Annotated in this window: 37 protein-coding genes, 1 tRNA gene and 2 riboswitches (1 of these 40 running past the window's edge); of the genes, 8 read left to right on the forward strand and 30 right to left on the reverse strand. The window is 59.1% G+C overall.

Going from position 1 to position 41,922, the window contains the following annotated elements; genetic code table 11:
- The 4 genes in view from ACF8C6_RS09230 to ACF8C6_RS09245 are tightly spaced (each overlapping or abutting the next) and all read left to right on the forward strand, a layout consistent with a single transcriptional unit that may run on beyond the window.
- A protein-coding gene (locus ACF8C6_RS09230; protein ID WP_392499017.1) for a Z1 domain-containing protein crosses the window boundary here: on the forward strand, nucleotides 1-297 show its 3' portion. It extends 2,601 nt beyond the left edge of the window; the window shows 297 of its 2,898 coding nt (coding positions 2,602-2,898); its start codon lies beyond the left edge, outside the window; it ends in the stop codon at nucleotides 295-297.
- Nucleotides 281-1,297 carry a PD-(D/E)XK motif protein gene (locus tag ACF8C6_RS09235; protein WP_392499019.1) on the forward strand — a complete coding sequence of 339 codons (1,017 nt, stop codon included), beginning with the start codon at nucleotides 281-283 and terminating at the stop codon, nucleotides 1,295-1,297. Before ACF8C6_RS09230 ends, ACF8C6_RS09235 begins: the two co-directional genes overlap by 17 nt.
- Nucleotides 1,287-3,071 carry an AIPR family protein gene (locus ACF8C6_RS09240; protein ID WP_392499020.1) on the forward strand — a complete coding sequence of 595 codons (1,785 nt, stop codon included), beginning with the start codon at nucleotides 1,287-1,289 and terminating at the stop codon, nucleotides 3,069-3,071. The genes ACF8C6_RS09235 and ACF8C6_RS09240 overlap by 11 nt, the downstream gene beginning before the upstream one ends.
- Nucleotides 3,068-3,529 carry a very short patch repair endonuclease gene (locus ACF8C6_RS09245; protein ID WP_392499021.1) on the forward strand — a complete coding sequence of 154 codons (462 nt, stop codon included), beginning with the start codon at nucleotides 3,068-3,070 and terminating at the stop codon, nucleotides 3,527-3,529. Before ACF8C6_RS09240 ends, ACF8C6_RS09245 begins: the two co-directional genes overlap by 4 nt.
- Here the strand turns inward: ACF8C6_RS09245 and ACF8C6_RS09250 are convergent.
- The 8 genes from ACF8C6_RS09250 to ACF8C6_RS09285 all read right to left on the reverse strand — a co-directional run bounded on the left by ACF8C6_RS09250 (nucleotide 3,477) and on the right by ACF8C6_RS09285 (nucleotide 11,121).
- Complete coding sequence (locus ACF8C6_RS09250; RefSeq protein WP_392499022.1) at nucleotides 3,477-5,063, reverse strand: DNA cytosine methyltransferase; 1,587 nt, start codon at nucleotides 5,061-5,063, stop codon at nucleotides 3,477-3,479. The genes ACF8C6_RS09245 and ACF8C6_RS09250 overlap by 53 nt on opposite strands.
- Nucleotides 5,064-5,472: 409 nt before the next feature.
- Nucleotides 5,473-5,679: a hypothetical protein gene (locus ACF8C6_RS09255; protein ID WP_392499023.1), complete on the reverse strand. Its 207-nt coding sequence runs from the start codon at nucleotides 5,677-5,679 to the stop codon at nucleotides 5,473-5,475.
- 46 nt (nucleotides 5,680-5,725) lie between these two features.
- Entirely contained in the window at nucleotides 5,726-6,619 is an 894-nt protein-coding gene (locus ACF8C6_RS09260) for a hydrolase or metal-binding protein (protein WP_392499024.1), read from the reverse strand.
- Nucleotides 6,620-6,709: 90 nt separating this feature from the next.
- The gene (locus ACF8C6_RS09265; protein WP_038606410.1) at nucleotides 6,710-7,714 is read right to left on the reverse strand and encodes a YqaJ viral recombinase family protein; all 1,005 of its coding nucleotides are present in this window, start codon (nucleotides 7,712-7,714) and stop codon (nucleotides 6,710-6,712) included.
- Between the two features lie 79 nt (nucleotides 7,715-7,793).
- The gene (locus tag ACF8C6_RS09270) at nucleotides 7,794-8,762 is read right to left on the reverse strand and encodes a DUF932 domain-containing protein (protein ID WP_392499025.1); all 969 of its coding nucleotides are present in this window, start codon (nucleotides 8,760-8,762) and stop codon (nucleotides 7,794-7,796) included.
- A gap of 97 nt (nucleotides 8,763-8,859) precedes the next feature.
- A complete protein-coding gene (locus ACF8C6_RS09275; protein ID WP_228723569.1) occupies nucleotides 8,860-9,189 on the reverse strand; it encodes a hypothetical protein in 330 nt (109 codons plus the stop codon).
- Nucleotides 9,190-9,302: 113 nt separating this feature from the next.
- Nucleotides 9,303-10,718: a YfjI family protein gene (locus ACF8C6_RS09280; protein ID WP_392499026.1), complete on the reverse strand. Its 1,416-nt coding sequence runs from the start codon at nucleotides 10,716-10,718 to the stop codon at nucleotides 9,303-9,305.
- Nucleotides 10,719-10,764: 46 nt separating this feature from the next.
- On the reverse strand, nucleotides 10,765-11,121 hold the full coding sequence (locus ACF8C6_RS09285; protein ID WP_392499028.1) for a helix-turn-helix transcriptional regulator: 357 nt from the start codon (nucleotides 11,119-11,121) through the stop codon (nucleotides 10,765-10,767).
- A 355-nt stretch (nucleotides 11,122-11,476) separates the two neighbouring features.
- Here ACF8C6_RS09285 and ACF8C6_RS09290 point away from each other — a divergent pair, with 355 nt between their 5' ends.
- Nucleotides 11,477-12,568, forward strand: a complete 1,092-nt coding sequence (locus ACF8C6_RS09290) for a hypothetical protein (protein ID WP_392499029.1) — start codon at nucleotides 11,477-11,479, stop codon at nucleotides 12,566-12,568.
- 28 nt (nucleotides 12,569-12,596) lie between these two features.
- Here the strand turns inward: ACF8C6_RS09290 and ACF8C6_RS09295 are convergent, their stop codons facing one another.
- The 20 genes from ACF8C6_RS09295 to ACF8C6_RS09390 form a co-directional block, all read right to left on the reverse strand.
- A complete protein-coding gene (locus ACF8C6_RS09295; RefSeq protein ID WP_392499031.1) occupies nucleotides 12,597-13,934 on the reverse strand; it encodes a tyrosine-type recombinase/integrase in 1,338 nt (445 codons plus the stop codon).
- Nucleotides 13,935-14,310: 376 nt separating this feature from the next.
- A complete protein-coding gene (locus ACF8C6_RS09300) occupies nucleotides 14,311-14,598 on the reverse strand; it encodes a hypothetical protein (RefSeq protein ID WP_392499032.1) in 288 nt (95 codons plus the stop codon).
- A 365-nt stretch (nucleotides 14,599-14,963) separates the two neighbouring features.
- Complete coding sequence (locus tag ACF8C6_RS09305; protein WP_392499033.1) at nucleotides 14,964-15,269, reverse strand: hypothetical protein; 306 nt, start codon at nucleotides 15,267-15,269, stop codon at nucleotides 14,964-14,966.
- Nucleotides 15,270-15,283: 14 nt separating this feature from the next.
- Nucleotides 15,284-16,276: a TerC family protein gene (locus ACF8C6_RS09310; protein WP_392499034.1), complete on the reverse strand. Its 993-nt coding sequence runs from the start codon at nucleotides 16,274-16,276 to the stop codon at nucleotides 15,284-15,286.
- A 159-nt stretch (nucleotides 16,277-16,435) separates the two neighbouring features.
- Nucleotides 16,436-18,703, reverse strand: coding sequence for an ATP-dependent DNA helicase (locus ACF8C6_RS09315; protein WP_392499035.1), 2,268 nt, complete (start codon nucleotides 18,701-18,703; stop codon nucleotides 16,436-16,438).
- The gene (locus ACF8C6_RS09320; RefSeq protein WP_392499036.1) at nucleotides 18,700-20,340 is read right to left on the reverse strand and encodes a VRR-NUC domain-containing protein; all 1,641 of its coding nucleotides are present in this window, start codon (nucleotides 20,338-20,340) and stop codon (nucleotides 18,700-18,702) included. Before ACF8C6_RS09320 ends, ACF8C6_RS09315 begins: the two co-directional genes overlap by 4 nt.
- A 125-nt stretch (nucleotides 20,341-20,465) precedes the next feature.
- The gene (locus ACF8C6_RS09325; protein ID WP_277692236.1) at nucleotides 20,466-20,627 is read right to left on the reverse strand and encodes a hypothetical protein; all 162 of its coding nucleotides are present in this window, start codon (nucleotides 20,625-20,627) and stop codon (nucleotides 20,466-20,468) included.
- A gap of 168 nt (nucleotides 20,628-20,795) precedes the next feature.
- A complete protein-coding gene (locus ACF8C6_RS09330; protein WP_392499037.1) occupies nucleotides 20,796-21,476 on the reverse strand; it encodes a thermonuclease family protein in 681 nt (226 codons plus the stop codon).
- A 175-nt stretch (nucleotides 21,477-21,651) separates the two neighbouring features.
- A tRNA-Gly gene (locus ACF8C6_RS09335) sits at nucleotides 21,652-21,725 on the reverse strand.
- Nucleotides 21,726-21,783: 58 nt separating this feature from the next.
- The gene (locus ACF8C6_RS09340) at nucleotides 21,784-22,659 is read right to left on the reverse strand and encodes an alpha/beta fold hydrolase (RefSeq protein WP_392499039.1); all 876 of its coding nucleotides are present in this window, start codon (nucleotides 22,657-22,659) and stop codon (nucleotides 21,784-21,786) included.
- A gap of 339 nt (nucleotides 22,660-22,998) precedes the next feature.
- Nucleotides 22,999-23,691, reverse strand: a complete 693-nt coding sequence (locus ACF8C6_RS09345) for a pseudouridine synthase (RefSeq protein WP_392499040.1) — start codon at nucleotides 23,689-23,691, stop codon at nucleotides 22,999-23,001.
- 3 nt (nucleotides 23,692-23,694) lie between these two features.
- Nucleotides 23,695-23,901: a cysteine-rich CWC family protein gene (locus ACF8C6_RS09350; RefSeq protein ID WP_392499041.1), complete on the reverse strand. Its 207-nt coding sequence runs from the start codon at nucleotides 23,899-23,901 to the stop codon at nucleotides 23,695-23,697.
- Entirely contained in the window at nucleotides 23,898-25,376 is a 1,479-nt protein-coding gene (locus ACF8C6_RS09355; protein WP_392499042.1) for a diguanylate cyclase domain-containing protein, read from the reverse strand. The genes ACF8C6_RS09350 and ACF8C6_RS09355 overlap by 4 nt, the downstream gene beginning before the upstream one ends.
- A 105-nt stretch (nucleotides 25,377-25,481) precedes the next feature.
- Nucleotides 25,482-29,162 carry an urea carboxylase gene (gene uca / locus ACF8C6_RS09360; protein WP_392499043.1) on the reverse strand — a complete coding sequence of 1,227 codons (3,681 nt, stop codon included), beginning with the start codon at nucleotides 29,160-29,162 and terminating at the stop codon, nucleotides 25,482-25,484.
- A 266-nt stretch (nucleotides 29,163-29,428) separates the two neighbouring features.
- Entirely contained in the window at nucleotides 29,429-30,064 is a 636-nt protein-coding gene (locus ACF8C6_RS09365) for an urea amidolyase associated protein UAAP2 (RefSeq protein WP_392499044.1), read from the reverse strand.
- Between the two features lie 136 nt (nucleotides 30,065-30,200).
- A complete protein-coding gene (locus ACF8C6_RS09370) occupies nucleotides 30,201-30,932 on the reverse strand; it encodes an urea amidolyase associated protein UAAP1 (protein WP_392499046.1) in 732 nt (243 codons plus the stop codon).
- 2 nt (nucleotides 30,933-30,934) lie between these two features.
- Nucleotides 30,935-31,717: an ABC transporter ATP-binding protein gene (locus ACF8C6_RS09375; RefSeq protein WP_392499047.1), complete on the reverse strand. Its 783-nt coding sequence runs from the start codon at nucleotides 31,715-31,717 to the stop codon at nucleotides 30,935-30,937.
- The gene (locus ACF8C6_RS09380; protein WP_392499048.1) at nucleotides 31,714-32,529 is read right to left on the reverse strand and encodes an ABC transporter permease; all 816 of its coding nucleotides are present in this window, start codon (nucleotides 32,527-32,529) and stop codon (nucleotides 31,714-31,716) included. Before ACF8C6_RS09380 ends, ACF8C6_RS09375 begins: the two co-directional genes overlap by 4 nt.
- A gap of 86 nt (nucleotides 32,530-32,615) precedes the next feature.
- Nucleotides 32,616-33,683 (reverse strand): putative urea ABC transporter substrate-binding protein, encoded by a 1,068-nt coding sequence (locus tag ACF8C6_RS09385; RefSeq protein WP_392499049.1) that lies wholly within the window; start codon nucleotides 33,681-33,683, stop codon nucleotides 32,616-32,618.
- A 63-nt stretch (nucleotides 33,684-33,746) separates the two neighbouring features.
- A riboswitch (guanidine-I (ykkC/yxkD leader) is annotated at nucleotides 33,747-33,847 on the reverse strand.
- Nucleotides 33,848-34,017: 170 nt separating this feature from the next.
- A complete protein-coding gene (locus ACF8C6_RS09390; RefSeq protein WP_392499050.1) occupies nucleotides 34,018-35,076 on the reverse strand; it encodes a putative urea ABC transporter substrate-binding protein in 1,059 nt (352 codons plus the stop codon).
- Between the two features lie 52 nt (nucleotides 35,077-35,128).
- Nucleotides 35,129-35,229, reverse strand: a riboswitch (guanidine-I (ykkC/yxkD leader).
- Nucleotides 35,230-35,510: 281 nt separating this feature from the next.
- On the opposite strand from ACF8C6_RS09390, the gene ACF8C6_RS09395 reads away from it, so the two are divergent.
- From ACF8C6_RS09395 to lapD, 3 genes are all read left to right on the forward strand, one after another.
- A complete protein-coding gene (locus tag ACF8C6_RS09395; protein ID WP_392499051.1) occupies nucleotides 35,511-35,984 on the forward strand; it encodes a hypothetical protein in 474 nt (157 codons plus the stop codon).
- Nucleotides 35,985-36,243: 259 nt separating this feature from the next.
- Nucleotides 36,244-36,879: a cysteine protease LapG gene (lapG, locus tag ACF8C6_RS09400; RefSeq protein ID WP_392499056.1), complete on the forward strand. Its 636-nt coding sequence runs from the start codon at nucleotides 36,244-36,246 to the stop codon at nucleotides 36,877-36,879.
- A 21-nt stretch (nucleotides 36,880-36,900) separates the two neighbouring features.
- Nucleotides 36,901-38,835: a cyclic di-GMP receptor LapD gene (gene lapD, locus ACF8C6_RS09405; RefSeq protein ID WP_392499052.1), complete on the forward strand. Its 1,935-nt coding sequence runs from the start codon at nucleotides 36,901-36,903 to the stop codon at nucleotides 38,833-38,835.
- 54 nt (nucleotides 38,836-38,889) lie between these two features.
- Here lapD and ACF8C6_RS09410 read toward each other — a convergent pair whose 3' ends face one another.
- Together ACF8C6_RS09410 and ACF8C6_RS09415 are read right to left on the reverse strand one after the other, a co-directional pair.
- The gene (locus ACF8C6_RS09410) at nucleotides 38,890-39,231 is read right to left on the reverse strand and encodes a tryptophan synthase subunit beta (RefSeq protein ID WP_392499053.1); all 342 of its coding nucleotides are present in this window, start codon (nucleotides 39,229-39,231) and stop codon (nucleotides 38,890-38,892) included.
- A gap of 68 nt (nucleotides 39,232-39,299) precedes the next feature.
- Nucleotides 39,300-41,922: type I secretion C-terminal target domain-containing protein (locus ACF8C6_RS09415; protein ID WP_392499054.1), on the reverse strand; the 2,623-nt coding region annotated here is incomplete at its 5' end.

The raw sequence follows: 41,922 nt of genomic DNA on the forward strand, positions 1-41,922 counted from the left end.
GACCGAGCGAAGGACCCCGCAAGAGGAACCGAGGAGACCGGAAAGGAACCTCCCAAGTCGCCTAGCGGCCCGAGTGTTAGGAGGGTGCGCGGACTGGGCGCCGATGGTGTCCCCAGTCACCCCGAGAGAGGGCTTCTGCTGCTATATCCCATCGATCCGAAAGGGGCTGGGTTCCTGGACGATGCTCCGCCCGTCATTGGGTTCGGGGCCAGCTTCCCCGCCAGTCGCTCGACGACCACTGTCAAGTACGAGGTGGATCACCTTCTCTGGGAGATCGAATATGCCCCGACCTATTGACGAGTTCGTCTCTGCCTGGGAAGCGCTCTCTGGAGGTTGTGAGGAGGAGAGCGGCTGGCGCGGTATCGCCGTGACTCCAGTCGGGGAGTGCGAACTCTTGGCCGCTCGGCGCTTCCCCGGTAACGAGGAGGCTCTTCTGGCTTGCTTTCCGACTGCCCGTCTCGGTTCGTCCGAGCGACTGCCTGAGGGCAGGGGGTTCGAGGTCGTTCGCGCGGATCCACATGGCGACGGTAAGACTTGGATAGCGTTGTCCCGTAAGGACTCGGGGAGTCCCGAACTGTTCGTGGAAATGGTCGGCGACGTCGCCGGGGCTATGGATGGCTGCGCGGCGGAGGGCGAGGCCGTCGTTCTGCGGACCATGCTGCGCCGGGTGCGCATGTGGCAACAGTTCATGTCCCGCGGCGCGGGACCTCTCAGCCCTGAGGCGGAGCTCGGCCTGGCGGGAGAGCTCTTCTTCATGGGCGTTCTTCTTGACGCGGGGATTTCACCGGAGACGATCCTCAGCGGTTGGGTCGGGCCCGACGACGCCCCTCAGGATTTCCTTTTGGGAGACGGAGCTATAGAGGTCAAGGCGACGATGTCCTCATCCGGCTTTCCGGTGAAGATAGGCTCGTTGGAGCAGTTGGACGACGCAGTCGCTTCGCCGCTGTTCCTTGCGGCAGTCAGGTTTGCCAGAGGAGAGGGGGGGGCGACCCTTCCCGAGATTGTTGGTGAGGTCGAACGACGTCTGGGTGGTGAGTCTGAGTTGATTGACTTCCTGCATGAGAGGCTCATGGTCGCTGGTTACTCAGACGCCCACGCGGGCCAATACTCCCGAAGGTTCGAGTCAAAGGAGAAGCGGACTCTCTCCGTGTCTGCGGGATTCCCACGGTTGACGGTCGGAGCCGTGCCAGCTGGTGTCACTCGAGCAATTTACGAAATCAATCTTGATCACGCCGGGGATTTTCTCGTGGACCTCGACGTGGCTTTAAAGCAGCTAGGAGTAACGGATGACGCTTGACGAATTCTTCACTGAGACAAGGGGCGAGATAGCGGCTCAGATGAGTGACGGATCACCCTTTGCTGAGCTCGTTTTCTCAGAAGTAGTGATGCAGCACCTCGTTGATGCCGGAATGACGTTCGAGCCGGTCGTCTGTCACTTTCAAGGGAAGGTCGGCAATGCGAACCTGCGTTTGAGCGGCTACGCCATGTCTGAAGAGGCCGATCAGCTTGACCTGTTTGTAAGCCTCTACGAGGGTTTCGAGGGTCTGCAGCCGATACCGGAGCAAGATGTGAAGACGGCGGCGGCTCAGTGTGTTCGCTTCTTGGAGCTCTGCGCAGCGGGGCGCATCGCCGATAAGCTGGATCCGTCAAGCGATGTCCACTCCCTTGCTCTGACGATTCGGGAAATTTACGACGGGCTTGAACAGGTTCGTGTCTACGTACTTACGGACGGCATAGCTAAGTCGAAGAGTTTCAAAGCCCGAGACGTTGGTGGAAAGTACGTGAAGCTTGAGGTCATGGACATCGAACGGCTATTTCGGCATCGCTCCGAAGGTAAGCCACGTGATGAGCTTGTCGTTGATTTTAATGAGGTATCTGGTTCCCCACTACCCTGTGTCTTTGTGCCTGGTGACACCGGGGACTATGACTACGCACTGACTGCAATTCCTGGTGAGGCGCTTCGGTTTGTCTATGAGAAATTTGGCTCTCGTCTACTTGAGGCCAATGTCCGCTCATTCTTGAGCGTGAAGGCCCGAGGCGTGAATGCAGGGCTCCAGAATACTCTCCGGAATGCCCCGGAAAGATTCATGGCATACAACAACGGAATTGTATTGGTCGCTGATGAAATGCGACTTGACCGTGCCGCAGATGGTTCACCTGGCATAGTTTGGTTGCGGGGGATGCAAATCGTTAATGGCGGCCAGACTACTGCGTCAATTTTCTTTGCCAAGAAAAAATATGCAGATACGGATCTGAGCAAGGTTCGCGTGCCAGCCAAAATCATCGTCATGAAAGAGGAGGATCCTTCAAAAGAGGAGTCTCTTGTTTCCGATATATCGCGATATGCAAATAGTCAGAATTCTGTACGTCAATCAGACCTGTCTGCCAATAAACCGTTTCATGTTGATATTGAGCGGTTGTCGCTCTCGGTCTACTGCCCTGACGGTACTGGGCGTTGGTTCTATGAGAGGGCAGCAGGCAGTTACAACACCCTGCTTGCCCGAGAGGGGATAACCCCTGCCAAACTTCGAGCGCTGAAGGAATCCGTACCAACATCGAGGAAAATTACAAAAACCGAGCTGGCAAAATACCTCATGGCGTGGGATGGCCAAGCTGACGTTGTCAGTCTTGGTGCACAGAAGTGCTTTGATCGATTCATGTCCGGAATGGCTGAAGTGGAAGCTGAAGAGAAGGCTTTCGTTCCTGATGTTGCCTATTTCAAGGCTGTTGTCTCGAAGGCATTACTTTTCAAGGCAGTCCATAAGGCGGCGCGGCCATTGGTACCCGCCTTTCTCGCCAACGTTACGGCTTACACTGTTGCGTTGGTTTCAAGAACTTATAGCGAGTCTTTTGATCTCGAGCGGATCTGGAATAGACAAGGTGTATCTCCTCAGCTTGTTGAGCAGATTGAAATCTGGGTTCGGGAGGTCAATGATCGGCTTCATGAGACCGCCAACGGCAGAATGATCTCTGAATGGGCGAAGCGTCCAGAGTGTCGAGAGGCTATGTTCTCCCGCCCATTCTCTGCCCCTTCCATTGATATTCCGGAGGCGCGTCGGGGAGGATTGTGACGGATGTAGTCAATGCATTGGTCCGCAGCCGAATGATGTCGGGAATACGGGGAAAGAACACCAAGCCAGAGATGCTTGTACGTCGCGTCCTTTTCAAGGCGGGTTATCGTTTCAGGCTGCACAGGAAAGACTTGCCCGGAGTCCCCGATGTCGTTCTTCCCAAGTGGAAGGTCGCGCTTTTTGTGCACGGCTGCTTTTGGCACATGCATCATGGTTGTTCCAAGGCAAAGATCCCTGCCACTCGCACCGAGTTTTGGCGGAGAAAGCTCAAAGCTAATGTCGAGAGGGATCTAAGGGCGCAGGTAGCGTTGGCAGAGGCAGGCTGGCGAATTGTCGTCGTGTGGGAATGTCTGACCCGAGACTCTCAGGCGCTGGAAGCCTTTCCCGATATGCTGTCCGCCTGGATCAGAGGCCCTGCAATTTTTGGCGAGTTTTGCCTGCCCGATAAGAGTCGATGACCGCTGCAACGATAGCTGCGATTTTCCGCGCTAGAAGTGGCGGCACTGCATTTCCGACCTGTGTGTACTGCTGTGTTCTGTTACCTTCGAAGAAATAATTGTCAGGGAAGGTCTGCAGTCGAGCAGCTTCGCGAACAGTCAAGCTCCGGCACTGACTCGCATCGGGGTGTATGTAGTAATGGCCATCTTTGGCTATGTGGGCAACAACCGTCGTAGATGGGCCATCCGCCATTTGAACCCTGAAACGGTCACTGAACGGGACTGAGGCGGAAGAAACGTTCTCATGAGCTGGCAGGAGTTGCTCGGGAAATTGGTGTATTTTCGGGGAGGTTCCGTATAGCTTTGCGAAGGTCGCAGCAAAAATATACCTATGCAGGTCCGAGCGCATATGACTCCTTGCCTCATGCTGCAGGACTCCCCCAAGCCTGGGGTCGAGGAACCACTCCCGTTGTTTGGCGCTCATCTTTGGCGCTACGTTCCAAGGTATAAACCGACTGCCGTTTGAGTTTAATCGCTGTGCGTCGGCCGCTGCAGTCCGCATGGTATCTATTAGATCACCTCGACCTGCTACATAAGGGCGCAAAAGGATAGAGCTGGCCTCATTTAATGCCGCAAGCCAAGATTCAAGGGAGTCTCCTCCCCTTGAAATCTTGCTACGCAGTGGTGGGAGTCCCGATAAGGCTTGGCCAACGGTAAAAGCCGTTTGACTGGGTTCCAGCACCAAGTTGTGAGGACGCTCCAGCAATGCGGGACAGTTCGATGCGACATCAGAGCGGACACCGAACAATATGACTCTGTGTCGTGCCTGTGGGAGACCGTAGCGCTCGGCTTGGATAATGAAGTCGTGCGGATCTAGGTTTTCCGCTTCGTCAGCGACGACAAAGGAGCGGATGCGGTACGAAAGATCTCCTGCGGGATTCGAAAGGTCTTCGAGAATCTGTTGGAAGATGTGCGATCCACTGTGTTGCGAGGACAGGATGCCCTTTACGTTCTCCATGACGAAGATCGTTGGTCTGAACTCGCGAATAATCCGCAGGTATTCCTTGTATAGAAAGTGCTTCTCGTCGCTCTCAAATTCCTCTAGGGTCTCGCGGGTCCGACGGGCGCGGCCGGCTACCGAGTATGCCTGGCACGGCGGACCGCCGATGAGAACCCATTCATTTGCGCCACTCAGGGCTCGACTGATCCAACGGTCGATGTCTTCATTTGAATCCTTGCCAAGCTCTGCGAGCTTTGCCTCTTGCGAGGCCTCCACAGCTTCCGCCGGGACGTCTGGATGCTTGAATAGCTCTTCGCGGGTAATCTCGCCCCGAGTGTACTGGTAGTAAGCTTCAGGTACTTCGCCTTTCGGAAAGGCGCGGAACAGCGCGCGTAGGGAGAGTGTCGCGTGAGCGACTGGATCCTTCTCGATCGAGACACGAAGCTTGAACTTACGCGTTCCCTTGTCATGACCGCCGATGGAAGAGAATCCTTCTCCGAGTCCACCCGGCCCCGCAAAGAGGTCGATGACCGGGATTGGATCCTTATGGTTCATTGAGCTAGCCACACACTAAGGGGAAAATAAAAGAGCGCTATTATGCGCTCAGAAAGGACGCAGCCCCCTCAAGGGTATGCGTTTATAAGGGGAAAGATGTTACCGGCTCATCAAGTAGCGGGCAAGAAATGAGGGGCATGGATAATGCTGCGAGCGCGGAGATCAGTTAGGTCTTTGTGGCGATGAGTTGGTTTCTGTGATGCCCTGGCAAGCGCATCGTGGCTTACCCTTCACCGAAGCGCGCCTTGTGCCTAGTACAGGTGACGTCGAGCAGCCCCAGAAGTAATGCAAGACCTTTGGCCGCCTCGCACGTGATGACGGCCTTGGACTCGCAGATCAAACACTGTCGGCCCATTTTGATTCTCCCAATTGGATAGTCGTTGACCCCTTGCTGATAGGCATGGCCGTATCACTGCGCTGAAGGGGTTGTGGCTTTGGTTTGGCCCGGCTTGCGAAAGGCTTTTAGCAGTTTGCAGAGGATCCAGCAGGCCAAGACCACAGCGACCAGCAGCGGTGGGAAGCGCAGCATCAGCAGAACGCTGATAACCATCGCGCCTGCTGCAGCCAACGCGCCGATGAAGGTGAATAAGCACAGCAAAAATCTCAGTAGTGTCATGTCTAGTCTCCGAATGCCTGCCTGGAGTTGGCAGGCACAGGGTTAGTTAGTTGGTTTTGTTGGCGAGTACTTCGAGCTTGCCTGCCAGCGAGTTGGGCGCAGGCGATGCTGTTTCGCGCTGGCTCTCGGGCGCCTGCTCCGTGCTGGCGAAGAACTCCTCAACGATGGCGCTGACATCCTCCTCGCTGTCCTCGAAGGCACCATTGCCGAAGCCACGTCTCGCAGCTTCATCCAGTGCAGCCTGATTGAAGCCAGCAGCTTGCCGCCTCGAATCGAGTTCACTTGCAGTCACCAGCGCTTCAGCCATATCCATGCCGCCGCGTACCGTCAGGTCGGCGTAGAAGATCGGCGTGCCATGGCTCTGGCGTGTCGACTTGCCACGCAGGCGCAACTCCAGCGGGAGACAAGCCAGGCGGTTACCCGAGATGGCCTGGAAGTAATGCAGGCGCGCGGCCAGGGTGCGGATGCTGTTGAAGCCAGTGGTGCGAAATACGAAGCTGCCCAGTGGATCCTCATCACCAATGACCACATTCAGTCGGCCATAGGGCTTGCAGGCACCACCTTTGGCGAGCGGGCAGGCATCCGGTGAAGGGCAGGGCAGCGACTGCATGCCGTCCTGCGTGACCCGCTTGCAGGTTTCGCCATTGCCGACACAGACAGGGCGTCCGGACTGCCGGTCGAACAGAGTGTAGTCGGCTCGGAAATTCAGCTCCGGCTCATTGAACAGAAGCCGTACCGGAATGCTGCGCAGTTTGTCGTCCTTGCCCTGGCGCAGCTCGTCATTAAGCGGATGCAGCAGCCAGCCGTCCTTACCCTGCACCTGGGAGGTGATGGTGAATTGGTCATCCTTCTCCGGCAGTCGCTTGCCGTTCTTCTCGATGACCTTACCGATGGAAATCCGCCCGAGCACCGGCGGAGTGATAGCCAGACCTTTGAGCATGGTGAGTCTCCTGGAAATGAAAAAGGCCAGCCATGCAGCTGTAACTGCACGGACTGGCCAAGGGGATGGAAGAGTTGGAGGAGTTGGGCTTCAGCCGACCAGGAAGCGCCGTGCACCTGGTTTCAGCAGCGGGTACTTGGCCTGCAGGTAGGGCTTGTCCTTGAGCAGTTGAGCGACATCGAGGCCGATGCTGTCCTTGGCTTTGCGCCAACTGACGTAGCCATTGGAAAACTCCGCCCTGCTGGCATCGCCCATGGCCTGCTGCAGCATTTGCTTTAGCTCAGCCTCGCGCTTTTCCTTGTCGGCAATCGACTGACGAACGGCCTTCAGTTCAATGAAGGCTGCGGCCAGTCCGGCATGGCCACGAAAGTCGACGACCTGACCGTTGTCATCCGGATAAAGGCAGCGCAGGGCCGATTCAGCGGAAGTCGTGCCATCAGCCGGTGGTGGTGTGTCGGTTTCAACGTAGTGCCAGAACTTGCGTTCCAGCTCGATCAGGCGAGCGATCATCTGCTCGTCCCGCTCGATACGGTGGATCTCCAGCGTCTGGCCACCGAGCAGCACAGCCACATCTGCGGCCTGCTTGCCGGTGACCGCGAGTTGGTGCATTACTTGTAGCTGGACATACTCCGGCACGCCCTCTTTCCAGAGGCGAGCCCCGTTTATACCGGCTGTCTTGCATTCTAGGATCTGTACATCGTCGGCCCCGATCACCTCGCGGTCGATGTTGGCCAGCATCCAGGGCAGCTCTGGATCCGGGTGCTGCAGCACGGCGTTGATGCGCCGCACCTTGTTCTTCGTGCGCTTGCTGTAATGCCAGGCAACGATGGGCTCCAGTACGTTGCCCCAATACATCGGGCTTTCCTCATCCTGAGGATCAGCCTTGGGCATGCCAGCATCGCGACCGGTCTTCTCCATCCAGAGTTCCAGCTGCGACTTGTAGGGGTTCAGCCCCACGGCCGCAGCTGCATCCGAACTGCCGATGCCTTGCTTGCGGATCTGCAGCCAGTCCTCTCGGGGCAGCTCCTTGGTGCTGACCAAGCGCAGAGCCGGACGGGACTTGCTGGTGTTGCGATTCAATGAAGTAGCTTTCATAGCGTTCACCTTGCAGAAATGGAAACGCCCGACCTGCAACGAAGCGGGTCGGGCGTTATGGGGTGGAGTAGGTATAAGTTCAGGCGACCAGTTGCAGGGCCGTTTCCAGAGCGCGTTGCTTGATCTGTGCGCCCTGGCCGAACCAGGCGGAGTCGAGGCGGTACTCGGTGCTACGTGCCCGGCGCTCGTGATCGACGTACTCGGTCACGGCGTTGAGCAAGCCCCAGGCTGTGCCGCGAGCCGAGTCCAGCTGGCTGCCTCGGCCACGACCTTCATACAGCTCCTGCACTTTGCGCAGGGCGCGCTCGTTGGGCAGTTGCTCCGGCAAGGCGCCGGTCGGGCTGGTCTCGCACATCACGTTCATAAAGAAGCCCAGCGCCTCATGCCACTGCACCTTGCGTTCAGCCAGGTGGCGCATGCGGTACATGAAGTCATCCCATTGCGAGACGGCGATGCCGAGCTGCTTCTTCACCAGATCGCCGTCGAAGCGGGTGCTGTGCGGCACCTTGATTGCACGGCTGGTGCCGTCTAGAGCGATGGTGAGGGTGTTGTTGCAGACCACGCGAATGGTGGTGGGGGTTGCCGTGGTGGCCAGGGTGCCGTCGCAGGACGTGGCCAGCAGCAGGTAGCCATTCACCTGGTCGTTGCCCTTGATCGCGGCGCCCTGGCCGGTGCGTGCCAGTGCCCAGAACTTGCGGCCGCCCTTGAGCACGCCAGCAGTTTCCAGCTCGTAGCCAGATACCTCGGTCAGATCACGGTAGAACTCCAGCACCTCGCGAGGTTGCACGGTGTGGTAGCGCTGCGAGACCACCGACAGTGGTGCCTTGGTGTCTGAGCGGTAGAGCACCTTCTGTTCGGAGAACGAGTGGATCGTGCCCAGATGGCCGATGGCGTCCGACTTGAAGTGCACGGGGCTTTCCAGGATCTGCCAGTCCATACCGGCTTCGCGTTGCCAGACTTCGATGGGCTGTTTCTGCGGCAGGTTGTTACCCAGGCCGTGCCACGGAGTAGCGCCAACGTAGGCCATTTGTTCGATTTGATGAGCCATAACGAATTTCCTTTGGGTGCAGGCCGGCATAAAGCGCCGCGCAGAGCGCAGCACCGGCAATCAGTGATGTGTAAGGAATAGGAGGGCGATGTCCGGATCAGGCCGGCAGGTTAAAACGGTGACCGCAGAGCAGGCAGAGGTTGTGAGCCAGCACATGGCGATCGAGCGATTCGCCAAGCTGAGCGCCGAGCGCGCAGCCACCGACGCTTCCGGCCAGGCCACCGAGGATGGCGCCCGATACCGAGCCGAGTGTGATACCGACAGGACCGGCGATTACGCCGAGCGCTGCGCCGGCCTTGCCGCCTGCCAGAGCAGCACTGACGCCGCGTGCGAGACCACCGACCGCGCCGATAGCAGCGCCGGCTTTCATGGCGTGATGGAACGAAGCGACTTTGGGTGAATGACAGCGGGGGCACTGCAATGACATGTGGGGAGTTCCTTTTTGGTGGTGATGTCAATGCGGTTATGTGTTGTTGTAATAAATTCGAATCAAGAAAAATAAAAAACCGGCGCAAGGCCGGTTTTGAGGTTAATTGTTCGCTAGTTGTTGCGCTTTAGTATAATGCGTACAGGTTTTTTAGTGTAGTCAACAGTAATTTTTCCTTTGGCCTCAAGGCAGTCGAGGAGTGGGTTTAACTTCGAAACTGTCCGGAATTTCCCTGGGCCTTTGTACAGGATTGTATTTTTTTCGACCCAGTTAAATAGTGTTGAATGTTTGCAGTTTGATTGTAGCCAGGCGTGTAGGGTTTCTGCATCGCTGATGATGTTAGGCATGAAGGTGAACTCGTTTCGGAATGTTTTTGAGCACTCAAGTACGATTTTCTCTGCTGACTTGAGCTCTGCTAATGAAATAATGCCATTGCCAAATTCAAAGTAGTGCAAGAGGGCAGCCACTCTGGCGATGTTCTCGCTAAGCTTGGATGCGTGATCTTTTGATCGTTCATACTTGCCACCTTTTTGTAGTTCGTATTCGATATTGTTATATGATTCTGTCCAGTATTCGGCGGCGCTTGAAGAGAACTTGATGATTTCCTTCTCTTCTGTGATGTTGCGAAGTCGTTGAATACTTTTTTCAAGAAGTTGGTTTGCTCGTGACTGGTAGCGCGCAATGACTTCTTTGTTTATTGGTCGTTTGTTAATGAATCGCTTTCCTTGGGTCGACTCTGGGTTAAAGACTAAGGCGCGAGATAGTAAGCCTACAGATCGAGCGCGATCTCCCTTCCCCTCAAGATATTCCTTTAGTATTTGGGGTTGAATCATAATCCCTATGGTTAGACGGGCATCATTTAGTGAGCATCCTTCTACGGTTGCCCTTGCTACATCAATGGTGCTACCTGTCCATAGCGCATTAATTTTCCCGAAATCATTAAACACTCCCTTTAAGGCAGAAATTCCTTCACTGGACATCAATGCTGCCCAAGGGCAGTCAAGACGCATTCCCTTGAGAAGAGCTGCGGTAGTGGCGTCTTCATAGATTGGATTGAATGCGCGCGGCCGTTCGGGTTTCAGTTCGTGATGGAGAATTAATTCATTTTCAAAATGTTTGTACGCTGGATCGGTCTCAGGATGATCGCTCATCTCTTTAATGATTTTGCGCTTTCTTGCTTCCCAGGCTTCTGATTTGATTCGCCATACAAGTAACTCTTTTTCATGTGCTTTAATCGCATTTATTACAAATACCCGGACGGCACCCATAAACATGCTTTCAACTGTTGACTTTCTTTCTCCGGACTGTGCAATGCTGATGACCATTAGAGAGACCGGGCCGATCATTTTTCCTGGTCGCTCTACATCAATCAGTGGTTGGCATAGGAGCGAAATAGTTGAAAGCGCTGAGGCTAACACTAACTCCAATGGTGCTTGTGTTGCTTCGGCTACCTCAATAACCATATCTTTAAGCAGGGGGAACTCATTGAGTGCAGTTAGGATTGTTTCATTGGTGATGTCTTGATTCATTTTATTTTCTCTCTTTGGCTTGTATTCAAAGTTTCTATGGTGATGTTTAGATATCTTGTTGGTCGCGATTGTTTAGCCATGCGATAACTGATTCCAGTCGCCAACCTACTGCGCCACCACTTTTGCGCCCAGAGAGCCGAACTTGTTTCGGAAATGATGGGTCGTGCCTTGGTGACTTTGGATTCAGCCAGTCATAAACACAGGAGCGTGAAATCGAAAGCATCTGCGTTAGCTGGCCTAGCCGAATGATTTGGGTTTTTGATGTTGTTTCTGTGTGTGCGTCCGTCTCCTTTATCCACAGCTTGGATAGTGAGTTGTGTGCATTGGCGAAGTACTCGGCTCGAAGTAGGGCGGTTGGATCCCTTTCGAAAGTCTTCGCCTCTGGTTCGCGGGTGTTGGTCATTTGATTGCCTCCGAGTTGGTGAGGCGATGCTATGCCTGTGCCCTAGGGCGTTCACTGGTTCTACTTAGTGGGATTTTTTTACCTGTATGCGCCGGTCTTGAATTGATTGGATCTTTCTGGTAGGCGCTGGTGTTTTGGGAGAGGGGGTATCAGAAGCCTGCGATAGCTGCGACTACAATCGCAGCTATCGCAGGCTTTTGGCGCTCCCTCTTTTGGGGATGCAGAAAGCGAGCAGGCGTGATGGCATAGACTTGGGTGGCGAGGATGATGAAGCTGTGGGCCTCTCAGTCGTTTGTCATGTGCGGACTGAGGAAGGGGAGTGCTAGGCTTATTGTGAAATTGAGGAGATAGGCTTATGAAGCTTGCTGTGCCGAAAGCTGCTCATTACGGTGTATTGATTACTAATGGCTCTTTTGAAGTTTTAATGCCTAAAGAAGTTAACTATTCTGAGGGTTTTTTCTTGAGATGGGAGCTCAATCCTAGTTGCGCGCCGACAAAGTTGGTGCGCTCTAGATTGGTTGAGGATTTCTGTATTAATGCTGAATTTATTTTTATACCGCTCCACTTGATATTTTTTAAGGGTGGAACCCTTGTTAATTTTTTGATGAAATATGTGGGTGGCGACATAGATGCTGCAGGTTTCAAGTGGGTTTCTATACGAGAAGCTTGGGATGAAGTGGCTAAATTGGATGATGATGATCTTCACATGGGTGAATGCAGTTCCTTAAGTATTTTAAATGACTGGGTTCATGAACAAAGGCGTAGATTGGCTGAAAATGAAATTAATGAATCTCATATAGAGTCTTATGGGCGATTTGATGCGCTCTGCCATCGGGCACGTGCCGTGCTGGATAGGTGTCCTAGATACTTTGATGGCGTTGGTATGTATTCGGAATTTATGCAATCAATGCTTGATGTGGCAGAAAGAGAAATAGATGAAATTGATAATTTTGATTTATATTTGAATGAGTTGTGTGCGAGGGCGGAAAGGCCTGGTAGAAGCTCTCGCCGTGAGGAGGATCTTATTAATGTTGTTCGCTTTAGTCTGGCGAGCGCATATCGCTGTTTGCGTGAAGGAATGGATGATGATTACTCTGCTGAGTGTCTGCGTGCTAAGAAATTTATAGATTATCTTGAGGAAATCTACTCTAGGGTCTCGCCTGAAATAAGGTCTCGCGCCATTAAAGGTGGTGGTGCACCTAGGCGTGGTCGTCTAAAACAAAGTGATATTAAAATTGTTGAGTCTGTTATTTTGAGTGTGCTTGAGGGTAAAAAATTTAAAAGCAGGCAGAGTCAGAATTATGAGATTTCACGAATTATAGCGGATGATGTTTTGGTTGGGGTTTCAAAGTCGGGGCTTGGTGATGCCTTTGATCTGGATGATTTGCGTCAATTCATTCTCGATTTTATTATCGAAAATAAGGCTGCGCGGGCTTTGATAAAATAGCGTAGCATCTAAGATGTTTGATGCTTATTTATTGTTCCGTTATTTTTTGCAGGTGCGCGCCTAGTAAGTTCCAGGCTTCTGACATTTCTTTCGAGTAGCTGTGTCTTTGGTAAGTTCTTTTTACTTTGTTTTCTTCTGTGTGATTAAGGCATCTCTCAGCTACCTCCGGTAAAACGCCTAAAGCTGTCATGATCGTAGCTCCTGTCCGTCTCAGGTCATGAGGTGTCCACTTGCCTCCTTTTAGTAGAAGAGCGTGAGAGTTGGCGCTTCGGTTGCTCATTGTGGCTTGATCTGGTTTTCGTTGCCTATCACCAAGTTGCTTGGTGACTGTTTTGGAGCAGACTGGTCCTGTCTTTTTGGTGTTTGGATAGCACCATTGGCATTTACCTGAAATTGCTTTTATTCTTTCGAATTGATATCTGGAAAAATTGGATAGCGTTACTGTGTGAGCCTTCCCATTCTTGCTATCTTCAGTAGGAATAAGCCATGTCCCTGCTTTTAGATCGACATTTTCCCAGCGAGCATTCATGAGTTCGCCTATTCGGCAGCATGTGGATAAGGCAATCCATATAGCAGCCTCAGTTGAAACGAGAAGGCCTGCGTCTGGCAAAAGCTTCGCAAGCGAAGATATTTCTTCATCGCTGAGTACTCTGTCCCGCTCGACATCTTTCCCGCCGATCTTGGCTTTCCGGATGCTTGCGGTGGGATCATGCTCAAGCAGATCTCGATCTACGGCAAATCTAAACATTTGGCGCATCAGGCTGAAAATCAACTTAGCCATGCGGTTCACGCCTCGGGCCAACAATGCGTCAGTTACTTCAGTGATGTGGCCTTTGCGGACTTCTTCAAGTGGCAATGTCCCAAGCAGGGGGAGGACGTCCTTTTTGAACATCCGACGTACCTCATCTCCGCCATCTTTTCGGTTTATCAGATCAACCTTGGCCCAGTGGTCAAAGAGGTCTTGAACTGTTTTTCTTGCCGCTTGCTTTGCTTCAGCCGCCTCAAATGCAGCCTTCTCGGCAGCAAGGCGCTTTTGCTCCGCTTCTCTTGCGGCTGTCTTCGCTTCTTCTTCTGCCTGGAAGTGTTCGCGTAGATCACGAACGCCGCCTTGATAGAGGCGTGAAAGTTCACCTGCTTTAGCTCTGGCTTCTTTTAGAGTCAGGCCGTCTATTCCGGCAGGGTCATAGACGCCCAGCGGAAGAAAGACGCGCTCGCTGCTTGAGTTCGTATAGCGGAAGTAGAAGTGTCGCTCGCCGTTTGGCCTGAGCCTTGCCATGAAGCGACCGCATCCACGAGGAGCATCTTCAATCAGCCAGGTTGGTTTTGCAGGCTTAGCAGCCATTTGCTTGTCAGTTATCGTTGCCATCGCATTCCTAGCTTGGTCACCGTATGGTCACCGTTTCTCGTAGGCTTTGATTGGATGGTATAGCAATCGATTGGACAGTGAAACCTGTGAGAGGCCCCAGTTTATAGGGGTTTTAAGGCAATTTTTGGATTTCTTTGGATTACGTTGGTAGATAAATTACCTTTATGGGGTGCAAGGGGTAGAGTGTTCGAATCACTCCGTCCCGACCAAAAAACCCTAGAAAATCCAGTCATCTAACGATGGCTGGATTTTTTATGCCTGATGCTTTCGGCTACCCTCGAATTTTTGCCACTTTTTGTGCCTGCGGCACTAAGGTCGATTCATCTCTCTGGCTGCCGCCATAGGGAAGGGAGTCGCCCGATCTACCGCTTATTTATCAGCGACAGAGAACGACCAGACTGCGGCTGGAGAAGCCGGCGGGGTTAAGACCGAAGAGAAAGTCTGCTGGATCGTCCTCACCATCATCGCCAGCCCTGGCCAGTACTTTGTAACCTTGCTGACCGCAGGCACGAGCGGCTTTCTCTTCGCAGCGCTCCCAACTGGAAGTCAGTCCGGAGCAGTTGATATTCAGCCCTTTACGGCCTTTTTTTTCATAAGTCTGAGCGGTTGCGGAGCAACCTGTAATGAGCGTCAAAACGACGGTCAGTAGCACAAGCCTTTTCATTCATATCCCCAGCGGGCTTGTCTATTTGGCGACATGCTCGCCAACCCCGTGCAAATGGTACTTCGACGATGCGCAGCTTTTGTGTCATCTGGCTGTTTGCATCACTGTCAGGCAGTGCGGTCGAATTTACCTTGAATTACCTCGTGGCAGGGTATCGATTTGAGTGAAAAATTTGTAAGTAGCCTGCAGGTTTAACGATCTCGTTCGTCTTTTGTATGAATCACCCTGGTCGCCCAGGTGCAGCTGAGCGCTTTGGGTCGCCCAGCTGCGGCGTCGCACAGCAACCGGAGGCCTGGCGATCGATCCACGCAAATACGACTTGCCGTGCGCGACAGGCTGTTTTACCGCTGTGGCTGCTGGCTTGATCAGGTTTCTATCAGGGTTTGTGGTTTCCCGCTTTCCGCGTCCTGTCGGGGTTGTTCGTCCTCTGGCTTCGGCTGCGCCTGCTTCAGCCATTTTTGAGTGCCTTCCTGAGCCTGGTCGATCTTGTCGTTGAGCTGCTCAACCTGCTTGTCGAGCTCCTTGACGGTTTCGCCAAAGCTCTCGCGAGCTTGTTCGACGGCGGCTTTTTCGACTTTTTCAGCGAAGCTGGCGGCAGCCTGCTCGGCGCTGTCGCAGCCCGCCAGGGCAAGCATGCCCAGGCCCAGCAGCAGCGGTTTAGAAGGTTTCATATGCGGTCCTCCGATCAGGATTCGAGCTTGTGAGTGGGGTGCTTACGGGTCTTCCACAGTGACAGCAGTACGCCGCCTGCCAGCAGGCCCACGGTCACACTCAGCGAAATCTCGGCCGGAATCTTGCCGACGATGTCGTGCAGGAAGATCTTGCCGCCGATGAATACCAGCACCAGGGCCAGGGCGTATTTCAGGTAGGCGAAGCGGTGGATCATGGCGGCCAGAGCGAAGTAAAGGGCGCGCAGGCCGAGGATGGCGAAGATGTTCGAGGTGTAGACGATGAACGGGTCCTGGGTGATGGCGAAGATCGCCGGCACGCTGTCCACGGCGAACACGAGGTCGGCCAGTTCGATCAGGATCAGCGCCAGGAACAGCGGTGTCACCCACAGCTTGAGCTGGCCGCTGGCATCGGGCAGGCGTACGAAGAAGCGCTGCTCGTGCAGGTGGTCGGTCACCGGCAGGTGATTGCGTAACCAGTTGACGAATCGGTTCTGCGACAGGTCAGGCTGGTGATCGACTTTGGAGAACAACATCTTCAAGCCGGTCAGCAGCAGGAAGGCGCCGAATAGGTAGAGAATCCAGTCGAACGTGCTGATCAGTGCGGCGCCCAGGCCGATCATGATGGCGCGCAGGACGATCACGCCCAGGATGCCCCAGAACAGCACGCGGTGCTGATAAAGGCGAGGAATGGCCAGGTAGCTGAAGATCAGGGCAATCACGAAGACGTTGTCCATGGACAACGATTTCTCGATCAGAAAGCCAGTGAGGTAGTCCATGCTGGCGTCGCCGCCTTTCTGGAAGAACACCCAGACGGAGAACAGCAAGCCCATGGAGACATAACCGGCAGAAAGCAGGAGGCTTTCCTTGACGCCGATTTCGCGTTCTTCGCGGTGCAGAACACCCAGGTCGAAAGCCAGCAGGGCGATCACTACAGCCAGGAACGAGAGCCACAGCCAAGTGGCGGTGCCGAGGAAGTCGGCGAAAAGAAACGTTTCTAGGGTGCTCATGAGCCCCTCCTTAAAGTCGTAGTTGTACCAACTATGACTCCGACATGGCGGCAATTAACCGTCAGAGGGGCCCGGCGTCACGGGCGCAGGATAAGGCTTGTGCAGACCTCCTCAAGTGCTGAGTCGTTGCAAAGTGTGTAGCGGCATATTCCGCACCGTTTAATGCATGCGGTGTTCGACCCGCCACCAGCTGGGCAGCAACTGGTGTATCTCACGACGGGTGAAGCGGTCGTCCAGTAGATAGACCACCCCGCTGTCCTCGGTGGTGCGGATCACACGTCCGGCAGCCTGCACCACCTTCTGCAGGCCGGGATACAGGTAGGCGTAGTCGTAGCCATTACCGAACATCTGCTGCATGCGCGCTTTGACTTCCTCGTTGATCGGGTTGACCTGCGGCAGACCAAGGGTGGCAATGAACGCACCGATTAGCCGCTTGCCGGGTAGATCGATACCCTCGCCGAAAGCCCCACCGAGTACAGCGAAACCGATGCCACGTGAGTGGGGGCTGAAACGATCGAGAAAAGCCTGGCGTTCGCTTTCAACCATGCTGCGTGACTGCGCCCATACCGGGATGTCCGGGTGCTCGGCCTGCAGGTGTTCCAGCGCCTGCTGCAGATAGGCGTAGCTGCTGAAGAAGGCCAGGTAGTTACCGGGCTGCTCGCGAAATTGCTGGGCCATGAGGCGGGTCACGGAAGCTAGGCTGGCCTCGCGATGCTGGTAGCGGGTGGAGAGGTTGCGAATGGCATGTACTTGTAGCTGTTCGGCGCGAAAAGGGGACTCGACCTCCAGCCATTGTGTGTCCTCGGCCAGGCCCAGCAGGTCGGCATGGTAGTGGCCGGGGCTGAGGGTGGCGGAAAACAGCGTGCAGCTATGGGCTGCAGCGAAACGCGGGGCGATAAAAGGCGCTGGCACTATGTTGCGCAGGCATAGAGTCGACAGACCATGCGGGCCGATGGGCTGGTGCAGGCTGATGTCGAACAACGAGTGCGGGCCGTAGGCCTCGGCCAGACGACAAAACAGCATGGCGGCGAGGTAGAACTGCAGCAGCGCGGCCTGGTTACCTTCTGGCTGATCGGTGAGGTGGTCGGTGATCGCACCAACGGCTTTCTGCAACGCGACGATGAACAGGTCCGGCAAGGCTGGCTGGATTTGGTAGGGCTCTTCCTGGTCGCGATGCAGCTGGTACCAGTGGCGACTGACGCGCTCCAGCGCTGGCTTGAGCTTGGCTGGGGCGAGCTTGCGCATGGCGTTGAACGCGGCCTGGTCCAGCTCCGCGCTGTACATGCCGCGGGCGCGGTCGATCAGGTTGTGCGCTTCGTCGACCAGCAGGGTAACGCGCCAGCCGTTGAGCTGGGTCAGGCCATGCAGCAAGGCGTTGATGTCGAAGTAGTAGTTGTAGTCGCCCACCACCACGTCACTCCAGCGGCAAAGCTCCTGGCTCAGGTAGTAAGGGCATACCTGATGGGCCAGGGCGATTTCGCGCAGTATCTCGTGGGTCAGCCAGCGTTGCTGCAGCGCGGCACTGCGCGCAGCGGGCAGGCGGTCGTAAAAGCCCTTGGCCAGCGGACAGGATTCGCCATGGCAGACCTTGTCCGGGTGGGCGCAGGCCTTGTCGCGTGCCACATGCTCCAGCACTCGCAGCGGCATGTCGTTTTCCTGCGCGCGCAGGTTGGCCAGGGCATCCAGGGCCAGGCGCCGACCCGGCGTCTTGGCGGTGAGGAAGAACAGCCGATCCAGCTGCTGACCGGGAAAGGCTTTGAGCTGGGGAAACAGGGTGGCCAGGGTCTTGCCGATCCCGGTGGTGGCCTGGGCCAGCAGGTCGCGGCCATCGCGGGCGGCGCGGTACACGGCCTCGGCGAGCTGACGCTGACCCTGGCGAAAGCTGGGGTAGGGAAAGCGCAGGCGCTCCAGGCTGGCGTCGCGCTCATCTCGATGAGCGCTTTCCTGCTCGGCCCAGGCGACGAAGCGGGCACATTGCTGCTCAAAGAATATCCGCAGATCCTCGGCGGTGAAGGATTCACGAAAAACCGTTTCCTTCTGCGAGATCACGTTGAAGTACACCACTGCCAGGTCGATCTCTTGCAACCCCTGCATGTCGCACAACAGCCAGCCGTAGACCTTGGCCTGAGCCCAGTGCAGCAGGCGGTGATTGTGTGGGATGCGCGCCACATCGCCGCGGTGGGTCTTGATCTCTTCCAGCAGGTTTTGCGCGGGATCGTAGCCGTCGGCGCGACCGCTCACCTGCAGGCCCGGATAGTTACCCCTCAATGGCAACTCGGCGATATAGCCCGCCGCGCGCCGACTGACCACGGTGCTGTGCCCGGCCATGCCTTCGGCCGCAGTTGGCGCGGGAGTGAAACGCAGGTCGAGATCGCCCTCCTTGGCAGTGAACTCGCATAGCGCGCGTACAGCCACGCAGTAGCTCACAGCGTTTCGCTCCAGCGCACATAGCAGACTTGGACCGGCATGCTGTGCTCGGCACAAAACGCCAGCCAGCGTTTCTGGTTGTCCTGCAGGCGGTCGCCGGGGCCTTTTACTTCGATCATTCGGTAGCGACGCTCGCCAGGCCAGAACTGGATCAGGTCAGGCATACCGGCGCGGTTGGCGCGGATATCGTCGAGCAGGCGTTCGAACCAGGCGCGTAGGTGCGCGGCTGGCAGGCAGAGCAGGGCGGTTTCCAGCAGTTCAGGTGTCAGCACTTCCCAGTGCACGAAGGGCGAGAGGATGCCGAACTTGGTCTCGTAGGTGGCGCGAATGTGCTGCGGGTAGCTGTCGTCATCCAGCCTGCTGAGGCAGGCTTCGAACAGCGCCTGACGGCGGTTACGGAAGTCGGCAGCATGCAGATCAGCCGGACCCACCTGGAAGGGATGGAAGAATGCGCCGGGCAAGGGGGCGAAAATCGCGTCCCAGCACAGTAAGCCGAACAAGCCGCAGATCAAGGTGTTTTCCACGTAGAAAACCGGTGCTCGGTCTTCATGCAGGTGCTTCAGCACGGCCCATTCCACACTCAGTTCGGGAGGCTGCGGCAGCTCCAGTTCGAAGAGGGGTGTCGCCAGGACAGGGCTGCGCAGTGGTCTAACCAAGCCGAGCTGGCGGCACAGGCGTGGCAGGATGCGCTCCAGTGCCTGGCTTTCGGCAGCGTTGCGTGGTGATTCCAGGGCCGTGCAGGCAAGCGTATGTGCTGTTTGATAATCGCCGAGCTTTTCCAGCACGCGTACCTGGCGTTGGCGGGCTTCGCCATGCGCGCTGGCGGCGTATAGCGATGCCGCCGCAGCCAGTTTGTCTTCACGTTCGAGTTGCCGGCCAAGCTGGAACAGTAGCTTGGCGTGGCGTGCGGCCAAGTAGGGATTGTCACTGCTGAACTCGCCCAACGCCGCGAGTACCTGGCTGGCCTCCAGACCGGCCTCATGGCGCTCGCGACAATCGCGCAGGTGCAGGTAGTCGTCGATGTCCCGGCGGCAACGAAAGCCTCGAGAGTCCGCACTGATCTCGACGTTTTCGTAGCGATAGATACCCAGTTCAGCCAGAACGAACTCCGACCAGTCTTGTGCCAGGTTGCCGAAAAACAGCAAGCGCAGACGATCGCATAAGGGGGTAATGGTCAGACTGTACAGTTGGTCCAGCCCGGGGCTCCATTGCTCCAGGGGCTTGGCCTGTGGGTAGTGCGCTCGCAGTTGTTCCAGCCATTCAGTTTTGTTCCTGCTGCGCATGGCCAACGTCTCGGGCAAGCACGCCAGCAGCTCATCCTTGCGCAGGAGGGTAAAGAGCTCATGCAGACTTAGTTCAGCATCGTCGATGAGCCAGTTGCGCTCCAGCAAAGGAGCGGCAGCACTACCAATATCGCCGATTTCTGCATAGCTCAGCTTGCTGGCGCGGAAGTGCGGCCCTTTGCGCATCAGCAGGCGCACCAGCAGTGCCTGAGCGGTGGTCGGCAGGGCCAGGAACTCGTCGACAAAGGCCTGTTCGCTGGCCTCCAGCAAGTCGGCATAGCGTCCGGCAACCCAGGTCAGGGCCGTGTGGAAATTGGTGAGGTAGTAGAGGCTGGGGTCGAGCGGTGAGAGCATGGATACGACAACTGTCTATTTATACAGTTAAGGGTGCGTGATCCTATGCTATCGGGCAAGCGCCAGGCGACAAGCAGCAGAAACAAAAAAGCCCGTCGTGTTGACGACGGGCTTTTGGGGCGAGATCAGGCTGCGGCTGAGTGGCCGATCAGCATGCCGTGCTGAACCCAGAATTGGCGTCCATTGATGCGCAAGGTGAATGGTGTGCGACTGACGATTTCGGCTCCATCCCTGAGTAGGTCTTCGATGTGCGAGCGCAGTGCAAGAAACGTCCGTTGTTCCTTCATGGCAAACCTCCGTGGTTGGTGCCGGGAGCCTACCAAGTTCTGTGACGAAGTCGATACTTTGGCTGGGGGTGAAATGTGATGTCTGTCACGAATGAATGGTGGCGATCTGCCTTGCCAGGAAAAGTGATCTGCAGAAACGCCAAGGCCCCGCTATGCGGGGCCTCAGCGCTACCTGCACTGCCTTTCGCAAGGAATGCCATCGCCATCACCGTCGATATTTGGATTTCTGCACCGGTTCAGTTGATACCGAGCTTCAGCACAGCTCATTTGGCCGCACCATTTGAGTGTGTTGCAGTTAAAGCCACCACCCGAGGAACCGATATTCGAGTGAGGCGCTTGAGCTTTAGGCATCAGACTTTTTACTGGGCTTTCCGTTGTCTCAGGGTGGTCGTCTTTGCGCCATTCCCATGGGGGAGTTTGATCCGAGGAGGGCTGGGACCATAGGCCTCGTTGGGCATTCTTTGCTGAAGCCTCAAGTACGAGTAGAGACTTGTCTTCTAGATCCTCTCGATAAGCCCATGCCGCACCAGCGCGAATCTGCTCTGCATTGATGTCGATGCCATCAGACCTCTTGGCACGAGTTACAGATCTGCCATGGCTATCCGTTTCCGTTACATCCAGTCTGACCATTTCGCCGGAAATGAGCCTGCTTAAAGATTGTTTTGAGTGTTCACCGTAGGGCTGGTTCAACTCAGGCGCATCAATCTCGGCCAGCTTTATCGTTAGCAGGTCATTCTCGTCAGTAAAACAAGTGAAGGTGTCGCCATCGATGACGTCGATCACTTTGCAAGAGTCGCCGTATACCACGGAAGATGTCAGGACAAGGATAAGAAAGAAAAAGCGATTCAAGGGTGTCTCCGTGCAATGCAAAAAGTACAAAACGCATCATACGGATTGGCCGTATGCAAAGAAGTAGAGCTAATTCCCTCTAAGCTGGGGACGCCTCCACTCGATACTTTCCGACATTGATAGCAGTCTAGAAATAAAAAAGCCCTGTAAAAACAGGGCTTTAACGTATCGATATTGGAGCGGGCGAAGGGAATCGAACCCTCGTCATGAGCTTGGGAAGCTCAGGTAATGCCATTATACGACGCCCGCTTGAGCGGGGACTTTGTACCAGAATCGCCCTGGCAGGTGAAGCCCGGCGGCCCTGAGTCTATCCGGCCAGGGCGTGTTCCAGCATGGCTTCGCGCGAGCGGCTTGGCTGGCTGGGCAGGAGGAAGGCCAGCAGGGCATCGCGGGTCTGCATCCAGGCGGCCTTGTGCTCCATGTCGAGGAAGTGCCCGGCCTGGGCGATGGTGCGAAATTCGCAGTGACGTACGTGCTGGGTGAACAGGCGGGCGTCCTGCGGGGTGGTGTATTCGTCCCATTCGCCGTTGACGAACAGCAGGGGTATTTCGATCTGCCCGGCGAAGCTGACGCAGGAACGGCCACCGTTGTTCAGCACCGTCTCCACATGGAAGCTCATCTGGTCGTACTCGTAGTGCTCCAGGCTGGTGACATGGCGATGGTTGTAGCGCTTGAACAGCGAGGGCAGGTGTTTGCCGATGGTGCCGTTGAGGACCATGCCGATGCTTTCGCGATCGTACTCGCGCATCACGATCAGGCCGCTGCGCAAGTAGCCGAGCATGGCCTGGTTGACGATGGGTGAGAAGGAGTTGATCACTGCGCGTTTGATTCGCTGCGGGCGCCGGGCCAGCGCCTGCAGAGTGGCGATGCCTCCCCAGGAGAAGGACAGCACGATGTCGCAGGCGAAGTGCTCGACCAGCTCGAGGAGGATGTCGGCTTCTTCCTCGCGGGTGATGAAGCGCTCGTGGTGGTTGTGCTCGCGGGACTGGCCGGCGTAGGGCAGGTCGAACAGCACCACGTTGAAATGCGGGTAGAGATAGCGAACCGTCTGCGCGAAGGATGCGGTAGTCGACAGCGAGCCATTGACCAGAATGATGGTTTGCTCGGCGTTGTCGGCGCGATAGAACTCCGTGTAAACCCGATAGTGTCCCTGAATATCCAGCACAGCGGTTTCTGGTTTCATAAGTGCATGCCCCTGGCAAACATTTGCACGCGCGCAGCGCAACATTGCAGCTACACGAGCTTCATGACAGGTAGGCATGTGCCTGGGAATGGGGCCGATCGGCTCTGACGGCTGGCCGATGATTGTTATTGGCGGCGGGGCGTTTTCCGATCCGGGCATCGACAATCCGATGAGCAGTCCCATTTCGGTGCGAGGCACCTGTGATCTGGAAAAGGCTTGTTAGATGTTTTATGTGACTATCTGGTCACTAGTGGACCGTTGATTGGATTCAAGCAGTCTGTTGTTACCGATGCAAGTACCTGTGGTGAATAAGCGGGGACCATTGGTCGGTGCTTTTGATCAGACCTGCGCGACTTCTTCCGCGTGCAAGCTCCGGTACTGGCCGAGAGCCAGATCAGGGTCGAGCCGCAGCGGGCCCATCTGTTCGCGGTGCAGGGTGAGCACCTTGTTCTGGAAGTGGCCGAACATGCGCTTGACCTGGTGGTAGCGGCCTTCGTGCAAGGTCAGCAGGGCGCTGTGGCTACCGGTGATCTGCAGCTCGGCCGGCAGGGTGGTGAGGTCCTCGTAGGCGAAATACAGGCCGCGGGCGAAGACTTCGATGTACTCCTCGGTGATCGGCTGCTCGGTCTGCACCCGGTAGACCTTGCCCAGGCGACTGCGTGGCTCGGTCAGGCGCCGTGACCAGAGGCCGTCGTTGGTGATGATCAGCAGGCCGGTGGTAGTCAGATCCAGGCGCCCGCCAATGTGCAGTTCGTGCTTGTCGGGTTCGTCGAGCAGATCCAGTACGGTGCGATGTTCGGGGTGCTCGGTGGCGCTGACCACGCCGACAGGCTTGTTGAGCATGAAGTAGCGCGCCGGCTTGCCGGCCTGCAGGGCTTCGCCGTCCAGTTCGATGCGGTCGAACTCGCGTACGTCGCGGCGGCCGTCATGCTCAACCTGGCCATTGACACTCAGGCGTCCGGCGGCCAGCAGGAGGCGGGCTTCGGCGCGGTTGAAGCGCGGCAGGTTGCTGAGGAAGCGGTCGAGGCGCATGGCTCAGTCGGGTTTCGCCGGCTCGTCGAGAACCCTGGCGCAGTTGGGGCACAGGCAGCGGGTGCCACGTTGCTCGACGGGCAATGCATCGAGCAGATGACGGGCGATGGGCGCATGAAAGCACCAGCAGTCCTGCACCGGTTGCGGGCTACTCGCCTGGGCGCACTGATTGAGCTGGCCGCAGCGTGGGCAGCGCTCGGCATCGTTCACGGTGTATAGGTCTCTTCACACACGCGGTTGCGTCCGGACTGCTTGGCTCGGTATAGAGCGCGGTCGGCACGGCCAATGAGGCGTTCGAGGTTGTCGTCGCGATGCAGCTCGCTGATGCCGATGCTGGTGCTGATATGCAGGTTGATGCCGTTGAAGACGAAGGTCTGCTGTTCGGTTTGTTGGCGGATCTTTTCGGCCAACTGGTGCGCGGTGCTGCTGCCGGTGTCCTTGAGCAGCAGGATGAACTCTTCGCCACCCCAGCGGCAGATGATGTCGGACTGGCGCAGATTGCTCTGCAGGGCCTGGGCGAAGCCGCGCAGTACCTGGTCACCTGCCAGGTGGCCGTGAGTGTCGTTGAGTTGCTTGAAGTGGTCGATGTCGATCAGCAGGGCACTCAGCGGGCTCTGCTCGCGCTGGGCTTCGTGCAGGGCCTGGCCTGCGAGCAGGTCGAAACCGCGGCGATTGGGCAGGCCGGTCAGCGAGTCGGTGGTGGCCAGCGCGGCGATGTGCTGCTGGTAGCGGCGGGTGGCGACAAACACCAAGCCCAGCACCAGGGCGCTGATCAACGCGCAGATCAGCAGGTTGAGATAGAGGCTGTGACGGATGTTGGCGAGGGCGCTTTCCTCGTGCTTGTCGACGAACAGGTACCAGTCCAGTTCGGGGATGTAGCGCACGTTGAGAAAGTGGCCGCGGCCATGTTCCTGATAGCTGTAGCGCCCGCTCTTTGGCGCTGGCAGCTTGCTTTGCAGGGCTTCCATGCCGGGTATGTCACTGATCCGCTGGCCGCGTTTGATACCTTGTGGGCCGCCCTTGGCGCCGGTCAGCACCAGTCGCCCCTGGCTGTCGCTGAAATAGATGCTGCGGTCGTAGCGTTGCTGGTAGTCGTCCACCAGCTTGACCACGGCGTCCACGGTGAGGCCGACACCGGCCACGCCAATAAAGTTGTTCTGGTAGTCGAATACCTTGAAGTTGATGAAGAAGGTCAACTGGTCGCCGTTGGCCATGTCTGGATCGACGCTGATCTCGTAGGGTTCGGCCATGCTGCGCACACGGAAGTACCAGGCATCGCGTGGTTCGTCTTCCCTGACCTGTTTGAGTACGCCTTTGGCCTGGTAGTAGGTGCGGGTCTTTTCGGAGATGAAGAAGCTGGTGAAGGTGCCGTAGTGTTCTTGGATTTCGCGCAGGTAGCGGGTCATCGGTTCGGCATTGCGCTCGCCGTCCAGCGCCCAATCGCGCAGGAAGGTGTCGCGGGCCATCATCGAGGCGATCTGGGTCGGACGGATCAGATCCTTCTGGATCTCCGAATAGATGTTGTCCGAGGTCAGTGGCAGCTCGGTATTGATGATGCTGTGGCGAATACTGTCGCGCGAGCTGTAGTAGCTGACCAGGCTGGTAGCGAGAAAACCACCCAGCAACAGGACGGTCAGGGTCAGCAGCAGGGTAAGCTGGGCCTTGCGGGACGTGCGAAGCGGCATGAGGGCTGAACCTGGCGGAGATGGCCCAATGCTAGCGCGGCGGGGCATCGCCGTCACGAGTAGCGCTGTCGCGCACCCGTTGCGCGCGACAGCGCTACTCAAGTATCAGGCTTCTTCCAATACCACCACCCGTTGCCCGGCGCGAACCGGCGAGCCTGGTTGCACCCGTACCTCGCGCACCGTTCCAGCGACCGGGGCGAGCAGGGGGATTTCCATCTTCATCGATTCGAGGATTACCAGCACATCGCCGGCCTGCACGGTGGCCCCTTCTTCCACCTGCACCTGCCAGAGGTTGCCGGCGATATGGCTGTCGATGCCGTGTTGGCCAGCGCCGAGTGGGGCATCGTCGCCCAGCTCGGCGGCGGTTTCTTCCACTTCGAAGTGCGCCTGGCCGGACTCGATCCAGCGCTGGCGTTCGGCGTCGAAGGCGGCGCGCTGCTGGTTGCGGAAGGCCTCGATGCCTTCGGCCTCTTTGACAAGAAAGTCCTGGTAGTTGGCCAGGGCCAGCTCGCTGTCTTCGATGCGCAGATCAAAGCGGCCGAGCGGGAAGTCGCGGCGGATCTGCAGCAGTTCCTCTGCCCCCACCGGGTAGAAGCGGATCTGGTCGAAGAAGCGCAGCAGCCAGGGTTTGCCGTGGAAGGCGGCGACTTCGCGGTAGCGGTTCCACATCTGCAGGGTGCGGCCGACGAACTGGTAGCCGCCGGGGCCTTCCATGCCGTACACGCACATGTAGGCGCCGCCGATGCCCACCGAGTTCTCGGCGGTCCAGGTGCGCGCCGGGTTGTACTTGGTGGTGACCAGGCGGTGGCGCGGGTCCAGCGGCGTGGCCACGGGCGCGCCGAGGTAGACGTCGCCCAGGCCCATGACCAGGTAGCTGGCCTCGAACACCGTGCGGTACACCTCGTCCAGATTCGGCAGGTCGTTGATGCGGCGGATAAATTCCAGGTTGCTCGGGCACCAGGGCGCGTCCTTGCGCACCGTGGTCATGTACTTGTCGATGGCCAGCTGGCAGGCCGGGTCGTCCCAGGACAGCGGCAGGTGGACGATGCGCGAGGGCACCTTGAGGTCGCGGGCGCTGCACACCTCGTCCCACAGGCCGGCGACCGTATCGAGCAGTTGCTGCAGCGACAGGGTTTCCGGCTGGTAGTGCACCTGCAGCGAGCGGATGCCCGGGGTCAGGTCGATCACGCCATTCAGCTGTTTGGCTTCCAGCGCCTGCATCAGCGCATGGCCACGGAAGCGCAGGACCAGGTCCAGCTCAGGCGCGCCGATTTCCAGCAGCAGGTGGGTGTCGCCGGAGAGACGGGCGACCAGGCGTTTGTCGGCTGCGCCGATGTCGAGGGCGATGGGGGAGGCTAAGTCTTGCACGGACAGCCCCCCTCTCCCATTCATGGGAGAGGGCTGGGGAGAGGGGCTTTGTGCAAGGCCACTTACCCTCTCCCCCAACCCCTCTCCCGCAAGCGGGAGAGGGGAGAGTGCGGCGTATGCCTGGTTTTGCGCCTTGGCCAGCGCGCGTGCGGTGTCGATGTTCACGGGCACGAAGCGCAGCTTGTCGCCGGCCTTGAGCTGGCCGAGCTGCCACAGGTCGGCCTCGATGATGGTCACCGGGCAGACGAAGCCGCCCAGGCTCGGGCCGTCCGGGCCGAGGATCACCGGCATATCGCCGGTGAAGTCCACCGCGCCGATGGCGTAGGGGTTGTCGTGGATATTCGACGGGTGCAGGCCGGCTTCGCCGCCGCTGTCGCGTACCCACTCCGGTTTGGGGCCGATCAGGCGCACCCCGGTGCGGCTGGAGTTGAAGTGCACCTCCCAGTCGGTGGCGAGGAAGGTGTCGATATAGGCCGGGGTGAAGTATTCCGGCGCGCCGTGCGGGCCATAGATCACGCGGATTTCACGCACGGCGGGCAGGGCGGTGCACAGTGCGGCGGGCAGTTGCGCGCCGTTGCTCGTATCGCCGAGAGATGGAATGTGCAGTACATCGCCGGCGCGCAGGGCGCGGCCGCCGTGGCCGCCGAACTGGCCGAGGGTGAAAGTGCTCTTGCTGCCCAGGTACTCGGGCACCTGCAGGCCGCCGCACAGGCACAGGTACGAACGCGCGCCGCTGCCGGCGATGGTGCCGAGGCTCAGGGTGCTGCCGGCCTTGATCAGCAGCGCGGTGTTCATCGGCTGCTCGGCGCCATCCACGCTCAGCGGAATCTCCGCGCCGGTCACCGCTACCACTGCATCGGTGTTGAAGCGCAGCAGCGGGCCGCTCATGGTGATTTCCAGGCCGGCGGCGCCTTCGTCATTGCCCAGCAGGCGGTTGCCCAGGCGCAGGGCGCGGTCGTCCATCGGCCCGGACGGCGGTACGCCGACAGCCCAGTAGCCGAGGCGGCCGGGGAAGTCCTGTACCGTGGTCTGGGTGCCGGCGGAGAGCACTTCGAAGGTGTTGGCCTGGTAGACCAGACCTTCCAGGCAGCGGGTCCAGGGCTCGCCGCTGGCGAAGGGCGCGTCGGCCAGGATCTGCCGCAGGTACTGGCTGTTGGTTTCCACGCCGTACAGCAGGGTGTCGGCCAGGGCCTGATTGAGCGCGGCGCTGGCCTGCTCGCGGGTCGGCTGCCAGGTAATGACCTTGGCGATCATCGGGTCGAAGTAGGGCGGAATCTCGCAGCCGGCCTCGACCCAGGTATCGATACGCAGGCTCTTGCCGTCGGCCGCCGGGAACTGCACGGCGGTCAGCAGGCCGGGGCTCGGCTGGAAGTCGCGGCCGGGGTCTTCGGCGTACAGGCGCGCCTGGATGGCATGGCCGCTGGGTTTCAGGCCCTTCGCCAGCTGGCTCAGTGGAGGCAGATCACCGGCCGCCAGTTCGATCATCCAGCGCACCAGGTCGACGCCCCACACCTGTTCGGTAACGCCGTGCTCGACCTGCAGGCGGGTGTTCACTTCGAGGAAATAGAAGCGCTCGGCCTCGCTGTCGTAGACGAACTCGACGGTGCCGGCGCTGCGGTAGCTGACCGCCTTGGCCAGTTTGATCGCCGCCGCGCACAGTTCCTCGGCCATGCCGGCCGGCAGGTTGGGCGCCGGGGTTTCCTCCAGCACCTTCTGGTTGCGCCGCTGCACCGAGCAGTCGCGCACGCCGAGGGCGATCACCTCGCCGGCGCCATCACCGAACACCTGCACTTCCAGGTGACGGGCGCGCTGGATGTATTTCTCGATGAACACGCCGCTGTCGCTGAAGTTGTTCTGCCCCAGGCGCTTGACCGCCTCGAAGGCGTCGGCAAGCTCGGCGGCCGAGTGGCATACGCGCATGCCGATGCCGCCACCGCCGGCAGTGCTTTTCAGCATTACCGGGTAGCCGACTTCTTCACCGGCCTTGAGGGCCGCGTCGAGGTTTTCCAGCAATTCGGTGCCTTCTAGCATCGGCACGCCATGCTCTTTCGCCAGTGCCCTGGCGGTGTGCTTGAGGCCGAACACGCGCAGCTGCTCCGGCGTCGGCCCGACGAAGGCGATACCGGCGGCTTCGCAGGCCTCGGCGAAGGCGGCGTTTTCGGAGAGGAAGCCGTAGCCGGGGTGAATGGCCTTAGCGCCGGTCTGCTTGGCAACGGCGAGGATCTTGTCGACCACCAGATAGGTCTGGGCGGCCGGGCCTTCGCCCAGGCTGAAGGCTTCGTCGGCCTGCTGGATATGCAGGCTGGCGGCGTCGGCCTCGGAGTAGACGGCCACGCCTTTCACATCGAGTTGGCGCAGGGTACGCAGGATGCGGCAGGCGATGGCACCGCGGTTTGCGATCAGGAGTTTGTCGAACATGTGCTGGCCCTCGAAAGGGTTGGCGGGCCGTCCCGCCGCTATTGGGTCTGCACCACGGTCGTCCGGGGTGATTTGCGGAGTTGAAGGTCCGCACTGCTCTTCATTCCCTCTCCCTTTGGGAGAGGGTTAGGGTGAGGGATTGGTCAGCTACTTCGGCCTGGTTTCCCTCACCCCCGGCCCCTCTCCCGGAGGGCGAGGGGAGGAAGCGGCCAAGCATTGCCCCGAGCGGCTCTGGCACAGACGGAACAGCCATTCGCGGAGCTGCTTCAGTCCCATACCAGCACCTCGGCCGGCGTCGGGTTCCAGCCGTTGCAGGGGTTGTTCAGCTGCGGGCAGTTGGAGATCAGCACGATCACGTCGGTTTCGGCGCGCAGTTCGACGTATTTGCCCGGCGCGGAGATGCCGTCGGCGAAGGTCAGGCCGCCTTCCGGGGTGACCGGTACGTTCATGAAGAAGTTGATGTTGGCGCCGAGGTCGCGCTTCTCCAGGCGGCCGTCGTGCAGGGCGCCGCGCAGGAAGTTGTCACGGCAGCTGTGCATGTAGCGCTTGTCCAGCGCGTAGCGCACGGTGTTGCTCTCCTGGGCGCAGGCGCCGCCGAGGGTGTCGTGGCGGCCGCAGGTGTCGGCGGTGATGGTCAGCAGCGGGTTGCCGAGGTTGGACCAGAGCACCGTGCCGGTGGTCAGGTACACGCGGTTCTGCTTGCGCAGGGTGCGTTGCGGGTCGTAGCGCTCGCGCGGGTTCTTTGCGCTGAAGAACAGGGTGTCGACGGCCTGGTTGCCCTCCAGGTCGAGCAGGCGAATGGTCTGCCCGGCTTTGACTTCGAACAGGTAGGGCTCGCCGGCCGGGATCACGTGGCGGAACACGGCGGCTTCGGGATGCAGGGTGCTGGCGGTGAGACTCATAGGCGGCTCCGTGGGGTGGTCTTGGCCACTCGGCAGTACAGGATGTGCTGCCCGCGAATCGCTTGCGATTCGGCGGGAGCCATTCGCGGACATGCGCCGCGAATGGCGTCGCATGAAGGATTCAGGGATGAATCCTTCATGCCAGATAAAGCCGTTCGGTGTTGTGGAAGCCGCGGCCGTTCTCCGGGCGCGAGGTGCGGCAGAGCACGCTGATGCCGTCGCTGTCGACCTTGTGCCAGGACAGCTGCACCGGTTTGGGTGCGTATTGCGGGTTGGGGTCCATCGGGTGCTGCAGGGCGGTGAGCACCACCAGGGTGTCCATCGGCGCGTACAGCTCGATGTAGTCACCTGCCTTGGAGTTGTTCGGCTGGAAGTGGAAGCAGCCGTCGCTGTCGACCGTCACCCGGCTGAACAGGTTGAGGTTCATCAGCAGGTCCTGCAGGTTGAGGTTCCACTTGCCCATTTCCACCAGCAGGTTGTCCATGCCGTTGCGGAAGAAACCGTTGCGCAGTTCCTGGTAGCGACCGGCGCCGTACTTCTCGCCGACTTCTTCGGCATTCAGCACGCCGCCAAAACTGTCGTGCCAGCCGCAGGTGTCAGCGGTGATGGCGGCGAGCACGCGGCCCATATCCGAGTACAGGCAATGGCCCACGGTGAGCTTGGCAGTGTGCTGGCACTTGAGGGTGTCGGGCAGGTTGAGACGCTCGCTCTTTTCCATGGCGTTGAGCAGCAGCAGGCTGACATTGGCGCCGCCTTCGAGGTCGGTGATGCGCAGCAACTGGCCGCGCTTGAGGACGAACGAGGTATGGCCGCCGCCGGGAACGAGTTCTTCGTACAGCGTGGGGCGCAGGGCGAGAGAGGCCGTCATGCTCAGGCTCCTTGGGTTTCGGGTTGCAGGCGCTCGGCGAGTTGGGCCGGCAGCTGGGCGCGGCGTTCGCTGTTGAGCGGAATGTCGTAGGTGATGCGCGCACCGAAGGCGTTCGGCGCATGCGGGTCGATGCGGGTCTTGTCGAACACCAGCAGGCGGGTGCCGAGGCTGAAGCCCTCGGAGAGATCGTGGGTGACCATGAACACGGTCAGCTTGGTTTCGTTCCACAGTTCCAGCAGCAGGGCGTGCATGTCCTTGCGGATGCCCGGATCGAGCGCGCCGAAGGGCTCGTCGAGCAGCAGCACGCGCGGCTTCATGATCAGCGCCTGGGCGATGGCCAGGCGTTGCTGCATGCCGCCGGAGAGCTGGCTGGGATATTTGTCCAGGGCATGGCCGAGGCCGACCTTGCGCAGGGTCACTTCGGCCTGGGCACGCGCCTCGCGCTTGGCGCTGCCGAACAGGCGGCCGAGCAGGGGCGAGCGTGGCAGCTCCAGGCCGATGGCAACGTTGTCCAGCACGCTCAGGTGGGGGAACACCGAGTAACGCTGGAACACCACGCCACGGCTGGCATCCGGCTCGGCGGCCAACGGCTGACCGGCCAGCAGGATTTCGCCCTTGCTCGGGCGCTCCTGGCCCAGCAGCAGGCGCAGGAAGGTCGACTTTCCGCAGCCCGAGGCGCCGACCAGGGTGCAGAACTCGCCTTGGCGGACGATCAGGTTGAGGCGTTCCAGTACGACCTGATCGCCGTATTGCTGCCACACGTTGTTGACTTGGATGAAGCTCATGCCTTGGCTCCTTCATACCAGGGGAAGCACAGGCGGGTGAGCTGGCGCAGGCCCAGGTCCATCAGCCAGGCGAGCAGGGTGATCCACACCACGTAGGGCAGGATCACGTCCATCGCCATGTAGCGACGGACGAGGAAGATGCGGTAACCGAGGCCGTCGGTGCTGGCGATGGCCTCGGCGGCGATGAGGAACAGCCAGGCCGAGCCAAGCACCAGGCGCAGGGCGATCAGCAGCCGCGGCAGCAGTTGCGGCAGCACCACGCGCAGGATCAGCGTCCAGGTGCTGGCGCCGAGGGTCTGTGCCTTGATCAGCAGTTCCTGCGGAATCTCGCGGGCGCGCTGCTCCAGGTCGCGGGCCAGCACCGGGGTGATGCCGATCACGATCAGCATCACCTTGGACAGCTCGCCCAGGCCGAAGACGATAAACAGAATGGGCAGTATCGCCAGCGGCGGCACCATCGACAGCACGGTGAGCAGCGGTGAGAGCGGTGCGCTGAGCAGTGGCAAGGTGCCTGCGGCGATGCCCAGGCACAGGCCGGCGAGGGCGGCGATGCCGATGCCCATCCCCAGGCGCGCCAGGCTGGAGCCGGTGTCGCGCCAGAACAGGTAGGTGCCGCTGCGCTTGTCCTCACTGAAGGCCAGGCGGTCGATGGCGTTGGCCATCTGTGCGGCGCTGGGCAGCAGCTTGTCGTTGGGGTTGTCCGCCAGACGTGCCGTGGAGCCGGTGAAGTAGGCAAACAGCAGCAGGGCGAAGGGCAACAGGATCAGCAGCAGGCGGCCGCCGCGGTCCGGGTGTCGGTTGATCAGGCGCATGGCAGTTTCTCGTCAGGAGTGAAATGTGGGAGCGGCTTTAGCCGCGATCGCGGTTGAAACCGCTCCCACAGATGCAACGCATGCCCTTACAGCTTTCCGTCAGCCGCCATCTGCATGTAGCTCGGGTCGAAGCGCAGCTTGAGGTTGCCCTTGTCGCCCGTGGTCACGCCCTTGGCAAAGGCCATACCGATGGCGTCGGCGCTCTGTGCGCCCTCGCCGAGCAGGCCATGGGCAAAGGAGAACTCGGCCACCTTGGTCATGGTCGCCGGCAGTTTCGGGCTGTTGACGAAGGCCACGGCATCCTTGGCGCTGTAGAACATCTTGGTGGCGGCCAGCTGTGCTTCGTAGCCGGCCAGGTCGGTGCCGGAGGCCTTGGCCATGTGCTCGCGCGCGGCGATGCCTTCGGCGGAGTCGGCACTCATGGTGGCCATGATTTCGTACCAGGCTCCGGTCAGCGCCTTGCCCAGTTCGGGGTTGTCTTTGAGGGTGTCGCTGTTGACCACCATCAGGTCGATGATTTCGCCAGGGATCTGGCTGGAGTCGAAGACTTTGGTCACCTTCGGTGTGGCCGCGATCTCGGCCAGCAGCGGGTTCCAGGTGGCCACGGCTTGCACGTCGTCGGTGGCGAAGGCGGCTACCAGGTCGGCGTCCGAGGTGTTGACCACTTTCAGGTCCTTCTCGGCCAGACCGGCGCGCTCCAGGCCTCGGGCCAAGAGGTAGTGGGAGACGGACAGTTCGACCAGATTGACCTCCATGCCCTTGAGGTCGCCCAGGGTTTTCTTCTCACCCTTGATGACCACACCGTCGTTACCGTTGGAGAAATCGCCGACGATCAGCGCGGTGCTGTCCACGCCACCGGCAGCGGGGATGGTGAGGGCGTCCATGTTGGTCATGGTGCAGCCGTCGAACTGGCCGGCGGTGTACTGGTTGATCGATTCGACGTAGTCGTTGAGCTGAGTGACCTTGATCTCGATCCCGTACTTGTCCGCCCACTTGTCGACGATGCCCTGGGCGGCGCCGTACTCCCAGGGCATCCAGCCGGCATAGATGGTCCAGCAGACGTCGAACTGATCCTTTTTCTCGGCATTTACGGGAAGGGCGAGTGCGGCAGCGAGGCTGGCGGCGAACAGCGAGGAGAGCAGGGGCTTGCGCATGGGTGAACCTCCAGTTCTGGGAATACGGGCAGGAGCTGTGCGGCTCAACCTGAGTTGGCGCTCATCTCCCGGGCTTTTGTCCCGCCGTGTAACCCCGAACGAGGTCGCCAACTCTCGGACCAGCCACTCGCCTGTGGCGAGCCGGAACCCTAGTCGGCCATTGCGAATTGTCGTGCCGCGCCCCCATGTGGGGAGCTCCTGCATGTCAGGTCTTTAGCGAACATCGTGCCAGCTGCGCCGAGCCCCGTCGCAAGGGGCTCGGCGGACCCGAGTGGTGGTTGGAGGTGGTAGTTGCGCCCCTTTGTGGGGCGCTGTGGGCGTTGTTGGTGCTATCTCAGAGCTGCTTGTCGGCGGCCAGGCGCATGTAGGTGGGGTTGAAACGCAGCATGATGCGCGAAGCATTGCCCAACACCTGATCATCGCCGAAGGCGATACCCAGCGCGCGCATCCCGTGTTCTGTGCCCAGCAGCTTCTGGCTGTCGGCGAAGCGGGCCACGCGCTCCATGGTGTCTGCCAGCTTGCCATTCTGATAGAAGGTGACCGCGGCGCGTGCCGAGTAGAAGGAGCGGATGGTGCGCAGCTGATTGTCGAAGTCTTCCGCAGTGGTCTGCGCTGCACTGGCCATACGGGCGCGTGCTGCCCGACCGGCGGCGTTGGGCAGGCCCATCAGGCGCATGCCCTCGAACCAGGCGCCGGTCAGAGCGCGGCCCAGCTCGGGGTGCTGGGTCAGGGTCTGGCTGTTGATTACCAGCAGGTCGAGAATTTCGCCTGGAATGTGACGTGAGCTGAACACCAGCACACTGTCGCCATCCTGCTGCAGGTCGGAGAGGATCGGGTTCCAGGTCACCACGGCATCGCCGCGACCGCTGCGCCAGGCTTCGGCCAGATCGGCGTCGGAGACGTTCTCAATGGTTACATCGCCGGGTTGCAGTCGCGCCCATTCCAGGGCGCGGCTGAGCAGGTAATGCGACACCGAGTTCTCCACCAGCAGCACGGTCTTGCCCTTGAGGTCTTGCAGATCCTTGTTGCTGCCGCGAACCAGGATGCCATCGGCACCGGCAGAGAAGTCGCCGATGATCAGCGCAGTGGAGTCCACGCCCGCGGCGGCGGGGATGGTCAGCGCGTCCATGTTGGTCATGGCGCAGGCGTCGAACTGGCCGGCGCTGTACTGCTCGATGGACCCGACATAGTCTGGCACTTCCTGGACCTGGATCTCGATGCCGTACTGCTTCGCCCACTTGTCGATGATGCCCTGTTCGGCCAGGTCGCCCCACAGCATCCAACCGGCATACACCGACCAGCAGACCTTGAACGGACGATCCTGGGCGGTAGCGGGCGAGGGGGTTAGCAGAGCGAGCGACAACAGGGTGCAACACAGCAGGCGGGAAAGCATGGCTACCTCGGGTCAATTTACGGGGGCAGGATTGTGGCAGCCGTGCTGCGCATTCTCCCGGGCTTTTGTCCCGCCGTGTGACCTCGTACAAGGTTGCCAGCTCTCGGACCAGACATCCGCACGAAGCGAACCGGAACCCTAGCCGACCATTGCGTTAGTGGATGCGATGGCTGCGCCCCTCGGGGTTGGCAATCCTCGGCTGCGAGTAAGCGAATACTGTGCCAAGGAGGCCTGACTCGACCTCTCGCAGTGTTTGTTGCGCCGCTGGCTGCCCTGTATGGTGACCCTGTGGCAGGCGTCTGCGTAATGCCCGGATACAACTTTTACCTTGGGCGAGCGCAGCACCCCGCGGGCTGTATGGTGGTCGAAATGGATGGGAGCAGTCCTGGTGCTGACCGTCGTTAGCACCTTCCCAGCGGTCGAAGGAGGCCGTCATGTCCCGTATAGCCCCTGTTCTTGTCGCATTGTTTCTGAGCCTGAGTGGTTGCGCCGTTTACGGTGGCGGCTACGACTACGGTCGTCCTGGCTACAGCGTGCGTTATTACGAAAGCTATCCACCGCCTCGTGTCTATTCCTACGGCAATGAGCGCAGCTACCGCTGGCATCGGGACCGCTACGAGGATCGTCGTCACTCACATTACGCTCCCGGTTACGACGGCCGCTACCAGTGGCAGGACCCACAGGGCCGCTATGAGCGTCACCGCCAGCAGGCGCCACGCTATGCCCGCCCATCCCGTAATCAGGGCTGGCAGCATCCCGGTCAGCCGCCTCGCCAGCAATCCTGGAAGCTCAATAGCGGGCGCGAGTATTCGCACGACCGGCGCCACGAGCGTAGCTGGGAGCAGAAGCACAGGCAGCGCTCCTCACCGGACAACCGTCAGCTGCGCGGGTGGAGCATTTCTCGGTAGGCGGCGGCTATTCGCCGAGCCGGAGCGGTGGTCAGTCGCTGCCGCCTGTGCACCTGCCTTGAGCGTGGTGCCCCTGGGTGACATCAGGGCGACTGCATATACGCACGGTGCTTGATCGCAACAGCCTGCAGAGTATGTGAAGGATTGTGTTTAGGGCAGTTGCCGCTCAACATGGCGGCCGTTTATCGGTATGGATGTTCCGAAGTTGCCGATCCGTGGTCTGGCGCCTCTTCAGTCTTGTTTAAACAAACCTGCAAACCTGATCGTGCTGCTGGCATGCATGGTTGTTGCCGGTTTTTTGCAAGCAAGCTGGGACTTCCGCCTGATTAGTTCGCGGGCCGAAAGGCTTTACGGGCCTCTGGGAGAGGGCCTTTGGCGCATCAACGAATGGCAGCAACTCCTTGACGAGCAGTCAGGGCGATCCGAATACGAGCAGCTCAAGGCGGTCAATCAGTTCTTCAACCTGCGTCTGCGCTTTCGTGATGACATCGCGCTGTGGCGGGTCAATGACTATTGGGCTACCCCGGTCGAGGCGCTGGTCCGTGGCGCCGGAGATTGCGAGGACTTCGCCATCGCCAAATACTTCAGCCTGCGTCAGCTGGGCGTGCCCAGCGAGAAGCTGCGCATTACCTACGTCAAGGCGCTGCGGCAGAACCAGGCGCACATGGTGCTGACCTATTACCCCCAGCCCACGGCGATTCCGCTGGTGCTGGATAACCTGATCGATGCCATCGAGCCGGCTAACCGTCGGACTGACCTGGTACCGGTCTATGCCTTCAATGCCGAAGGTTTGTGGCTGCCCGGAGCCGGCGGAGGCAAGCAGGTCGGCGATGCCAAGCGTTTATCGCGCTGGCAGGATCTTTTGCAGAAAATGCGGGCCGAGGGCTTTCCCTGATTTCGGCCGAGGGAGTGGTGCATGTCATTGTTTAAGCAGCTGTTCATTGCCATCTGCGTGCTGATGCTGGTGAATTTCGCCGGCAGTTTTCTGGTCAGCGTGGAGGGCTCGCGTGAGCAGCAGGTCAATCAGCTCCGCGCCCATGCTCAGGATGCTGCCACGGCGTTGGGTTTGTCGCTGAGTCCGTATGCGGAGGACGTGCCGATGATGGAGCTGATGGTCAGCTCGATCTTCGATAGCGGCTACTTTCAGAGCATCCGTGTCCTGGATGCCGAAAGCGGCGAGGTGCTGGTGGAGCGCAATGGTGCGCCGGTCAGTGTGACGGCGCCGCAGTGGTTCGCGCGCCTGGTCGATCTGGCCCCTGCCAGCGGTGATGCCATCGTCATCGACGGCTGGCGTCAGGCCGCCCGTGTCGAGGTGATCAGCCATCCATTGTTCGCCGTGGGCAGGCTCTGGCAGAGCACGCTGGGCACGCTCGTGTGGCTGATGCTGAGTAGTCTGCTCTGCGTCTGTCTGGGCGTGCTGTTCCTCAAGCGTCAGCTGCGCCCACTGGAATACCTGGTAGAGCAGTCCAACGCCATTGCTCGACGCGAGTTCCTCAGCCTGCCGGCGTTACCCAAGACGCCGGAGTTTCGGCGTGTGGTCAGCGCCATGAACCAGATGGTGGAGAAGCTCAAGGCGCTGTTCGCCGAGGAGGCCTCGCGCAGCGAGAAGCTTCGTGCCGATGCCTATGAAGACAGCCTCACGGGGCTGGCCAACCGTCGCTACTTCGACCTGCATTTGCAGGCTCGCCTGGTAGGCGAGAACGCCTGCAGCGGCTTTCTGCTGCTGCTGCGCATCAATGACCTGGCTGGGCTGAACCAGCGTATCGGCGGCCAGCGTACCGATCAGCTGCTCAAGGCTGTGGCCGAGCAGTTGCAGCAACTCAGCCAAGGGCGCTTTGTGCTGGCACGCAACCGAGGTGGTGAGTTCGCCTTGATGGTCGTCGGTCTGCAGCGTGACGAGGCCGAGCAACTGGCCGAGACGCTTGATCAGGCACTGACCAGCCTGCAGCAGACAGGCGTTACCGACAGCCTGCCGGTAGCCCATATCGGCATGGCCGCTTTCGCGCCAGGTGACGAGCCGGCCGGTGTCTACCAGGCTGCCGACGAGGCTCTGGCCCGCGCGGCCTGCCAGAGCGAGCAGAACTGGGCCTGCTACGAAGTATCTGATGTACCGCAACCCGTCACCGCCGAACGGCAGGCCTGGTACCGCTTGTTGGATGAGGCCCTGACCATGGGCCGCGTGCAGTTGTATGCGCAGTCGGTAGTTGACGCTGATCAGCCGGCGCGGGTGTTGCACCGCAAGGTGTTGGCGCGTCTGCATGATGAGCAGGGCACTCTGTTGCCGGCTGGACGTTTTCTGCCGTGGCTGGAGCGCTTCGGCTGGGCGGCGCGACTCGACCTCAGCATGCTTGATCAGGCTCTAGCTCACCTACTCAATAGTCAAGATACGCTGGCGCTGAGCCTGTCTGGCAGTACGTTGCGTGACCCGCAGGCGCTGGCTGCTTTCTATGACAAGCTGCGTCAGCACAGCCAGTTGGGTGCACGGCTGATCATCGAGCTGGATGAAGATCAGTTGCCCGAGCAGGATGAGCTACAGAGCCTGGCGCAGCGCCTGCGCACGCTGGGCTTCGGCTTGGCGCTGCAGCACTTTGGTGGGCGCTTCAGCATGATCGGTAACCTGGCCAAGCTTGGCCTTAGCCATATCAAGGTTGATGGCAACCATATCCGCTGCATCGATCAGGAAGACGACAAGCGTCTGTTCATCGAGGCCATGCAGCGTGCAGCCCACAGCATCGATCTGCCGCTGTTCGCCGAGCGTGTGGAAACCGAGGGTGAGTGGCAGGTGCTACGGTCGATGGGTATTGTCGGTGTGCAGGGACGGCTGTTCGGCGAGCCCAGTTCGCTGCTTTGATGGCGCCGGCTCAGACCAGCCGGGGCAGCTCTGCCTTAGTGCCCTGGCAGTGTGTTAGATCAGCCCGGAGTCTTCGTCGTCGCTTATTAGGCTATGGGCGCCACCCAGGGCGTCACGTGCTCTGCTACGACCCACCAGCTTTGCCTGTGCCGCTTCCGGCAGGTCGGTAATGCGCAGTACGCCCTTTTGCATGAGCGCGGAGATCAAGTCTTCCAGCACCCGGATCATGTCCAGGTCACTCTGCTTGAGCTGCAGAAGACTGGTCTCGACGGTCTGATTGGCGAACCAGGCCTGGGCTTCCTGGCTGTCTGCTACCAGTTCGCCATTCATTTCAGCGAATGGCGCCGGTTCCACTCTCTCCAGGTTGCCCCAGGCGTCGCGTTTTACATACAGCATGTGTAGTCCTCAGCCGTTGACGTCGTCCAAGCCTACCCGCTGCCTGACGACAGCGGGTAGGCTTGGCATCAGTGGTCAACCTTGACGATGGCGTTGTCACCGCCGGCGATCAGCGAGTTGATCATCTGCGACGACGTGGTGCCGAAGTCGGCAGCAGGCAAAGTGGTGTTCTCCAGGGTGATAGTGACATCGGCTGCCGCACCATGGACGAACTCGCCTTGGCTGCTGACCTCCAGAACGGTCGAGCTGCCGTTGGTCACCACGCGCAGATAGTCACCGATATTGCCGTCATTTTCGCCCTGCAGCAGATCACGAAGATCGAGGGTGTCGCGATCAGTGCCGGTGAGCGTGAAGTCCTTGATCACGTCCTTGCCAGTGTGGCCCGCCTGCCAGACGAAGGTATCGCCACCTGCGCCACCGTAGAGGATGTCGTCGCCTTCGCCGCCGATGAGGATGTCCTTGCCGGCACCTCCGTAGAGGGTGTCGTTGCCGGCCTTGCCTTCCAGGTGATCGTTACCGTTGTTGCCATTCAGCGTATCCATGCCACTGCTGCCGAGGATCACATCGTCGCCTGCACTACCGTTCAGAGTACCGCTGCCGGTGATCGGCGTCGGGGCGGTATAGGCGGTGTTACCAATAGCGATGACCAGGTTGGCAGTGTCGCTGTCGCCATCCGGCTGGCGCAGAGTGTAGGTGAAGGTCTCACTCTTGCCGACGTTGCTGTAGTTGCTGTTCGGCGTGTATTCATAATTGCCGTTTGCGGAAATCGACAGCGTGCCATACAGACCATTGATGGTGGCGTTGCCGCTGCCTGGCACATTGATGCCGTTCACCGCGCTGACCAACGCGCCTTGCTGACCCAGGCTATCGATCGAACCCCAGGCATTGGTGCTGCCGACATGGTTGTTGGTGTCGGTGAGTACGTTGCCGTTGGCTGCTATAGCCTCGAGCGCGGGGGTGGTTAGAGCTGTGATCAGCGAGATATTGCTTAGAGCAGCAGTCGCGTTTCCGTTGTTCCAGCTCCGGTCCAGCACGTATAGACGAAGGCGATAGGTGCCTGCGGCCAAGTTGCTGATGGTATTGCTACTTTCCAGATTGACATAACTTCCGGTTGTCCAACTGCCGTTTGTGTTCTGCCGCTCAAGAGCGTACTGGAACGTATCGTTACTACTTCCGGAAAGACTGGCATTGAACGTGATAACACCCGTTCCACCGGAAACGCTCATGATCCCGCTGGTGACTACCGACGATTCTTCATTGGGATCGTTGTCCCCTCCGAAGCTGCGGCTATCGGACACCGAGAATCCGGCAACGGTCGTTATATCCGTGGTCCGCTGGCTCAGTACGGCTTGGGCGAAGTTGTCATTCGCCACCGGAGAGACATCTCTGTCTGCCTGCAGGTTGATGGTCAGCGTGCTGTTGAAACTATCACCATCCTTGTCGCGTACGGTGTAGCTGAAGGTAGGTGCCGGTACCGAGCCGCCCGATTGGATCAGGGCATAGCCTCTCTCGTTAAGCACGAAGCGGTAGCCGCCATCGGCGCTGGTAGTCAGCGTCCCGTAATCATTGTTCAGGCTGCCCCAGGTCACACTGGCAAAGCCATCAGCACCGGCGCTGCCTGCGACACTCCCCGAAACGCTGGGCATGGCCAGTGTGGTTTTCAGGCTGCCAAAGATTTCGAAGGTACTGGTCGCTTCTTCGTTGGTGTAGATGGTGTTGACAATATTGCCGCTAGCGTTCTTGAAACCTTCGAGGTTGAACGTATAGGTCTGCCCGTTCAGCTCGATGACGACGTTCTGACTTGGCAGGTTGATGATGTCGCGAGATGCAATGGCATCGCTGCTATTCGGTGTTTCGGTGTGATCAAGCAAGACAGTGAACGGAACCTTGACCAAGGTGCCATTGATCAGCACATCCATGCTCACCGCCATAGTCACTCTGTCTAGCGGTGAACCCGATACACCCTTGTTGATGTGAGAGAAGTCGGCCAGCTTGAATAATGTGTTCGCGGCAATCGCCTGGCCTGTACTGCTACTGAGGAGGCTATTAGCGCTCAGTTCATAGGCGGAACTGGACGACTGAGAAGACGATCCCCAATAGACGACATCTTTGGCGGTTGTCGAGTTGATAATGGTTGGCGCACCGCCCGACTCCAGAACCCCATTCTCCCAGGCACCCTGCAAGTTCTTAACGACGATAGTGTCAACCGGAACTTCGAGGGTGCGCACGATGGCGCCGCTCGGCATATCGTCCTCTATACCTACGGTCAGAGTGCTGGTGGCGCTTCTTGTGCCGTCGCTGACGGTGACGCCAATACCCAGCTGAAGTACGTCCTCGACGCCGGCAGTGCCATGGTCCAGCGGTTTTGACAGGGTAACGGTGTAATTGCCGTTATTGTCGATGCTGACGCGAATGGCCTCGTTTGCCGCGCTGGTGCTGCCTGCATAACCAATCAGCAATCCGGTGCCGGCGCCGGTCCAGGTAATGCTCTGGCCACCAGAGCTCACGGCGGTAGTCGGGGCATTCAGGGTGACGCTAAGCGAGCTGCTATCCGAATCCCGGACGGTCATCTGGCCGGAGAAGGTGGTGGCGTTTGTGGTGTCCGATGTGCCTAAGGTGTCGGCGCGACCACCTGGCAGGCCTTCTTCGGAAACCCGGGCACTGCTGGCAACAATAGTCGGTGCGTCGTTC

The organism is Pseudomonas sp. zbq_18, from assembly GCF_043102245.1.
Lineage (GTDB): Bacteria > Pseudomonadota > Gammaproteobacteria > Pseudomonadales > Pseudomonadaceae > Aquipseudomonas.

What these genes read in the sequence shown, in the direction of transcription:
- ACF8C6_RS09270 (WP_392499025.1), bottom strand. Translation starts at nt 8,762, where the DNA reads ATGGCTCATCAAATCGAACAAATGGCCTACGTTGGCGCTACTCCGTGG.
- ACF8C6_RS09365 (WP_392499044.1), bottom strand. Translation starts at nt 30,064, where the DNA reads ATGAGTCTCACCGCCAGCACCCTGCATCCCGAAGCCGCCGTGTTCCGC.
- ACF8C6_RS09380 (WP_392499048.1), bottom strand. Translation starts at nt 32,529, where the DNA reads ATGCGCCTGATCAACCGACACCCGGACCGCGGCGGCCGCCTGCTGCTG.
- ACF8C6_RS09355 (WP_392499042.1), bottom strand. Translation starts at nt 25,376, where the DNA reads ATGCCGCTTCGCACGTCCCGCAAGGCCCAGCTTACCCTGCTGCTGACC.
- uca (WP_392499043.1), bottom strand. Translation starts at nt 29,162, where the DNA reads ATGTTCGACAAACTCCTGATCGCAAACCGCGGTGCCATCGCCTGCCGC.
- ACF8C6_RS09275 (WP_228723569.1), bottom strand. Translation starts at nt 9,189, where the DNA reads ATGTCATTGCAGTGCCCCCGCTGTCATTCACCCAAAGTCGCTTCGTTC.
- ACF8C6_RS09390 (WP_392499050.1), bottom strand. Translation starts at nt 35,076, where the DNA reads ATGCTTTCCCGCCTGCTGTGTTGCACCCTGTTGTCGCTCGCTCTGCTA.
- ACF8C6_RS09320 (WP_392499036.1), bottom strand. Translation starts at nt 20,340, where the DNA reads ATGCTCTCACCGCTCGACCCCAGCCTCTACTACCTCACCAATTTCCAC.
- ACF8C6_RS09300 (WP_392499032.1), bottom strand. Translation starts at nt 14,598, where the DNA reads ATGAAAAGGCTTGTGCTACTGACCGTCGTTTTGACGCTCATTACAGGT.
- ACF8C6_RS09395 (WP_392499051.1), top strand. Translation starts at nt 35,511, where the DNA reads ATGTCCCGTATAGCCCCTGTTCTTGTCGCATTGTTTCTGAGCCTGAGT.
- ACF8C6_RS09310 (WP_392499034.1), bottom strand. Translation starts at nt 16,276, where the DNA reads ATGAGCACCCTAGAAACGTTTCTTTTCGCCGACTTCCTCGGCACCGCC.
- ACF8C6_RS09305 (WP_392499033.1), bottom strand. Translation starts at nt 15,269, where the DNA reads ATGAAACCTTCTAAACCGCTGCTGCTGGGCCTGGGCATGCTTGCCCTG.
- ACF8C6_RS09240 (WP_392499020.1), top strand. Translation starts at nt 1,287, where the DNA reads ATGACGCTTGACGAATTCTTCACTGAGACAAGGGGCGAGATAGCGGCT.
- ACF8C6_RS09265 (WP_038606410.1), bottom strand. Translation starts at nt 7,714, where the DNA reads ATGAAAGCTACTTCATTGAATCGCAACACCAGCAAGTCCCGTCCGGCT.
- ACF8C6_RS09345 (WP_392499040.1), bottom strand. Translation starts at nt 23,691, where the DNA reads ATGCGCCTCGACCGCTTCCTCAGCAACCTGCCGCGCTTCAACCGCGCC.
- ACF8C6_RS09375 (WP_392499047.1), bottom strand. Translation starts at nt 31,717, where the DNA reads ATGAGCTTCATCCAAGTCAACAACGTGTGGCAGCAATACGGCGATCAG.
- ACF8C6_RS09385 (WP_392499049.1), bottom strand. Translation starts at nt 33,683, where the DNA reads ATGCGCAAGCCCCTGCTCTCCTCGCTGTTCGCCGCCAGCCTCGCTGCC.
- ACF8C6_RS09340 (WP_392499039.1), bottom strand. Translation starts at nt 22,659, where the DNA reads ATGAAACCAGAAACCGCTGTGCTGGATATTCAGGGACACTATCGGGTT.
- ACF8C6_RS09280 (WP_392499026.1), bottom strand. Translation starts at nt 10,718, where the DNA reads ATGAATCAAGACATCACCAATGAAACAATCCTAACTGCACTCAATGAG.
- ACF8C6_RS09370 (WP_392499046.1), bottom strand. Translation starts at nt 30,932, where the DNA reads ATGACGGCCTCTCTCGCCCTGCGCCCCACGCTGTACGAAGAACTCGTT.
- ACF8C6_RS09250 (WP_392499022.1), bottom strand. Translation starts at nt 5,063, where the DNA reads ATGAACCATAAGGATCCAATCCCGGTCATCGACCTCTTTGCGGGGCCG.
- ACF8C6_RS09235 (WP_392499019.1), top strand. Translation starts at nt 281, where the DNA reads ATGCCCCGACCTATTGACGAGTTCGTCTCTGCCTGGGAAGCGCTCTCT.
- ACF8C6_RS09295 (WP_392499031.1), bottom strand. Translation starts at nt 13,934, where the DNA reads ATGGCAACGATAACTGACAAGCAAATGGCTGCTAAGCCTGCAAAACCA.
- ACF8C6_RS09325 (WP_277692236.1), bottom strand. Translation starts at nt 20,627, where the DNA reads ATGAAGGAACAACGGACGTTTCTTGCACTGCGCTCGCACATCGAAGAC.
- ACF8C6_RS09260 (WP_392499024.1), bottom strand. Translation starts at nt 6,619, where the DNA reads ATGCTCAAAGGTCTGGCTATCACTCCGCCGGTGCTCGGGCGGATTTCC.
- ACF8C6_RS09410 (WP_392499053.1), bottom strand. Translation starts at nt 39,231, where the DNA reads ATGCTGTATGTAAAACGCGACGCCTGGGGCAACCTGGAGAGAGTGGAA.
- ACF8C6_RS09285 (WP_392499028.1), bottom strand. Translation starts at nt 11,121, where the DNA reads ATGACCAACACCCGCGAACCAGAGGCGAAGACTTTCGAAAGGGATCCA.
- ACF8C6_RS09255 (WP_392499023.1), bottom strand. Translation starts at nt 5,679, where the DNA reads ATGACACTACTGAGATTTTTGCTGTGCTTATTCACCTTCATCGGCGCG.
- ACF8C6_RS09290 (WP_392499029.1), top strand. Translation starts at nt 11,477, where the DNA reads ATGAAGCTTGCTGTGCCGAAAGCTGCTCATTACGGTGTATTGATTACT.
- lapD (WP_392499052.1), top strand. Translation starts at nt 36,901, where the DNA reads ATGTCATTGTTTAAGCAGCTGTTCATTGCCATCTGCGTGCTGATGCTG.